General features: G+C 40.9%; 50 protein-coding genes and 1 pseudogene (1 of these 51 running past the window's edge). 31 read left to right on the forward strand and 20 right to left on the reverse strand.

Features of this window, described 5'->3' with window-relative positions; genetic code table 11:
* The 7 genes from RMY16_RS18165 to RMY16_RS18195 form a co-directional block, all read right to left on the reverse strand.
* Positions 1–301, reverse strand: a 301-nt coding sequence (locus RMY16_RS18165) for a hypothetical protein (RefSeq protein ID WP_322737581.1), incomplete at its 3' end; no start/stop codon positions are given.
* A gap of 776 nt (positions 302–1,077) precedes the next feature.
* The gene (locus tag RMY16_RS18170; protein WP_322667093.1) at positions 1,078–1,359 is read right to left on the reverse strand and encodes a hypothetical protein; all 282 of its coding nucleotides are present in this window, start codon (positions 1,357–1,359) and stop codon (positions 1,078–1,080) included.
* Complete coding sequence (locus tag RMY16_RS18175; RefSeq protein WP_292783841.1) at positions 1,352–1,585, reverse strand: hypothetical protein; 234 nt, start codon at positions 1,583–1,585, stop codon at positions 1,352–1,354. Before RMY16_RS18175 ends, RMY16_RS18170 begins: the two co-directional genes overlap by 8 nt.
* Positions 1,586–1,931: 346 nt before the next feature.
* Positions 1,932–2,699 (reverse strand): ChaB family protein, encoded by a 768-nt coding sequence (locus tag RMY16_RS18180; RefSeq protein WP_322737582.1) that lies wholly within the window; start codon positions 2,697–2,699, stop codon positions 1,932–1,934.
* Between the two features lie 435 nt (positions 2,700–3,134).
* Positions 3,135–3,674 carry a Dps family protein gene (locus RMY16_RS18185; RefSeq protein ID WP_322737583.1) on the reverse strand — a complete coding sequence of 180 codons (540 nt, stop codon included), beginning with the start codon at positions 3,672–3,674 and terminating at the stop codon, positions 3,135–3,137.
* Positions 3,675–4,045: 371 nt separating this feature from the next.
* Positions 4,046–4,402 (reverse strand): hypothetical protein, encoded by a 357-nt coding sequence (locus RMY16_RS18190; RefSeq protein WP_322737585.1) that lies wholly within the window; start codon positions 4,400–4,402, stop codon positions 4,046–4,048.
* A gap of 539 nt (positions 4,403–4,941) precedes the next feature.
* Positions 4,942–6,042, reverse strand: coding sequence for a glutamate--cysteine ligase (locus RMY16_RS18195; RefSeq protein ID WP_322737586.1), 1,101 nt, complete (start codon positions 6,040–6,042; stop codon positions 4,942–4,944).
* A 387-nt stretch (positions 6,043–6,429) separates the two neighbouring features.
* Here RMY16_RS18195 and RMY16_RS18200 point away from each other — a divergent pair, with 387 nt between their 5' ends.
* The 5 genes from RMY16_RS18200 to RMY16_RS18220 all read left to right on the forward strand — a co-directional run bounded on the left by RMY16_RS18200 (position 6,430) and on the right by RMY16_RS18220 (position 13,914).
* Complete coding sequence (locus RMY16_RS18200; protein WP_322737587.1) at positions 6,430–7,107, forward strand: Mo-dependent nitrogenase C-terminal domain-containing protein; 678 nt, start codon at positions 6,430–6,432, stop codon at positions 7,105–7,107.
* 216 nt (positions 7,108–7,323) lie between these two features.
* Positions 7,324–8,094, forward strand: a complete 771-nt coding sequence (locus RMY16_RS18205; RefSeq protein WP_322737588.1) for a DUF928 domain-containing protein — start codon at positions 7,324–7,326, stop codon at positions 8,092–8,094.
* A 97-nt stretch (positions 8,095–8,191) separates the two neighbouring features.
* Entirely contained in the window at positions 8,192–10,414 is a 2,223-nt protein-coding gene (locus tag RMY16_RS18210) for an adenylate/guanylate cyclase domain-containing protein (RefSeq protein WP_322737589.1), read from the forward strand.
* A 287-nt stretch (positions 10,415–10,701) separates the two neighbouring features.
* Positions 10,702–11,007 (forward strand): hypothetical protein, encoded by a 306-nt coding sequence (locus RMY16_RS18215; RefSeq protein ID WP_094352832.1) that lies wholly within the window; start codon positions 10,702–10,704, stop codon positions 11,005–11,007.
* A 684-nt stretch (positions 11,008–11,691) separates the two neighbouring features.
* On the forward strand, positions 11,692–13,914 hold the full coding sequence (locus RMY16_RS18220) for an FdhF/YdeP family oxidoreductase (protein WP_322737590.1): 2,223 nt from the start codon (positions 11,692–11,694) through the stop codon (positions 13,912–13,914).
* Positions 13,915–14,219: 305 nt separating this feature from the next.
* On the opposite strand, the gene RMY16_RS18225 is transcribed toward RMY16_RS18220, so the two are convergent.
* The gene (locus RMY16_RS18225; protein ID WP_322737591.1) at positions 14,220–14,669 is read right to left on the reverse strand and encodes an orange carotenoid protein N-terminal domain-containing protein; all 450 of its coding nucleotides are present in this window, start codon (positions 14,667–14,669) and stop codon (positions 14,220–14,222) included.
* A gap of 356 nt (positions 14,670–15,025) precedes the next feature.
* Here RMY16_RS18225 and fdhD point away from each other — a divergent pair, with 356 nt between their 5' ends.
* The gene (fdhD, locus tag RMY16_RS18230) at positions 15,026–15,865 is read left to right on the forward strand and encodes a formate dehydrogenase accessory sulfurtransferase FdhD (protein WP_322737592.1); all 840 of its coding nucleotides are present in this window, start codon (positions 15,026–15,028) and stop codon (positions 15,863–15,865) included.
* A gap of 520 nt (positions 15,866–16,385) precedes the next feature.
* On the opposite strand, the gene glmM is transcribed toward fdhD, so the two are convergent.
* A complete protein-coding gene (gene glmM, locus RMY16_RS18235) occupies positions 16,386–17,858 on the reverse strand; it encodes a phosphoglucosamine mutase (RefSeq protein ID WP_322737593.1) in 1,473 nt (490 codons plus the stop codon).
* 574 nt (positions 17,859–18,432) lie between these two features.
* Between glmM and RMY16_RS18240 the strand changes: the two genes are divergently transcribed.
* The 5 genes from RMY16_RS18240 to RMY16_RS18260 all read left to right on the forward strand — a co-directional run bounded on the left by RMY16_RS18240 (position 18,433) and on the right by RMY16_RS18260 (position 23,631).
* On the forward strand, positions 18,433–19,149 hold the full coding sequence (locus RMY16_RS18240; protein ID WP_322737594.1) for a heme oxygenase (biliverdin-producing): 717 nt from the start codon (positions 18,433–18,435) through the stop codon (positions 19,147–19,149).
* A 774-nt stretch (positions 19,150–19,923) separates the two neighbouring features.
* Positions 19,924–20,478, forward strand: a complete 555-nt coding sequence (locus RMY16_RS18245) for an LLM class flavin-dependent oxidoreductase (RefSeq protein ID WP_322737595.1) — start codon at positions 19,924–19,926, stop codon at positions 20,476–20,478.
* Entirely contained in the window at positions 20,475–21,329 is an 855-nt protein-coding gene (locus tag RMY16_RS18250; RefSeq protein WP_322737596.1) for an acyl-CoA dehydrogenase family protein, read from the forward strand. The genes RMY16_RS18245 and RMY16_RS18250 overlap by 4 nt, the downstream gene beginning before the upstream one ends.
* A gap of 43 nt (positions 21,330–21,372) precedes the next feature.
* Entirely contained in the window at positions 21,373–22,260 is an 888-nt protein-coding gene (locus RMY16_RS18255) for a WD40 repeat domain-containing protein (protein ID WP_322737597.1), read from the forward strand.
* 675 nt (positions 22,261–22,935) lie between these two features.
* Positions 22,936–23,631 (forward strand): DUF928 domain-containing protein, encoded by a 696-nt coding sequence (locus RMY16_RS18260; RefSeq protein ID WP_322737598.1) that lies wholly within the window; start codon positions 22,936–22,938, stop codon positions 23,629–23,631.
* Between the two features lie 78 nt (positions 23,632–23,709).
* Here the strand turns inward: RMY16_RS18260 and RMY16_RS18265 are convergent, their stop codons facing one another.
* From RMY16_RS18265 to RMY16_RS18280, 4 genes are all read right to left on the reverse strand, one after another.
* Entirely contained in the window at positions 23,710–26,427 is a 2,718-nt protein-coding gene (locus RMY16_RS18265) for a CHAT domain-containing protein (protein ID WP_322737599.1), read from the reverse strand.
* 370 nt (positions 26,428–26,797) lie between these two features.
* A complete protein-coding gene (locus RMY16_RS18270; RefSeq protein WP_322737600.1) occupies positions 26,798–28,780 on the reverse strand; it encodes a CHASE2 domain-containing protein in 1,983 nt (660 codons plus the stop codon).
* The gene (locus RMY16_RS18275; protein WP_322737601.1) at positions 28,780–29,448 is read right to left on the reverse strand and encodes a response regulator transcription factor; all 669 of its coding nucleotides are present in this window, start codon (positions 29,446–29,448) and stop codon (positions 28,780–28,782) included. The genes RMY16_RS18270 and RMY16_RS18275 overlap by 1 nt, the downstream gene beginning before the upstream one ends.
* A gap of 444 nt (positions 29,449–29,892) precedes the next feature.
* Entirely contained in the window at positions 29,893–30,048 is a 156-nt protein-coding gene (locus RMY16_RS18280) for a hypothetical protein (protein WP_322737602.1), read from the reverse strand.
* A gap of 209 nt (positions 30,049–30,257) precedes the next feature.
* Between RMY16_RS18280 and RMY16_RS18285 the strand changes: the two genes are divergently transcribed.
* The 8 genes and pseudogenes from RMY16_RS18285 (at position 30,258) to RMY16_RS18320 (ending at position 37,659) form a co-directional block, all read left to right on the forward strand.
* Positions 30,258–30,590 (forward strand): hypothetical protein, encoded by a 333-nt coding sequence (locus tag RMY16_RS18285; RefSeq protein WP_322668992.1) that lies wholly within the window; start codon positions 30,258–30,260, stop codon positions 30,588–30,590.
* A 270-nt stretch (positions 30,591–30,860) separates the two neighbouring features.
* Positions 30,861–30,944 (forward strand): annotated as a pseudogene (locus RMY16_RS33075) (cysteine peptidase family C39 domain-containing protein); the annotation flags it as partial.
* Between the two features lie 188 nt (positions 30,945–31,132).
* Positions 31,133–31,486: a hypothetical protein gene (locus RMY16_RS18295; RefSeq protein ID WP_322737603.1), complete on the forward strand. Its 354-nt coding sequence runs from the start codon at positions 31,133–31,135 to the stop codon at positions 31,484–31,486.
* A gap of 222 nt (positions 31,487–31,708) precedes the next feature.
* On the forward strand, positions 31,709–33,925 hold the full coding sequence (locus RMY16_RS18300) for a peptidase domain-containing ABC transporter (protein WP_322737604.1): 2,217 nt from the start codon (positions 31,709–31,711) through the stop codon (positions 33,923–33,925).
* 78 nt (positions 33,926–34,003) lie between these two features.
* Positions 34,004–35,386, forward strand: a complete 1,383-nt coding sequence (locus RMY16_RS18305) for an HlyD family secretion protein (RefSeq protein ID WP_322737605.1) — start codon at positions 34,004–34,006, stop codon at positions 35,384–35,386.
* A gap of 286 nt (positions 35,387–35,672) precedes the next feature.
* Positions 35,673–36,077, forward strand: a complete 405-nt coding sequence (locus RMY16_RS18310; RefSeq protein ID WP_322737606.1) for a DUF4112 domain-containing protein — start codon at positions 35,673–35,675, stop codon at positions 36,075–36,077.
* 93 nt (positions 36,078–36,170) lie between these two features.
* Positions 36,171–36,338 (forward strand): hypothetical protein, encoded by a 168-nt coding sequence (locus RMY16_RS18315; protein WP_322737607.1) that lies wholly within the window; start codon positions 36,171–36,173, stop codon positions 36,336–36,338.
* A 115-nt stretch (positions 36,339–36,453) separates the two neighbouring features.
* Positions 36,454–37,659, forward strand: a complete 1,206-nt coding sequence (locus RMY16_RS18320) for a glutathione S-transferase family protein (RefSeq protein WP_322737608.1) — start codon at positions 36,454–36,456, stop codon at positions 37,657–37,659.
* 4 nt (positions 37,660–37,663) lie between these two features.
* Here RMY16_RS18320 and mtnB read toward each other — a convergent pair whose 3' ends face one another.
* The 4 genes from mtnB to cutA all read right to left on the reverse strand — a co-directional run bounded on the left by mtnB (position 37,664) and on the right by cutA (position 40,113).
* Positions 37,664–38,299, reverse strand: a complete 636-nt coding sequence (gene mtnB, locus RMY16_RS18325) for a methylthioribulose 1-phosphate dehydratase (RefSeq protein WP_322737609.1) — start codon at positions 38,297–38,299, stop codon at positions 37,664–37,666.
* Positions 38,278–38,919, reverse strand: a complete 642-nt coding sequence (locus RMY16_RS18330) for an HAD-IB family phosphatase (protein ID WP_322737610.1) — start codon at positions 38,917–38,919, stop codon at positions 38,278–38,280. The genes mtnB and RMY16_RS18330 overlap by 22 nt, the downstream gene beginning before the upstream one ends.
* 150 nt (positions 38,920–39,069) lie before the next feature.
* The gene (locus RMY16_RS18335) at positions 39,070–39,624 is read right to left on the reverse strand and encodes a 1,2-dihydroxy-3-keto-5-methylthiopentene dioxygenase (protein ID WP_322737611.1); all 555 of its coding nucleotides are present in this window, start codon (positions 39,622–39,624) and stop codon (positions 39,070–39,072) included.
* Positions 39,625–39,798: 174 nt separating this feature from the next.
* Complete coding sequence (gene cutA, locus RMY16_RS18340) at positions 39,799–40,113, reverse strand: divalent-cation tolerance protein CutA (protein ID WP_322668982.1); 315 nt, start codon at positions 40,111–40,113, stop codon at positions 39,799–39,801.
* Positions 40,114–40,547: 434 nt separating this feature from the next.
* Here cutA and RMY16_RS18345 point away from each other — a divergent pair, with 434 nt between their 5' ends.
* Complete coding sequence (locus RMY16_RS18345) at positions 40,548–41,969, forward strand: pyridoxal-dependent decarboxylase (RefSeq protein ID WP_322737612.1); 1,422 nt, start codon at positions 40,548–40,550, stop codon at positions 41,967–41,969.
* Positions 41,970–42,095: 126 nt separating this feature from the next.
* On the opposite strand, the gene RMY16_RS18350 is transcribed toward RMY16_RS18345, so the two are convergent.
* Together RMY16_RS18350 and RMY16_RS18355 are read right to left on the reverse strand one after the other, a co-directional pair.
* A complete protein-coding gene (locus tag RMY16_RS18350) occupies positions 42,096–42,902 on the reverse strand; it encodes a hypothetical protein (protein ID WP_322737613.1) in 807 nt (268 codons plus the stop codon).
* Positions 42,903–43,066: 164 nt separating this feature from the next.
* Positions 43,067–43,732, reverse strand: a complete 666-nt coding sequence (locus tag RMY16_RS18355) for a GNAT family N-acetyltransferase (protein ID WP_322737614.1) — start codon at positions 43,730–43,732, stop codon at positions 43,067–43,069.
* Positions 43,733–43,787: 55 nt separating this feature from the next.
* Here RMY16_RS18355 and RMY16_RS18360 point away from each other — a divergent pair, with 55 nt between their 5' ends.
* The 6 genes from RMY16_RS18360 to RMY16_RS18385 all read left to right on the forward strand — a co-directional run bounded on the left by RMY16_RS18360 (position 43,788) and on the right by RMY16_RS18385 (position 47,970).
* Positions 43,788–43,919, forward strand: a complete 132-nt coding sequence (locus RMY16_RS18360; protein WP_322737615.1) for a hypothetical protein — start codon at positions 43,788–43,790, stop codon at positions 43,917–43,919.
* A gap of 38 nt (positions 43,920–43,957) precedes the next feature.
* Positions 43,958–44,245 carry a hypothetical protein gene (locus RMY16_RS18365; RefSeq protein ID WP_322737616.1) on the forward strand — a complete coding sequence of 96 codons (288 nt, stop codon included), beginning with the start codon at positions 43,958–43,960 and terminating at the stop codon, positions 44,243–44,245.
* A gap of 15 nt (positions 44,246–44,260) precedes the next feature.
* Positions 44,261–45,013 carry a glutamine synthetase family protein gene (locus RMY16_RS18370; RefSeq protein ID WP_322737636.1) on the forward strand — a complete coding sequence of 251 codons (753 nt, stop codon included), beginning with the start codon at positions 44,261–44,263 and terminating at the stop codon, positions 45,011–45,013.
* A gap of 431 nt (positions 45,014–45,444) precedes the next feature.
* Positions 45,445–45,747, forward strand: coding sequence for a microviridin/marinostatin family tricyclic proteinase inhibitor (locus tag RMY16_RS18375; RefSeq protein WP_322737617.1), 303 nt, complete (start codon positions 45,445–45,447; stop codon positions 45,745–45,747).
* A gap of 178 nt (positions 45,748–45,925) precedes the next feature.
* On the forward strand, positions 45,926–46,915 hold the full coding sequence (locus tag RMY16_RS18380) for an MvdC family ATP-grasp ribosomal peptide maturase (RefSeq protein WP_322737618.1): 990 nt from the start codon (positions 45,926–45,928) through the stop codon (positions 46,913–46,915).
* Positions 46,916–46,995: 80 nt separating this feature from the next.
* On the forward strand, positions 46,996–47,970 hold the full coding sequence (locus RMY16_RS18385) for an MvdD family ATP-grasp ribosomal peptide maturase (protein WP_322737619.1): 975 nt from the start codon (positions 46,996–46,998) through the stop codon (positions 47,968–47,970).
* Here RMY16_RS18385 and RMY16_RS18390 read toward each other — a convergent pair whose 3' ends face one another.
* The gene (locus RMY16_RS18390; protein ID WP_322737620.1) at positions 47,971–49,206 is read right to left on the reverse strand and encodes a DUF4336 domain-containing protein; all 1,236 of its coding nucleotides are present in this window, start codon (positions 49,204–49,206) and stop codon (positions 47,971–47,973) included.
* Between the two features lie 859 nt (positions 49,207–50,065).
* On the opposite strand from RMY16_RS18390, the gene RMY16_RS18395 reads away from it, so the two are divergent.
* The 5 genes from RMY16_RS18395 to RMY16_RS18415 form a co-directional block, all read left to right on the forward strand.
* Positions 50,066–50,287 (forward strand): hypothetical protein, encoded by a 222-nt coding sequence (locus RMY16_RS18395; protein WP_322737621.1) that lies wholly within the window; start codon positions 50,066–50,068, stop codon positions 50,285–50,287.
* A 575-nt stretch (positions 50,288–50,862) separates the two neighbouring features.
* Positions 50,863–53,838 (forward strand): UPF0182 family protein, encoded by a 2,976-nt coding sequence (locus RMY16_RS18400; protein ID WP_322737622.1) that lies wholly within the window; start codon positions 50,863–50,865, stop codon positions 53,836–53,838.
* A 238-nt stretch (positions 53,839–54,076) separates the two neighbouring features.
* Positions 54,077–55,240 carry a PAS domain-containing protein gene (locus tag RMY16_RS18405; protein WP_322737623.1) on the forward strand — a complete coding sequence of 388 codons (1,164 nt, stop codon included), beginning with the start codon at positions 54,077–54,079 and terminating at the stop codon, positions 55,238–55,240.
* Between the two features lie 813 nt (positions 55,241–56,053).
* On the forward strand, positions 56,054–56,878 hold the full coding sequence (locus RMY16_RS18410) for an SGNH/GDSL hydrolase family protein (RefSeq protein ID WP_322737624.1): 825 nt from the start codon (positions 56,054–56,056) through the stop codon (positions 56,876–56,878).
* A gap of 468 nt (positions 56,879–57,346) precedes the next feature.
* Positions 57,347–57,671: the start of a bifunctional metallophosphatase/5'-nucleotidase gene (locus tag RMY16_RS18415; RefSeq protein WP_322737625.1), read on the forward strand. Its footprint extends 1,739 nt past the window's final position; the window shows 325 of its 2,064 coding nt (coding positions 1–325); the start codon lies at positions 57,347–57,349; its stop codon lies beyond the right edge, outside the window.

A 57,671-nucleotide genomic window follows, 5' to 3' on the forward strand; every position in this document is an offset into this window, starting at 1 on the left:
GATACTGCTGTGTTCCGGTAGTGCCATTATTTGGATATTGCTGGGTTCCACTAGTGCCGTTATTTGTTCCACTAGTACCATTATTTGGATACTGCTGCGTTCCGGTGGTAGAATCACCTCCTGTAGATTGTCCTGCTTGAGAGTACAATCTATCACCTATAGGAGCTTGACTAGGTTCCAAATTTCTAGAGATAGATTGGGGCAGAGCGTATACTGGAAAACTTATTAAAGCACCAGTACTAGCAACTCCCACGACGCTAGCAAGCATTTTGAGCAATTTTTTAGTGTGGTTTAAGTTCATTGGTATCTCCTGAGTCTGAGTTTGAAATTAAATGGTTCTTATGCTACTAAGCAATTTGCTGAAACATAGAAAAATTTTTTCTACTTTTCAACTTCAAGTAAGGATCTAAATCAAAGTATTGAGCCGATAAGTTGTTATTTAACTAATAAATTTAGCTGAATTAATTTTGTTACCCTTCTGCCTAAAGTATGGTCTGGTGTTAATTTAATTTGTGATATTTTAGACAGTATTTGTTTAATTTATTTTTAATTAATTTACTTCTTTAGATATAGGTTTAATATATTTTTTTGTTTATCAGAAAAATAATGTTTTAAATTTTATATAGCGTTTCTTAATCTAGCGAGGCTTGATCTTATTCGCGCCAGCGTTGCGTAGAAAAGAAATTTACTTATGTTCGCACTCATATTTACTTTTCTTGATTTTTCTCCTACACCCTACACCCTGCCATAACGAGCTTTCAGCTTTTCTTAGTGCCATTCGTTTATAACCATCATCAAGTTTTACAGTTATCGAAAAAGGCAGGAGACAGAAGGAATACTGTGTTGTACCCTCTGCCTCCTGCCTTCTCCAATTAGATAACTTGAGAATCCTTTTTAGTTTTTATGAGTAAATAAAATTCGTTTGCCCTGCTACTAACTCTAGATAAATTCTTATTGTTCTTTATTGTTTTTTTGAGACAAATGTATAGAGACGTTGCAATGCAACGTCTCTACTCGGTTGTGCAAATTATCTTATCTAAATCGTATTGGTTTTTAGTTAACTGGTGAATAAGCACGTCAATTATTGTCAAATCTAGTCGAACAACCTAACACAAGTAATTTCTTCTGCTTACGCTTATTCTTATTTTTGAGAGTAATTAAATAATTATCAACGTAGCGAAAAGCAGCTGCACCGTCGTAATCAGCAATGGCTATAGCTTGTAAGAAAACCTTTGAAGGAATTTCAAACCCTAAAAACTTGTCTGTCAAGATTAATAAATCTTCATCTGTAGCAGGAAAAGTAGTTTCTTCTGTATCTTCTGAATCAGAAAATATATCATCGATTAATGCTTTATACACTTTGTACCTCCCCAAAAGCATAAGATGCAAAGCCTGTAATGAAGTTTAGCTGCTGATCGCGAGTTTGTAAGTTCACAGGGAGTTCAGTACCAGGACATCCGATTTCCCGTAAAATTTCTAAACAATAAGCACCGAGTTGAGTGTATGGAGCTTGCTCCAATTCTTGAGCTACTTCTAGAGCCATCTCCAGATTGACTTGGATAACCGTCTTTACAGGGTTGGTCATAAATCCGCCCTAATAAACTGGATGCTCTAAGTTTTGATCACAAGCACAAATAGCGTAACGGTGTTTTTGCGGAATTTATGAAGAGGGGAAATTAAAGCATCAGCGCATTTGCGGTAATCTAACCAAAGTTATGCAAACTAGGGCCAAAGTAGGTAATTTCTATCTAAGTGCGATCGCCTGCCAAAATACGTATAAATATGTACAAATATTCCAATATTACTGCCAATATACTTACTTTTCGTGGGGTAAGCCGCAAAGCCCACCCCACAATATTGGATAATTTATTTGTTATAAATCCCTGATATCTAGTCTTGCACAGCAGTCAAAACACTGCCTTCTGCCTTCTTCACGCTTTAACCTTAGCTTTAGACCAAACACCATTTTCATCTTCATCATATTGCTGGTGAATAGTCTCCCAAGCAGCTTGTTCGGCTGTGAACTCGTCACTTCTTTCATTGAGTACAGCATTATAGCGCTCAATAAATGCATTCTGAGCTTCATCAGAAAGATGAGCGCGAACTTCAGGCGACAAGTCTGCTGGACTGTTGCACTTTCCAGAACAAGAACGAGCCAGAGTTTTCTCCATCGTATTAATTTCTTCGGCACCAGCACTTTCGAGTAGCAATTGAAATTCGCCAGTGCGATCGCTCGGAACTTCTGCCATCACGAAAAATTCGCCAGCTTGTAAGCGAGTTTGGTAGATAGCCGCTTTATCTTCTGGCATTCCCAAAGTGGTTAGAACCGATACTAGACCGGCACCTGCACTACCCGCGATCGCTCCACTAGCAGCCCCCAACAACACTGCACTAATAGGCCCTGCTGACACAATTGAGCCGACAAAGGGAATAAACAATAGGCCTACACCCGTAAGCAAGCTGAGAAAGGAACCAAACAAAGAACCAAAAACTGCTCCTGTTCTCAAACCTCCCACAATCACATCTTTTTTACTAATAAAGCCAGTGATTTTAGTTTCTGACTGGAAGTTTCTGCCCATGACCGAAATATGATCTCTAGGCACGCCCCTGTCTAATAAACGTCGAATCACATCATCAATTTGCTTCTGTTCTTTGAATACAGCAGAAATGGTACGTTCTGCTTTATATACTTCTGCCACTTAAAAACTCCTTGTATTATGTTATTTTTGCAATTCAAGATGACCAATCAATTTTGGATTTTTAGATTGACTGCACCAATAAGGGGAACCACGCGCTGGACGGGTTCCCCAATATAAAGGAGCCAGCCGCATGGGCGCGTCTCTCCCCACTTGACGCCAGTCGCCTCAAGTGCAGAGACGCGCACGAACCAATTTTCAATTCCAAAATCCAAAATTGGCATCGTGAAGAGGTAGATGCAGGCAGATTAGGGACTTTAAGTTAAAAAAATATCCCGTCGTAGGGGCGCAAGGCCTTGCGCCCCTACAAATCTATAAATAATTTGGGATAACTTATTTTTTGCAAGTCCCTTAATCTTTCGCACCACTTAAAAGCAAGGTTGATTCCTGCTTTTAACTGGTTTCACAGATAGTCATTCTCAACTCAGATGTTATCAGCTATACACCTACGGGAGTCTTAGCCCCTTCTGCTGGCTGTCTACCATCTGGGCCGAGTGCTTCCCCTTCAATAAATGAACGCAGCATCCAAGCCATTTCCTCATGCTCTTCCATGAGTCCAGTCAGAAAGTCAGCAGTTCCTTGATCGTGGAACTGATCGCCAGACTGATCTACATGATCTCTTAGGTTACGAATAACCTGCTCGTGATCGTCCACGAGATTAGCTACCATCCCCGTCGCTGTGGGTACATTACCAGCATGTTCCTTGAGGGTAGCAATCTTAAGAAACCCTTCCAATGTACCAACTGGATAACCACCCAAAGCACGAATCCGCTCTGCTAATGCATCAATATTTAGGGTCAGCTTTTCGTAGTGTTCTTCCCAAAGCTGATGCAAAGAGCGGAACTGAGGACCAACGACATCCCAGTGATACTTTTTGGTTTTCACCAACAGTAGATAGGCATCTGCCAAATCTTGATTCAACAGATTAATTACACCTTGACGCTGTTCTTCGGTCAAACCAATGTTTATCGAACGCATTGTTTTCCATCCCTAAGCAAACTTATCTATTAACTTCTCAAATTTCAGACAGATTCCACATCAACCAAAGGAAACATTATGAGCTTAAATTAATTAATGAATTTATAATTATACCTATGCCTTAATAGGTAGTATTAAGCTAATAATTTTGTAATTAGCGTTTCTTGCCTTTTAAGCTAGAAACAGAAAAATATTAAATATAATAGTTAATTGAAATTATCTAAATACAGTTTCTCAGCAATTCTCAGGTGAACATATTTTTATACTTAATTAATTTAAGCTTCTGACTTAACATTACAAATTAGTAATGGGTGATTGCTTTTACGCAATCACCCATTACTACCAAAAAACTACCAAAACTATTAATTTAGTTACTTACCTGTAACTTTCTCCAACACATTCTTTATATTTTCTTCCACAGAGGTTGCACCTTGTGAATTTTCAGGACGCTTCTGCTTGTCAATATCAGCAGCTCCTTGAACCTCATTAAGTCCTTCGTTAGTTTCCTTTTGAGTCTTTCTCAATCCTAGTGGTGGTTCTTTAGCGGCTTCGTCAGTTTTGGCCTGAATGTCAAGCAGTTGTGTAGTAGCTTCGGTAGGGTCACTTTGGTAGCTATCGATCGCAAAAGCAGGAAAAGCGTTAGAGAACAATACTAGGGCACAAGTAAAACCCACAATTAGAAAACGTACCGGACGGAAAATAGATAAAACAGAAGCAATCATCTTCATTAGTAATCCTCAATAACAGCTTTAACAACGCAGAACTTTCACCCAAAGAGCCAAGCAGATACCTTATTTAGAAATTTGAACCATAATAAAAGTGGTAAGCTCCGCTTCTATCTAAAAAGTTCTTGGAAAACGAACCGGAGGAAGAAATTGTCTTTGTTCTTTGTATTTCTGCATAGAATTTAGTAAGGGATAATAAGCAAATACCACCTTAATTCTTTAGCAAAATCATTACATATTCAAATTTAAATTCTTCTTTTCAGTTTCCCTGTTTATACTTTTACTCTGAAAACGCTAACGTCTGCATCAATCTGTAGAATGAAATTTCCTCTATCTTTAGTTACAATAAAATCAGCCTCTAGGTATATCGACTTAATCTTGTTTTGGCAGATTAATAGCTCTACTATTTATGTTCAATTAGCTCGACTTTATCCAATTCCAAGGATTTTAATGAATATGCATTTTAGAGGCTATTTGTAAACTACCAAGTTATATAAATATCCTGATTACCCCTTGATTAAGGGTAAAAATAAATATTTTCTTTAAACTTGATAAGTCTGCCTTATTACCTCTTCTATTGAGCTTAGGTGATGGAACATTTGTATTAATTCATGGGATCTTGTTTTTCGCTTCGCCAGTAGCACTTTTAATGGTGTCAAATAATGAACATCGGGATCATCTCCCAAAGCAACTTCGGCTGCTTGCAAGACTTTTGTTGAATTCTCAAAAATATCTTCGTTTTCAAACGCTTCTTTTGCAGAAAGTTGGTGTAAAGCTGCATCAGGTATAGTTGCTCTACCTGGCAAGGTTTTATCTAATACCAAACCTTTCAATAATACCAGCAAAGCCGCATAGATTGAAAAATCATCACAACTATCACAAGCCTTAAATTCGATGCGTCCCACTTCCGCCGGAATGCGGGCGATTTTTGTTAAGGAAGGTATGCTATCAATTAGTTGTTCTTGTTTTTGAACAAAAACTAAGGCTGCTGGTCTTTTTCCGGTTCTGATAAAGGTTCGTACCGATAGCCCATCCCATAAACTTCCATTATAAAAAGGGGAACTATAACTAAAAGGGACAATATAGGGACTGTAATAAGTCAACTTTCTGCCAATATCAATCACACGTTCAGTAGACAAATTTGACACTGAAATATTTAAATCTGGTCCATAAGTCAGCATGGGAATATGGGCAGTTTGTTTTTCAGGGGAAGCTTGTCTTCGTTTTACTTCATAATCATTTAATGGAGGCTGAGGCTCAAAAACAGTTTTGTAAGGATTAAAACTAATTAAACTTGGTGAAAAACCAAAGGTAGCAGCCACCTTGCATAGTGAGCGAAAACTTTCTGATAATTCGCTAATAACAGCTTCAATATTAGAGTGTATGGTTGTTCTAATTTCGATGCCTTTAGGTAGACAGTCAATTGGCTTGTCAGAATCCACGAACCTTTCAAATCCCTCAATGTACCATCTCTTCTGTTTGATACCAGCGTCCCCAACCCGCAGTTGAGGATAGTCACTCTGGTATGTGGGTAGCTTTTCAATAATTTGATTGAAATCAGCAAATTTTGTGTGGGAAAAATCAGCAAACTTTCCTTCTTTGTTTAGAAAAGCGACTTCATGCTCAATGCCAAATAAAAACATTATGTATACCTTAATTTTTTAGAGCTAAATTAATTTCACTAATGCCAACCGATCGCAATCCCATAGAGAAGCAAGTAACATCAGTAAACGATTTATTTAGAGAAAAGCGTCGGTGATATTTAGCTGGCAGGTTCGCATACTTAAAAAACTCCATCACTCTGTAGCGCAAATTACAGTCTTGAACCTTATGAATATTTGAGACACTCCAATCAAATTCACTTTAAGTAGAAAATTTCTCAATAACGGTACAAATGGATTTTACCTTAAGACCGACTGTTGCGATTTAAAAACTTCTCTGATTTATTTTTCTGTGCTGCTTCCACTATCCTTATAGTCACTGGGTAGGCTAGCGTAGTAGTGACTGAGGAAAGCTTGAGACATGAGTTTATGACAAGTACCGTTCAATCCCCCTACAGCAACGAACAGATTGCCGCTTGGTTGCGTGGACTGCTTACTATTGCTTGGGCTGATGGTAATTTTGACGATCAAGAACAGGAATTAATTGCCAGCATCACTAAAAATGAATTAGCTCCTAAGATTAAATTCGACTCACTAGAGGTAATTACGCCAGAGGAATTAGCCGCAGCGTTCGGTAAAGGGACACCAGCAGCAGAAAATTTCTTAAGGACAGCGATAATGGTAGCGATCGCAGATGGTACTTATTCTCCCAGCGAAGATGAGGTTTTGCAACATTTCTGTCAAGCCTTGGAACAGCCAGATAATTTGCTGGAAGCCCTTCGCCACACTCTGGAACACCCACAGCAACTTACCCCCACTATTGCCAGCCCTGGGCTAACAAAGCGTCAAATTAATGCCCTACACCCCCTGCAAGACTGGCTCGATGGGCTAGATATCCAAGACCCAAGAGTAGCACGCTTTTTGTGTAAAATGATTCCCGCCCAGTGTCCCTTTGAACGAGATGTCATTCTATTTGGACGCAAGATTGTACATATCCCACCGATGTGTAAAATTAACCCGTTATATGAGCAACTGGTAGGTTTACGTTTCCGCGCCCTCTCCTATTTAGCAGATAAATGCGGTGAAGATGTTTCACCATATATTTGAGTAGGGAGCAGAGGAGCGGAGGAGCAGCACTTCTCTACGAGAGGCTGCGCCAACGGCTATGCTCAGTGACTGAGGATAAGTTGCAGTAAGTTTTTCCCCCCTGCCTCTTCATCAATGCCCAATAAATAGTTCTGTAGTTGAGTGGAAAATCTGACTCTGCTTTTGGGAATACTTGATTTATTCACCTGACTAATCTAGAACTCAGGCATCATCAATATGAAAGGGATTAAACCATCTCTATATTTTGTACCCTTTTCCTTACCTTTGTATTTGCTTTCTGGTTTAACAGCACAGGTACAAGCTCAGTCGTACCATGCCAATAAAACTTGGCAAATTAGTCAAACATTTAAGCCACCACAGCGGGGAAAACCTCCCGCAAGCGCTGGTGGTTCTACCCGTGGTAGCTCTTGCCTAACAGGCAAAAAACTGATCGTTCCCTTAATACCCCCAGATAAATTAGGGCTGACATTTGCTCAACATCCAACATTTTTCTGGTATATACCTCCATCTCAACTCAAAACAGCCAAGTTTCTGCTTTTGACTGAAGACCAGAACGTATTTTATGAAACCTCTTTTACACTTCCAAATAAACCGGGAATTATTAGCTTTAAACTTCCTGACAGTGCCCCTGCACTTGCTGTAGGTAAAACTTATCATTGGTATCTAACAATTGTTTGTGATACTGAAGACTCTAGTCAAAATCCGACTATAGATGGTTGGGTGGAACGCACTCAACCAGGAGCAACCTTGTCGCAGACGTTAGCAAAGGCAAATTTGTACAAGTTGCCCACTATCTATGCAGAAGCTGGGATTTGGCATGAAGCGCTGACTAGTTTAGTGCAGCTACGCCAGACTGAGCCAAATAATTTCAAGGCAAGGCTGGATTGGAGACAATTTTTCAAGTCTGTAGGTTTGAGTGCGATCGCTTCCGAACCATTGATCGATTGTTGCACATCTAGGAAAGAAGGGCACAAGGCATTGGACTGAGGGAGAATTCCCAACTCCCAACTCTTCTACAGACGCGATTAATCACGTCTCTACTCCTAACTCCTAACTCAGCACTCAGCACTCAGCACTAAATATTATGTGGGCAAAGCTGAAACCGCAAATCTGGCAATGGCGAGGTGTTTTACTTGCTGTTCCCAATATTACAGCCCTGGTGATTGCAATACGTTTGACCGGACTACTGCAATTGTTGGAATTGGCAGCACTAGATCAATTTTTTCTCCTCCGTCCAGGAGAGTTGGCTGATACCCGCATTGTCATAGTTGAGATTAATGAGGCAGATGTCCGCAAGCAGGGACAGTGGCCTATGCCTGATGGAAAACTTGCTAGTTTGTTAGAGAAAATCAAACAGCAAAAACCTAGAGCGATTGGTTTAGATATTTATCGTGATTTACCTGTAAATCCCGGTCATCAAGAATTACTTAAGGTTTTTAAGTCTACTCCTAATTTGATTGGAGTCCAAAAAGTCTCTGATACGATTGATAGTTCGGCGGTTGATTCATCTCCAGAACTAAAGAAACTTAATCAAATTGGGTCGAATGATTTACCCATAGATGGAGATGGCAAAATTCGGCGATCGTTATTGTACGTAAATTTAAATAATGACGAGATTCTGGAAAGTTTTGGGTTAAAACTGGCATTGTTGTACTTGAAACCTGAAGGTATTACTGCCAAACCATCAGAAACTAACTCTAATTATTTGCAGTTAAATCGGGGTGTTTTTCCGATTTTTGAAGCTAATGATGGAGGTTACGTCCGAGCCGATGCTGGGAGTTATCAAGTGCTGTTGAACTACCGAGGACGGATACAGCAGTTTACTAAAGTCTCTCTTACCGAAGTGCAAGAGAACCTCATCTCACGAAATTTAATGCGAGACAAGCTGGTATTAATTGGTGCTACCGCTGAGAGTTTGAAGGATCTATTCTATACGCCTTACAGCAGTAATGTATTGACTGACCCAGAACGAATGGCGGGTGTAACAATTCATGCTAATTTGGTTAGTCAAATTTTAAGTGCGGCAATAGAAGGTCGTCCGTTGATTAAGTGTTTACCTGAGCCGTTAGAATGGCTATCAATTTTGATTTGGTCAATTATTGGTGCAAGCTTGTGTTGGCTGCAACGCCACAGTAGCAACCAGAAAAACCTCATGGCTGTTAGTGTTTTGTTGGTAGGTGGCGGTTTAATTGGTGGCAGCTTTTTGGCGTTTTTGGCTGGTTGGTGGATTCCTGTTATCCCTTCAATGCTGGCTTTTGTCGGTTCTGCGATCGCACTTACTCAGTATATTGCTCAAAGCGCTACCGAGATGCGAAAAACCCTCGGTCGCTATCTAACTGATGAAATCGTCGCCAATATCCTCGAAACTCCTTCTGGGTTAAAGCTAGGAGGAGAACGGAGAAAAGTTACGGTTCTCGTGTCTGATTTAAGAGGATTCTCGGCTATTTCGGAACAATTGCCCCCGGAAGAAGTAGTAAAGATTTTGAATCTTTATTTGGGAACAATGACAGATGTAATCAACCAGTATAAAGGCACGATTAATGAGTTTATGGGTGATGGTATTTTTGTGATTTTTGGTGCGCCAATCAGTCGCAAAGATGATTCTGAACGAGCGATCGCCTGTGCTATTGCCATGCAATTGGCAATGGAGCAAGTGAATGAAAAAAATCAGCAAATGAATTTCCCAATCCTGGAAATGGGAATTGGGATTAATACAGGCGAGGCTGTAGCAGGAAATGTTGGTTCTCAAAAACGCGCTCAATATACAGTTATTGGCAGTCATGTTAATTTGGCTGCTCGAATTGAATCTTATACAGTGGGAGGACAAATTTTAATTTCCGAAAATACTTGTAAGGATGCCAATATTGACCTACAAATTGCTGGGCAGTTACAAATAGAACCCAAAGGTATAAAACACCCTGTGACAATTTGTGAAATTCGTGGCATTGGCGGTAAATATAATTTATTCTTGCCTAAACATGATGAAAAAACTATCGTTCTTACTCCAATAGTACCTGTAGAATACAGTATTTTGCAGGGAAAACATGCAGTGGGAACGGTCTTTCTGGGGGACTTTATTAGCCTCTCCGAAAAAGGAGCGCAGTTGCGATCGCCACATTCTTTAAAACTTTTGAGTAATCTCAAACTCAAGTTATTGATTGAATCAAAACTGGGTACAGAAGAAGAACATATCTATGCCAAGGTGATCCAACAGTCTCATGTTGACGAGCATCTTTTTCTGCTTCGGTTTACAGCAGTTCCCCCAAAAGCTGACGAAATTCTCAATGCACTGCGTCAGCTGGGGTGAGATTAAGGTATCAATCTTGAAATGGTAACAAAGGGAGGTGTATGTAAATAGGGTAAATCAAAAAAGTAGGTAGTTTAGCTTCTTCTAAAACAGTAACAATTGTTGCTGATACAACCAGGCGATCGCGGTAAGATTTTGGACTTAAGCCCGATCCAACTCCAATAACTCATAATTTTCAACGAATAATTAATAATTCGTAATTTCGGCTATGAAGCAACTCACTTGAGTTCTGGAGTTAAAAATATGATTTCTTCTAAAACTGAGATTCAATTACATCACAAGAACAAATGACAAACGGAAACAAATTTCAAAGATTAGTAGAACTTGCAAATGATTATGGAATTATTTGCGAACCAACACCAGAAGAATGTTTGATTGCATCCTTGCCCGGAGACGATGATTTCTTATTAGCTTTTACTTGGTCTGGTACAGTTGAGGGAGAGCCGCCAGAGCATGAATTAATCGCAATTAGTGTACAAGATATAGTCAAAGAAGTTACCGTTGCAGCTTGGCAAATTCCTTTTTATTTATTCGGAAACGTTTTAAGGCAGGCTCAAATGCTTGTCGCTGCCCACAAAGATTTTGTTAGCTAAGAGACAAGCCATAGCTAAAAACTGCTATCCCTGTCACTGCTGGCAGGGATTTTTATTTGAACTATTGCGCCCAATGTAAAAGTTGCTGGCACGGATACCAGCTTTAAAAATTAAAAAATATTTTTTGTTAAAAAAATAATAGACATAAGAGTGAAAATGACGTAATCACAATTCATGAATTGTGCCTATCAAGGATTTCGGGCAACGCATAACTAATTTCTGGAGATGTCTATTACAAACTGAGCATCATATATATAACTCGGCTCATCAGTTGTCACTATACTAAACGCTGTAAGTCAAAAAATTAAAGCTGTAGTAACTACAACTTGTTCTGTATTAACTATAAAAGAAGCTGTAGTAACTACAACTTGTTCTGTATTAACTATAGAAGAAGCTGTAGTTAGTAATGTTCATAGTTCGATAAGCTATGCTTAAACTGTTGTGACAACAGCTTAAGCTATTCTTATATTTGTTAAAGCTGTAGTTACCAATGTTCCTAGTTTGATAAGTAACGCTTAAGCTGTTGTTGCTACGGATGAAGTTTTGCTTATAAAGATTCAAGTAGTCGTTAAAAGACAAGAAACTAATTTTCTCAGTCTTTATCTCTAGATTTTTAAGCGCCTGCTACTTAAATACTACTTAAAACGCTAGCCTTAAATAATCCAGCAACTCACACACTGCATCATGTTACCTAAACCCAAAAAGCACTGGACACCTTCAAATTGGGCAAGTTGGAAGCCTTTTGGCTTTGGCGAACAGTACCCTAACAACTATTGGGAAGTATTTCGGGCAATTTGGCTGTCTCGTGACAAACTACCTTATGCGTGGAATATTCTGGATAAAGGTGTCTGCGATGGTTGCGCTCTCGGAACAACCGGGATGAAGGATTGGACTTTAGATGGTATTCATCTCTGCAATGTTCGGTTGCGGTTGTTGCAGATGAATACGATGCCAGCTTTTGACCCTGTGCTACTTGCAGATGTCTCGCAGTTGCAAAAGCACAAAAGTGCCCAATTACGGGACTTGGGAAGACTTCCGTACCCGATGATTCGTCAACGAGGGGAAAAAGGTTTTCGCCGTGTGAGTTGGGATGAAGCTTTAGGGGTAATTAGCGATCGCATCCGTTCCACTACACCAGACCGCCTCAGTTTCTATGTTACCAGTCGCGGTACTGTCAACGAAACTTATTATACCACCCAAAAAGCTGTGCGGGCAATGGGAAGCAATAATATTGATAACGCTGCCCGCATTTGCCATTCTCCCAGTACGGCGGGACTGAAAGCTGCTCTCGGTGCAGGAGCTACCACTTGTTCTTATAAAGACTGGATTGGAACTGATTTATTAGTCTTCATTGGCTCCAATGTTGCTAACAATCAGCCTGTTACCGTCAAATATCTCCATTACGCTAAAAAAGCTGGCACTAAAATTGTAGTCATTAACACTTACCGCGAACCAGGAATGGAGCGTTACTGGGTTCCCTCAATTGTAGAAAGTGCCGTTTTCGGTACAAAGTTTGCCGAAGACTTCTTCTTAATCAACATGGGCGGGGATATAGCATTTTTAAATGGCACTATTAAACATATAATTGCTAACAACTGGGTAGACCAGTCATTTATAGATTTATACACAGATGGCTTTGCTGAACTCAAAGCATCTTTAGAAAATCAATCTTGGGAGGAATTAGAGCGGCTTTCTGGAACATCCCGCGAGTCAATGTACGCCTTCGCCAAAATGGTCAAAGAAGCGAATAAAGCCGTATTTGTTTGGAGTATGGGCATTACTCAACATGAATGCGGCGAAGATAATGTGCGAAGTATCATCAACTTAGCTCTCACCAAAGGTTTTGTCGGTCGGGAAGGCTGCGGTTTAATGCCAATTCGCGGTCACTCTGGGGTGCAGGGTGGTGCAGAGATGGGATGTTACGCGACAGTATTTCCTGGTGGTAAACCTATCACCTCAGAAAATGCTGCCCAATTGAGTCAACATTGGGGCTTTGATGTGCCAGCAAGTAAAGGTTTAATTGCTCCAGAAATGATTAACGCCGCACATCAGGGGGAAATAGAAGTGTTGGTTTCTGTGGGCGGGAATTTTTTAGAAGTATTGCCAGAACCAGATTATGTGGAAGCGGCGCTGAAGAAAATACCCCTGCGGGTACATATAGATATTGTTCTCTCTAGCCAAATGTTAGTAGAACCTGCTGATACTGTGGTGCTTTTACCTGCGACAACTCGCTACGAAATACCAGGGGGAGTTACAGAAACTAATACCGAACGCCGGGTAATTTTCAGTCCAGAAATTCCGGGGCCGCGCATTGGAGAAGCGCGTCCTGAGTGGGAAGTCTTTTTAGAATTAGCAAAGCGGGTAAAACCAGATTTGGCAGATAAGCTGGCTTTTGCTGACACAGCTGCTATCCGTCAAGAAATTGCTCAAGTCGTCCCCCAATATGCAGGTATTCAACACTTACAGCAAGCTGGCGATCAGTTTCAATATGGTGGCTCACATTTGTGCTTTGGTTGGAACTTTCCTACACCCGATGGTAAAGCACACTTTGGCGTATTATTGCCACGACAAAGAGAATTACCAGAAGGCTATTTTTTATTAGCAACGCGCCGAGGCAAACAATTTAATAGTATGGTGCAAGAACGCAAGGATGCAATTACTGGGGCGATGCGCGAGGCGGTGCTAATGAATCCTACTGATGCAACAAAGTTGGGTTTAAAAGATAGCGATCGCGTCATTCTTAAGAATGATTTAGGCGAGTTGTTATGTCAAGTCTATATTGCCCCAATTCAGTCAGGAAACTTGCAAGTACATTGGCCAGAAGGGAATGTGCTATTAGATAAAAGTAAGCGATCGCTCGAAGGTGTACCTGATTATAATGCGATCGTGCGGTTGGAAAAAATCTGAATCATAATCATCCCCGCATAATTAGTTATGCTAACCACAGTCAATATACCCTACCCCCAGCCCCTCCCCGCTTGCGGGGAGGGGAGACAAAGCATAGCTTTGGCGGGGGTGGGGTTTTTCGGGTTTAATAAGTAGTCAAGCGGACTTGATATAATTTGCATCAAGACTACCGCAAAGATGAGTATCTCTGCGGTAGTTCTAAGTTAAAGACTATTCAAGTAGAGCAAAAGGAGCCAGGTCTAGCTTAATTTGCTACTTTCAGTTATCCCCAATTTTAGAAAGCTATTGAGAGTTCTTGGACTTTCCTAACCGAACGTTTCCACTACACTCAACATGAAATTAATCCGTTGCTCAAACTCCAGATTTTTGACCAATGCGACAAATTCATCCGTTTCACCAGGAAGTTGATAGTCCGAGGGCACTTGAATTATGGTTCCGTCCTCCATTCCTTGTGCCAACAGAAACCAAACGTCTAATTTGGCATTGGGACTTAGGCTATTATAAGTTTGGCTAATATCGTTAGCTGCACCATTAATGATGTCGCGTTGTGCTTGCAGTTGCTCTTCTTTAGACAAGTCCAGGAATTTGTCAAACACTGCTTTGGCAGGAGCTTCAACGCTTGGAGGAGGTGCTGGTTGTAGCTGCTCTTTAAGATCGATATAACCGAACCAAAGTAGGGCTAGCTGAGTATCTACATCAAAACGTTGAAAAGTTTCTAAAGCTGGTCTTGTTGCTTCATCAATTGTGTAAGTCATAAAAAACTCCAACTAAGTTAAAGGTATTGTGATTTCCTCAGTTACTTACTGAAGAAAATTTGCTTTCAGTACTTTATACAACTTAACGAACAAATGGAGATGGATAACCCTACTTAAGGTAGGGATAGGATCACTACATAAGACAGATATAAATAACTTAAGTTGCTAGTTACAAAAATGCCTGCTTGGATGTATATGAAAGCTAAGTAACGTCTGTGACTCTAAGCGATCGCTTGAAGGGGTTCCTGATTATAATGCAATAATACCTGGGCCAGAAGGGTCAGCAATGATTATTATTTTGTGCGGTGGTGATAAAAGTACTCAGTAAAAATTTAAATTCACCAACTATCACAAATATGAGAATGCCAACTAAAAGTAAAACAAAAGCCACTGTTTGGGTAGTGGAAAAAGGTCAAGTACGGTCTCGTTTAGACCAACTCACCACCGAAGAACCTTTAGAAATTCGCCTTGTTCCTCTCCAGAAGACGGTAGCTGTAACAATGCGGACACCAGGAGCAGATTTTGAACTAGCTGCTGGTTTCCTCTATAGTGAAGGAGTCGTTAAGAGCAGAGAAGATATTCGACGTATCAGCTACTGCGTAGATGAATTGGTGGATGGTGAACAGCGCCATAATATCGTAAATGTGGAACTGCGGGATGGATTGATTCCAAACTTACAGCCTTTGGAACGTCATTTCTACACAACTAGCGCCTGTGGGGTGTGTGGTAAAGCTAGCCTTGAGGCTTTGCGTCTGCGAGGATGTCCAGTGATTCCTTCTGGACCAACAGTAACACCTGAGATCATCTACAGCCTACCAGACAAACTCCGGGCTGCTCAAGGTATCTTCACTGCTACAGGGGGTTTACACGCTGCGGCTATCTTCGATACTCAAGGACAACTGTTAAATCTGTGGGAGGATGTTGGACGACACAATGCTTTGGATAAATTGATTGGTACAGCTTTGCTCAGTGACGAATTGCCTTTAAATAATTGTATTATTCTGGTGAGTGGACGCTCTAGTTTTGAGATTTTGCAAAAGTCTACAACTGCTGGAGTTCCTATTGTTTGTTCTGTTTCCGCTCCTAGTAGTTTAGCCGTGTCTGTCGCCAAGGAATTTGGGATTACCTTAATTGGATTCCTGCGCGGAGAACGGTTCAATATTTACACTGGTTTGCAAAGAATAAATGCTCCTTAAGAACATTTACCTAGTGGTATGGCGGGACTAAATTGTTGCAAAAAAATTTGTAGGTTGGGTTAAGGAACGAAACGCAACACTACCAATACGTTTCTGTTAAGGTTTTTTTGATTAAAACTATCAATCACAAAGACGCAATAAATCGCCGTTTCTTGCCTTTTCAATCCTGTATTTTAGCTATCTTGAGCCAAGATATTGAGCCGTTAATTGCTATACTTTTGGTAGCGAGATAATACTTTTTTAACCAGAAAAATACGTGTATTAGGGTCAACAAACTCAAAATCTTTTCCCTAAGAGTGCAAAAATATATTTTTGCAAGAGGTATAATAATCGCGATTTATTGCATCTTTAGCGATTTAGAATTTTCATCAAAAAACCTTAACCGAACCGTATTGGGTAATTCGGGTTTAATAAGCAATCAAAATGTCACAGCTTCTACAGATAACCAAGGGTGGTTAATTCGTAGAAGCTGTAATTAAACTTGACGTTTTTTGAAAGTGGAGATGAGATATTAGTTAATTTAGTCCATCAGATGCTGCTGTACTTTGGAAACTAGTTCATTTGTCCAGTAGTTGGTGAGTTCGGCATTGGCTGCTTCCACCATTACTCTAATGACTGGTTCTGTGCCAGAGGCGCGAACCAAAATTCTGCCGGAATCGCCCATTGCAGCTTCAGCAAGAGCGATCGCTTCTTGCACAGGTTGGCAATCTTGCCATCCCAAACGGCGATCGCGATCGACAACTCGCACGTTCCGCAACAATTGTGGATAGGTTTGGAAGCTTCGATCTACTAATTCACTCAAGGGAACACCCGCCTCTCTCACCAAAGATGCTATGTGTAATGCAGTTAACAAGCCATCTCCAGTGACGGCATAGTGACGGCAAAGAATATGCCCTGATTGTTCGCCACCTAGCATTCCCCCAGTGCGCTGCATTTCGGCTTGCACGTATTGGTCGCCAACTGCGGTACGAATTAAGTTACCACCAATTTGCTGCCAAGCTTTCTCAAAGCCTAAGTTGGACATGACTGTAGATACAATCAAGTTGTCTGGCAATTGTTGGTTTTGTTGTAAGTGTCGTCCCCACAGGTAGAGAATGTAATCACCGTTAACTTGCCTGCCTGTATTGTCTACTGCTAAGACGCGATCGGCATCGCCATCGAAGCCAAAGCCGATGTCGGCGTTGTGTTCTTGTACTGTTGCTGCAAGAATGTCTAGGTGCGTGGAACCGCAGTTAACATTAATGCGATCGCCATCTGCTTCGTTATGCAAGCAGATTACCTCCGCTCCCATTTGGGTAAATACTGATGGTGCTAACCCAACTGCGGCTCCCCACGCCAAGTCTAAAACAATCTTCATTCCCTGAAGATTCAAGACACCGTTTAAGGGCTTTTTCAACGCCGAGCTATAATCTTCCACTAACTCGAAACGTGAGTAATGCCGTCCGCAATTACTGACTCTAGCGATCGGTGATATCTTACCACGCAATCCCGCTTCAATTTCTGTCTGCAATATTTGCGGTAACTTCCCACCATTGGCACCAAAAACCTTAATCCCATTGTCTTCTGGAGGATTGTGGCTGGCAGAAATCATCACTCCGCCGATGGCATCACTGATACTGGTGAGATAGGCAACGCAAGGAGTGGGGCATAATCCCAAGTACCAAACCTCTAACCCCGCTGCTGTTAACCCTGCACTCAAAGCCATTGCTAACATATCGCTGGAGTTTCTAGAGTCCTGTCCGAGAATGACTGGCCCTACTTGAGTAGCATGGTTACGTAAAACGATCCCCGTCCAAAAACCAACTTGCAATGCTAAAGGCGCATTTAGTAATTCTCCGACTCGTCCGCGAATCCCATCTGTGCCAAATAAGGGATTTGCTGGTAGTGGGATTAAATTCAGTCCAAAACTGCTCTCAATCCCTTTGCCCAATCCCTCAACTTCAGAAGTAGAACCCCCAGAAATGCCCGATGTCCGAGTTATAGATGAAACCATATTTTTAAACACTCCACACAATCACACTGAAAAATAAATAGCACTTAAGACTTTATTCAGCAATTTTGACATGCTTTTTCTCTTTAGAAATTCATTCTAGATCGAGCCATCTTTACGTAATAATACTGAATTTCCTTTTCTTAGATTGTAAATCTTTGATAAAGTCAGTATTGGTTTTTACGTTATTAGTAAAGTCTCCACATCTTAGCTAATTATTCCTTTTATGCCGACAAATTTCGTTTTGATTTTTATCGTTATTAGTTCACACTTGACAATGCTGCAATCAAGTAGCTATGTAACAAATATTACTTTCATTTTTGACAAGAAATTTTTCACCCAAGCTGAGAATGAAAGCAAGATTCAGCTAATAACAACAAAAAATCAAAATACTGAAATTTCAAATTCTGTTCTCTTAGCCTTGTTGCTGTGTAAAAAACGACAGAATCATTGCAGCTTAAAAAATTTTAATATAAATTCTCATCAAATAGTTTTAAGGTAACGTTTTAATGGCTTTATTTAGCCGTTAGTGAATCAAAACTCCGGCAGTTAACTTTTTAAAGTTGAGAAATTTAGCATGAGCAGCAATTTAGCAACCAAATTACGTGTAGGCACTAAGAAAGCCCACACAATGGCAGAAAATGTAGGTTTTGTCAAGTGCTTTTTAAAAGGAGTAGTGGAAAAGAACTCTTACCGGAAACTTGTTGCTAACTTCTACTTCGTCTACTCAGCGATGGAAGAGGAAATAGAAAAGCACCGCCAGCACCCAATAGTTTCTAAAATTAACTTTCCTCAGCTAAACCGCAAGCATAGCTTAGAGCAAGACCTGAGTTATTATTTTGGCGCAAACTGGAGAGAGCAAATCAAACTATCTCCCGCAGGTGAAGCTTATGTACAACGCATCCGAGAAATATCTGCTACACAACCGGAATTGTTAATCGCCCATTCATACACTCGTTACATAGGTGACTTATCCGGGGGACAAATTCTCAAAAATATTGCTGTTACAGCGATGAATTTGTCTGATGGACAAGGAACAGCCTTTTATGAGTTTCCAGAAATTCCTGATGAGAAGGCATTCAAAACCAAATATCGGCAAACTTTGGATGAATTACCCCTTGACGAGGCGGCAACCGATCGCATCGTTGATGAAGCTAACGCCGCCTTTGGCACGAACATGAAGCTATTCCAGGAATTGGAAGGTAATTTGATCAAGTCGATCGGTGTGATGCTGTATAATAGTCTTACACGGCGTCGTACACGTGGTAGTACTGAACTCGTCACAGCTGAGTAATCGTGTTGAGATTGCGGAGTCTGCTGTGTGGAGTCATAAATTCAGATAGCCTGATGAAGGATAATTCATAGGTGTTTCTGGGGAAAGAGCGATCGACGCTCAAAATATTTAGGGGCAATAGCCTTGTGACTGCTTTTGAGATGTGAAAGTAAGCATGGGGAGATTGCCCCTCAGTTTTGATTGGATTGGGGATTGGGAAGATATAGCAAGGGACTGGGGACTGGTGACTGGGGATTGGGTGAAAAGTCTTGTTGTGTCTAAGTTTTATCATCTGTTAATGTCCTAACCACGAAGGCTTGTGCTATAAGTATCTGGATTGAAAATCCCAACCAAATTTTGAAATATTTTCTAGTTTAGTAGTTTACACTACCACATTTATCAGTATCGATGCTTTGTCGAGTTCTGACTGAATCAAGCTGATAACCAGCAAATATAAAAGAATAAAATACTCAGTAAAAGTCGGCAGTATTCCAAAATGGAATACGGAAATGGAATTTAAGTATATCGAGTCACGACATCGAAAAAATTGTCGCGATCGAGTCCGATTAATTAAAACTACGGTAATACGATAGAGTTGTGGTATATTACCACCATCAGAAAATTGTCTACTTGTAAACTCCAAATAGTTTCCAGCCGCTCTCAAGCTTTCGATTTTGACTAAAATTTTGCCCGATCGAGTTTTAGCTGATTTGTTAGCGATGACAAATTAGGCTTTGTTACATCACTTGCAAAGTGAGAAAAATAACCAAGCAGTTTCAATACAAACGCACAATTATGGTAGATATTAAGTTCGCATACTGGATTCCCAACGTTAGCGGGGGGTTAGTTGTGAGTAAAATTCCCCAACGCACAGATTGGACTTATGAATACAATGCTCGACTAGCTCAGACGGCTGAAGAAGTTGGATTTGAATATGCTCTAGCACAAGCCAGATTTATCGCTAGCTATGGCGCTGAGTACCAATTAGAGGCATTAACAACTGTGTCGGCTCTAGCTCCTGTCACCAAGAAATTGAAATTGATTGCAGCAGTTCACCCTGGATTGTGGCATCCGGGAGTAGTTGCCAAAATGGGTGCAAGTATTGATTTTCTCTCTAACGGCCGATTTGCTTTGAATGTAGTTAGTGGTTGGTTCAAAGATGAATTCACTATATATGGTGAACATTGGTTAGACCATGACGAACGCTATCGTCGTTCAGAAGAATTTATCCGCGTTCTCAAGGGTTTGTGGACTGAGGATGAGTTTCACTTTAAAGGCGAAATCCAAAGGCTGTCTCATAGTAGTGGCGATTATGAGTCACTCAATCACAATCAAGGAGTTTTACTATGACATCAGTAATTGATGCTGACCAGAAGGCGCATATTATTCAAGATGACAAAGAAGCGATCGCGATCGCTCACGAATTAGCAGCTGAGTTTGCCAAGGGAGACTCAGAACGCGGTCAAAATCGGCGTTTACCTGCTGAGGAAGTAGAAAAGTTCTCCCAGAGCGGATTGTGGGGAATTACAGTCCCGAAAGAGTATGGTGGTGCTTTTGTATCGAATGCCACCCTCGCAGAAGTAGTTAAAATCATCTCCGAAGCTGATTCTAGCCTCGGTCAAATTCCCCAAAACCACCTCTACATGGTGGAAGCAGTCCGGTTAGATGGTACAGATGAGCAGAAGAAGTTCTTTTTTGATTTGGTTCTCCAAGGTAAACGCTTTGGTAACGCCTTCTCGGAAATTGGTACTAAGTCTGTGACTGATGTCCAAACAAAATTAACACCAGATAACTCTGACTTCGTACTCAACGGACGTAAATATTACTCTGCTGGGGCACTATTGGCACATTGGGTTCCTGTAATTGCCAGTAATCCAGATGGTAAGACAGTGGTGGCATTTGTCGAAAGAGATGCCGAAGGATTAACCCTACTCGATGATTGGACAAGCTTCGGACAGCGTACCACTGCTAGCGGCACTACCATTATTGAAAATGTGAAAGTTAAGGCAGAACACGTGATTCCGCACTACTTGGCTTTTGAAAGGGCAACACCAATGGGTGCGATCGCCCAAATCATCCAAGCCGCCATAGACGTGGGAATTGCTAAAGCCGCAGTCCGTGACACCATCTACTTTGTCCGCAACCATACTCGTCCTTGGGTTGACAGCAATTTAGAAAAAGGCTGTCGCTATCAGCAGTGATGGGCAAACAATTGTCAGTGGCGGTAATGACGGCACAGTGAGGTTGTGGAACCGCCAGGGTCTTTTCTTGGCTGAACAGTTGTCTGGTGATGAGCATTATGTCAGGTCTGTCGCCATCAGCGGCAATGGGCAGACGATTGTCAGTGGCGGTAATGACGGCACAGTGCGGTTGTGGAATCGCCAAGGTCTTCCCTTAGCCAAACCATTAAGTGGTGATGAGCATTATGTCAGGTCTATCGCCATCAGCAGCGATGGGCAGACGATTGTCAGTGGCAGTAATGACGGCACAGTGAGGTTGTGGAACAACCAAGGTCTTCCCTTAGCTGAACCATTGCGTGGTCATAAAGGTGATGTCTGGTCTGTTGCCATCAGCGCCGATGGACAGACGATTATTAGTGGCGGTAATGACCGCACAGTTAGGTTGTGGAATCTCCAAGGTCAGCTCTTGGCTGAACCCTTCGGTGGTCATCAGCGTGAGGTCAATTCTGTCGCCATCAGCGCGGATAGGCAGACGATTGTCAGTGGAGGTGGTGACGGCACAGTGCGGTTGTGGAATTTCCAAGGTCAGCCCTTGGCTGAACCCTTCGGTGGTCATCAGGGTGGGGCCTGGTCTGTCGCCATTAGCTCGGATGGGCAGACGATTGTCAGTGGAGGTGGTGACGGCACAGTGCGGTTATGGAATTTCCAAGGTTTGCCCTTGGCTGAACCCTTCGGTGGTGATCAAAGTGGGGTCGGGTCTATCGCCATTAGCCCGGATGGACAAACGATTGTCAGTGGGGGTGAAGACGGCACAGTGCGGTTGTGGAATTTCCAAGGTCAGCCCTTGGCTGAACCTTTCGGTGGTCATCAGGGTTGGGTCAATTCTGTCGCCATTAGCCCGGATGGGCAGACGATTGTTAGTGGCGGTGCTGACGGCACAGTACGCTTGTAGCGGGGTGGTTGGCGTGCATGGTTGCAAGTCTGCTGTGACAGGTTACGTTACCATCCCATCTTCACCAATCCGCAAACAGAGGAAGCAAAAGCCGCCTGTGAAGTATGCCGTAAATATGTTTGGAGTAAAGTAAGCGGGTAAAAACACGGCATTGCCGTGCCTCTAAGAAGGTCTGTACTCGATTCAATTGCAAACGGCTATCAAAGCAGTAAGTGTCGGTTTGCGCTGGCAGGAACTTGCTGCTTACCTGCAACCACAAATACACGAACACGCGATCGCCTGCCTGGATTTGTAATATATCTATGCAACAGAAGGGATTGTAGAGGAGAAGAGGTAGTGGAAAATCCCATACAAATACACGCTATTGAATAAATAGAAAAAGCGCTAGAAGAGATTCGGATAGAAGTTTTGAATTTTCTATAGTTTCTCAAATCTAAAGAATACAAAGATGATATTACTTTAATTCTTAATAGTGAATTTACTATCCTTAAATAATATAATACTTCACAAGCAACCTGCATCAATCTGCGTAATTTAGGTTAAATGATATGTAGTACTAACATATGTGTACTAAAAGCTTTGCAGAGTAAGAATATGGCTCAAATACTATGCCTTTTACACAAAAGTTTGAGGAATACCCTTATCAGTTGCATGACCTTGAGCTTACTGTTATTGATGTCTACAGCAGTCTTAGCTGACAAGAAAAACAATAATTCTGACGACCCTCCACCGCAGACTAGAGGAACTTCAGGCGGTTCCAGGGGATGCGAGACTCAAACAGAAGCATCATTAAATAGTATTCCAGATATTATCTTACTTGCGCCTAATCAAAGTTATGGTCAAAGTTTGGTCAATAATCCTACATTCGCTTGGTATGTGAAAGATACTAGTTCTTTGCAAATGGAGTTCCGCCTTTATGAGTATGACAAAACTAACAAACAATCTAGGCTGGTAAAAGAGATTAAAGATGAAACTTTTAAAAGTTCTCCAGGAATTATGGTTTTATCTATAGCTAGTTTAGAATTGTCAGTTGGTGGGAGATACCTTTGGCAAGTCGAATTGGTCTGCGATGCTAATCGTCCTTCAGGTAATCCATTTGCGATCGCGGCGATGAAAGTAGTTTCAACTCCACCAGATTTGCAAAAGCAACTATCCCAAAGCAATGATGTTTTAACCAAAGCAAATCTGTATAACCAAGCTGATTTGTGGTACGATACCTTAAAAATTGCTTTAATTCCAAAGGATGAGCCGACTATTAGAGAATTAAAAAAGTCTCTTCTCGAACAGGTAGCAACTGGAACAAAACCAGAATTAAGAGAACCAACTAAACTAGCACTGATAAATAGTAAAATACATCAATTGCAACGCTAAGATAAATTAGTAGTTATAAAAGTCTTGCTGATATCAATTTGATGTGATGATGGACTTAAGTTTTCTTAAATTTAGAGATCAAAGCCAGTTACCAATGAGAATGAATGGTGCCCAATATCCAGGGTGACTTTCAAGTTGCTGCTGATGCGTTTGCAACCAAGATATTTGAGCCGCCTGTAAGGCTTTGGCTTTACTCATTCCGCTATGCCAGTTTTGATAAAATTTTGCTATCAATTGTGCTGTTGCTGCATCATCAACTTTCCAAAGAGTTGCTATAGCGCTTTTAGATCCAGCTTGTATTGCAATACCGGCTAGTCCTAAAGTTTGGCGATCGCTACCTACTGCTGTTTCACAGGCTGTCAAAGTTAATAACTCAATCGGTTGATTTTGAGTGCGAGTATTGTTAATCAGTTCATAAAGGTCATTTAATGTCAGTTTTTCATTGTAAGTTTCAGTTGTAAGTGATTTTTTAGTATTTGCTGCAACTTTTTTTCCAGTTACTAAAAACGTTTCTTTATCATCAATACCAAACTTGCCATGAGTTGCCAAATGAATTATTGGATAAGTATTTTCTTTTAACTCTTTTTGCAAGCGCTCAAGTGTAAAGTCTTGATCTAGTAGTCCCTTGCTTTTTGGTAAACTCGTTGTAATCGTTTTCAGTTCAGATTCTACTTGTGTAAGCGGCTCAAAAAATTTGTAACCTGCATCTGTTTCGACAGTAGCTGGTTGTGTCAAGCCAAAAGCTAATACCTTTAATTTTTTTAGGTTCGATTCTTGAGGATTTGTCAGAGTCAATGCTGGAGCAAAGGCGATCGCATACTTTTCAATCAAGAATTGTTTACCATCAAACAGTGCAGCTATCGGGATACTCCGAAGAATTCCGTCTTGAATAAACACTAAAGTTTCAATTTTATTTTTTTCTAAATCGCTAATAAAAGGACGAATAAACCAGTCATATACTTGTTGCGCTCTGGCTTGATAAGTGTTTTCCAAGTCCGAGCGTTTTTCTAATTTGATGCGTAGGTCATTGATAATATCTCTAACGTCTTGACTTTTAACAGGTATCCAAGAAACTTTTGACTTAATTTTTTGTTCAACATCGGCTAAGGTGAGAATGATTGCAAGGCGTTCTTTTAAAAGAATCGAACTCAAGACGGCAGTGTTTTTCCCCACGAGTGCTACTGGTTTCTCAATCAGTCCTAAATCACAATTATTTCCTAAATAGTTTTGTAGTTCTGCTAACCTCAACTCATCTACTATTAGAAGTACCGACTCCAAATTCTGTTGAATATCTGATGCTTGGACAAGATGATTGGTTTGCTCTAGACGTAACTCTAGCAAGTCGCGGTAAACTAGTTCAACGTTATCTCGAAAGTCAAACTGTAAATCTCGCTGTTGCAGTATTAAATCACTATGGATACTTTTGAGGCTGTCAATAGATTTTTCATAAAAATTAATTGCTTCTTTGACTCGACCTGTGGCTCTAGATAAGCGTCCTAGTTGCCATGTCCACAAGTAAAGGTTCTCATCAGCGACAGTACCAATCAGTGCTTGTTGAGTTAAATTTATAGCTTGTTGATAGTCCTGGTGACATTCGTAAGTGTGTCCTAATCGGCCTTTGGCAAAGGATTCTCCTTCCCGATCCTGAATTTTTTGAGTGATTGCCACAGCTTTGTTGAGTAGTTCAATAGACTTAGGCAACGATTCTGACTTCAAGCATTGATTTGCTAGGTCAGTACTGACTGACTCGCTGTTTTGGTTAACGAGTAGTAAAAGATTAGCAAGTTGAATCGCCGTGTATGCTTTATCGCGGGAGTCGGGTAATTGTTCCAATATGACCAGTGCTTGCTGTAGTGTATTGTTAACTATGGCTTTATCCTGACGATGTTGGCGGTGATAAAGTCTAACTAGACCTAGTAGCGATCGCAGTTCATTCACTTTGTCGTTCTGGCTACGAGCTAAATTCAGGCTTTGTTCAAAATACTGTACAGCTTGTCGATCGTGACCAATAGTGTCTTGCTGGAACTTTTGGGCAGCTTCCTTATCGGCTACCTCACGGGCAAATTCGGCACGACGCTGATTGCCCTTAGCCAAATTAGCGTAGGTATTTGCTAAACCATTTAAGGTAAACGCTACATAAATTTGATTATTTATGCGCTTGGCGATTTCATTACTACGTTCAAAATGTTGAATAGCTTGCTCGTACTCGCCTTGGAGACGATGAGCATTTCCTAAACTACCCCAAGCAGCTACTTCGCCTAGTTCATCTGAGTGGTTGCGGGCAATTTCTACTGCACTATCTTGACTACAAGCTGGATTGCTTTGCTTTTGACCGCATAAAATGGTAGCTGCACGCCGATGCTGTCCCAAGCTACTGTAGAGTTGAGCCTGTTCTGTCAGCATCCGTCCTACCTTGATCGGCTCCTTTGTCTGACGATAGTAGTCAATAACTTGGTTTAATTGAGCGATCGCTTCAGATATTTGACCTACTTGTTGATATGCTCTAGCAAGGTATGTTCTAATACTTGTTTTCTCAGCAGAATTACTGTTTTCCTCTTGATTAGAGGAGAGAGCTTTTTGCCAAGACTGGATCGCTCCTTGAATATCGCCAGCTTGATATAGCTTAAGTCCTTGCTGTACTGTTTGCTTTAAAGCCGATGATTTAACTGTTGCTATCTCTGCGATTCCCTTATTCCCAATTGTTAGAGAAGGATGCGCCAACCACAAACATAAGGTTAGCGTTGTCAGAAAGAGAACTGCCCAAACGCGACGAATACGGTATGGCAAGCATTGCATGATGTCACAAAGGAGTACTTTAACAAGTGAATTTTGTTAGTTAATCAGCGATCGCTCTAAGCAATGCACAGCCTTGATGTTGCGATCTCGCAAAGCATAGCGCCCCAATTGGCGATCGCATAACTAAGTCTAGTATTTCATAAATCCGTTAGAAGTTATGCACTGTACAAATAGATAGTAGTATGGATTGTCGCTGCTTATAGAGTTAAGAAGTTTTCCCTCGCTCCAATTTCTCCAGTTGAAAGCGTAGTTTCCAAAGTTGGAAATGCAGTTCTCGCTACAGGTTGCAAACCCAATAACAGTTTTTTCCCAATAGTATTTCAATCTCTAGTGGAAGACGATGTTTTTAATACTTATTAAATTGATACTTTTAATACTTTTTTAATAAAACTTTCCAATTATCTAAATTTAAAAGTTTTTGCCACCTACTACTTGCTATCGGCCAAGTCAACTCGCAAACAGTGCCTTGTGGAGAGTGAGGAAATCGTCGAAACTTCCCTCTCAATTGCCGCGCTAAATCTTGAGCTTGGCCTGTTCCTTGCCCGCTATGTTGATAGTTTTTAGATATATTTACAAATCCATTATCAATTATTTGCAGACAATACTCTTTCGACGATCGGGTACAAACAACATCAAGACAAGTAGCTCCTTGGGAATGTTTACCAACATTACATAAAGCTTCTTGCAAAAAAAGGTATAAGCCTCGCTTTTGATTTGCATTTAAGTTGCATTCTTCTAATGGTTCAAAATTAGGAGGGATAAAACTTTGGATTGTTATAAATCCTTGAAAGTTTCTTCTTAAGGTAACATCGTAGACATAATAAAGCATCTCAGAAATTGGGGTTTGCAAATCGAGTACTTCATTTCCCTCTAAATAAACACTATCACTGCGAGTAAGCATTTCTTGACTGAGATATTCAGGAATAGTCCGTAACTCTCGATTTAGTTGTTCAAGTTGCGATCGCAATTTCTCAGGCTCTATCTCTTCATCACCAAGACTTCTCAATATCACAGCCAGGGATTGCAGAGGCCCATTATGAATTGCTTCAAAAGAGCGCTTAAGAGTTAAACTGCGCTGTTCGAGTAGCGCTCTTAAATCTCGGTCAAAAAAAAATGTCGTCAGTCCGGCACTGGTAAAAGCTAACAAGGTTGGTACTAAAGGAATCCACCAACCCAGAATCAGTCCAACATAACAAATTCCGATGATTTCGATACTACCTATACCAAGGCTCAACAATGTTTTTGCGGGAGATTGCAGGATTAAACCAAGAATTATGCCGATTAAACCCCAAGTTAAAATCCATAAATACTCCCAAATTTCTGACCGTACTTTTAACAATGGTCGTCTGTCTAAAACATGACTAATGATTTCACTCGTAGCATGAGCATGAACTTCTACACCATAAATCCATTGGTATTGATCGGAAGACTCGTCAACTCCTAAACCCGTGGTATAGAGTGTATTTTTAACTGCCGAGATGGTAAATCTATCTTTAACACTAGCAGCAGTCATGCCAATAATCACGATGCGATCGCGAATCCAATTAGGATCAATTTTATTATTAAGGACATCTCTTAGAGATATAGTGCGAAAAGGTTGGGGATGAGAGCGAAAGTTTAATAGCACTTGAAACCCATTGGCATCAGTTCCCACATATCCGCCAGAATTGGGGAGAAAGCGGACTAGCTGACTTGAACCGAACTTGATGGGATCGTAAGAGCGACTGCCATGAGTAAACTTTATTCCTAGTTCATCCAAATATAATTGTGCTAAACGTAGAGGTAGGGAGTATTTCAGTTCTCCAGCATAAGTTTTACTTGCCATTAAGCTACGTCGCAGCTTTCCATCCGGGTCTACTATTGTATCTGCAAAGCCGACTCGTTCGGGAGGTAACTCCGGCGGTGGTTTAACATTAAAAGATTGCTTCCGATTTAACGCTACTTCAACTCCGATGAGATTTGGATTCTCTTTCCAAGCAGGTGTAAGCTCTGCGTCAGCCAAACTACTTTTATCTCTAAAAAGGTCAAGACCGATGACTCTGGGTTTATAGGTATGTAAAATTCTCAACATTTGGGCGATTTCCTTATCTGGTATGGGAAACCTACCAACATAATTGATGTCATCTTCATCAATACCTACAATTACCACTCGTGAATCAACGGCTTCATTAGGCCGTAGGCGCAGCAATTGATCAAAAGCCAGCCACTCTTGCGATTGCAACAATCCTGTTAAACGAATAAGGATAATTAATCCTATTACCGAGAATCCTGGTAGCACTACTTCTCGCCAGGGTTTCAGTTGGTTGTGAACTTTTTTCCATAAATTGCTTTTAGTTATAAATGCCAATTTCATCAGTTGATCAATCCGATTTTTCTAGCTGCGATTTCAATTTGAATTCTTAATTCTTTACCAGGTTCATCATAGACACTCAAAGTATCTTGCAGTCTAATCCAGTAGTTTCGGACAGTGCGATCGCTCAACTTCATTTTTTGAGCGATCGCTTTATCTGTTAACCCTTCTTGATATTTAAGCGTTAGTACCTCGATCCATTTTCGATCAAATTCTGGACGCGATCGCAATTCTGAAGATAAATAAATAGAGCCGCGCAATGCCAAGTCAACGAACTTTAACATTTCGCGAATTGGCAAAGACTTATCCATAGCCGCAAAGCCTCCTTCATAGGTATTAATCATCGGTTTGAGACGCACCAACGGTTTAATATTGGTACTCAGCACCACTAAATTAGGGGCGAAAGGGCTTGACATTAAAGTTTTGATCAGTTGCATACCAACCTCGACCTGAGCTGGAGCTTGAGGCTTTTCTGGCAGACATAAATCAACAATTAGTAAGTCTGGGTGGTGATGTTCAAATTGCTGATAGGCAGTCTGGGCATCCTGAATTGCAAAGATTTCTGCTTCTGGGTATTTTTCTTTAAGTGCTGGGATTGTACCTTGAAGAATAGCTTCATGGTCATCAACGACTAAAAATTTCTGCAAAGCTTGCTTTGGCTCTCGGTTCATAACTGGTTTACTTTTTAATATATTTATTTAAGCTACAAAAACTATAGGAGTACCTAAGTTTTTGTAACTATAAATTAATCTGGCATCCCAGTAAAAGTAACTCTTCAAGACTAGGATACAAACAGTAAAGTGCTTATGGGTTGCAATTTGAGGAATTTGGTTTTCCAATATAGGAAAATCGCTACTTTATTGAATAAGTATAACAATTTGTTAATTTTTTAATGAAGTAATATACATCTTTTTTCCCTTTGAAGAAATAAAAATACTTATCTATTCTGAATCTCAGACATAATCATAGATTGTGCCCTTGTATTCCTATTTTGTGATTTAAATATTTTATTGTTCAACCACGTAAGAATAACGGTTCCAGATTATTTCCTGTTGAAAGGAACAAAAAATGTACTATTACTAATGGTTGCCAGAAGTTGAGAAGTCTTGTGAGAGCTAAATCAGGATGCTATCAAAGCTGGGAGTCGCTGCTTTTGGGTTCTGTGAGGATAAGCGTGTACCGTTTCCTTTGATGGGACGACTAGCTCCGATAGACCCAGTGAGCCATCCAGCGCTGTACGACCAATGTCCCTGCTCATAGTTTTTGGTCACAATTCTCTACCTGTTCGGATTTTTAAGAAGTTTTAGTTATCTTCAGAAATTGACTTTCCAAAATTGGAAAATCAATTTCCTAAGTTGACGATGTGCGTCTAATCAAATTTACCTATTGTAAAAAAGTGCAGCGAAGGCTAACACCCAAAACGCCAGCGCCACACAGACTCAACTTACTAACTTACCTTAATTAACTAAGGAGAAAGATAATGTCTAACATCAACAACCAAACCCAAGACCTTTACAGCATCGAATTGGTGCAAGACGTTGACCACGAAGCCGCTGCTACTGTTAGCGGTGGTGCTTTAATCCTTTCGAGCTTATTTAATGGTCGAGGAACGAAGAGAACTTATACCGGCAGAAACAGCAGTTTAGGCCGCTTAAACAATATAGCATCTTGGTTCGAGGTAACGGGTAGCAGAGATTGGTTTGCCTGGACTGGTAGGAATTTCACAGGTACAAGATACCGTCTAAGAGCAGGTAGAGCAGGTGACTTAAGCGGTCGGGCTAACAACAACTTCGAGTCTGCCAGACCTGCATAATCATCTCGGTTCTATTTCATACCGCAGACTAGAACCTTGAAAAACCTAAAACAGAAAAGAATGCCCTCACCTTGCCTTTTAGTTGAGTAACATCCTTTTCTCGCAGTTTGTAGGGGCGAGGTCGTTTTCGCTCCTACTTTTTCATTTGAATAAAGATAACACAAATAACGTAAATGGTAATACCCATATCTTGATTGAGCGTAGGAATACGCGAATTACATGACAATAATCAAGTTGCACACGGGCTAAACAAGTAATTGCCGAATTTTTATGAAGTATCGGGTTATTCTCCAACACAGTGAAGAAGATTGCGGTGCTGCAAGTCTAGCAACTGTTGTCAAACATTACGGACGCACTAAGAAGTGTCAGTTATCTGCGAAAATTGACTTTCCAATTTTGGAAAGTCAATTTCCTAACTTGACGATGTGCGTCTAATCAAATTTACCTATTGTAAAAGAGTGCAGTGAAGGCGAACACCCAAAACGCTAGTGCTGCATACACTCAACTTACTAACCTCCCTTAATTAACTAAGGAGAAAAATAATGTCTAACATCAACAAGCAAAGTCAAGACCTTTATAGCATCGAATTAGTGCAAGACCTTGACCATGAAGCTGCTGCTACTGTTACTGGTGGTGCTTTATTCCTTTCCAACTACCCTACGAATACAGGAGAGAAGCTAACCGTCAAAGGCAAATCTTCCAGTTTCGGCAAGTATAACAATAAAGCATCTTGGTACGAGGTAAAGGGTGACAAAGATTGGTATGCCTACAGTGATAAGAATTTCAAAGGGAAACGATACCTTCTCAAAGCAGGCACAAAAGCCAACCTTAAAAACGATGCTAACAACAACTGGGAGTCTGCACAACCCGTACCTCAAGAATACTCCTACTACTAAAATCCTGAAAAACCTAAAACATAAAAGAATGCTCTCATCTTCCCTTTTAGCTGAGTAACATCCTTTTCTCACAGTTTGTAGGGGCGAGGTCGTTTTCGCTCCTACTTTTTAATTTAAATGAACATAGCAAAAATAAACTAGCAAGATTTGAGCGTAGAAGTACGCAAACAGCATGAAAATCATAATTGCACACGGTGTAACCAAGTAATCCCCGGATTTTTTATGAAATATCAGGTTGTTCTCCAAAACAGTGAAGAAGATTGCGGTGCTGCCTGCCTTGCAACTATTGCCAAACATTACGGACGCACTTTAACTCTCAGTCGAGTACGAGAAGCAGTAGGCACGGGGTCACAAGGTACTACCCTGCTTGGTTTGAATCGGGGTGCAGAAGCTTTGGGATTCAATGTTCGCCAAGTCAAAGCTTCTGCTCAACTGATCGACAGTTTAGATAAAGCTCCAATGCCCGCAATTATACATTGGAAAGGCTACCACTGGGTAGTTTTATACGGACAGAAGGGGAAAAAATATGTAATTTCCGATCCAGGATTTGGTATCCGTTACCTCAGCCGTAAGGAATTAGCCGAGGGTTGGAGTAATGGGATTATGCTGCTGTTGGTGCCAGACGACAGCCGTTTCTTTGAGCAACCAGATGACAAAATGACTGGCTTTGGACGCTATCTGGTGCGTGTTTGGCCCTATCGCTTCCTTTTGAGTCAGGCGATCGCCATCAATATTGTAATTGGACTTTTGTCTCTTGCCTATCCCTTGATGATGCAACTCCTCACCGATGATGTGCTAGTGCGGGGAGATACTCAACTATTAACTACCGTGGCAATTGGAGTAATTGCCATAAACTTGTTTAAAAGTGCAATTGGTTTGGTACAGTCTCACCTCATTGGTCACTTCGGGCAGCGCTTACAATTAGGACTGCTGCTGGACTATGGTCGAAAACTTTTACACTTGCCCTTATCTTACTTTGAAGGACATCGGAGTGGGGAAGTCGTCAGCCGAATTGCCGATATTGATGCGATCAATGAGTTAGTTTCGCAGATTGTCCTTGGTTTACCTAGCGAATTTTTTATTGCTATAGTTTCGTTGGGCTTTATGCTCTTTTTGAGTTGGCAACTGACTCTGGCTTCAGTATTGGCATTTGTCATTGTCACCTTAGTTAACCTACTTTTCCTACCCGCCTTACGCCAGAAAACCCGTAAGGTTATTGTTTTAGGCACTGAAAACCAAGGCTTTTTAGTGGAAACCTTTCGCGGCGTTCAAGTACTCAAAACAACACAAGCAACTCCGCAAGCTTGGCAAGAGTATCAAACCAACTATGGTCGCCTTGCTAACTTGGGCTGGAGTACGATGAAACTGGAACTCTACAGCAGTACATTCACTAATGTTCTTTCAACTATAACTAATATAGGTTTACTCTGGTTAGGCAGCTATTTAGTAATAAATCAAACATTATCCATTGGTCAACTGCTAGCTTTTAATGGCATGAGTGGCAACTTTCTCGGTTTCCTCAGTTCAGTAATCGGGTTAGCTGATGAGTTTATTACTGCTCAAATTGTCATCCAACGGATGGCAGAAGTGATTGACGCTACCCCAGAAGACTCGAATGAAGAGAAAAGGCCTTGGGCAGAAATATCCACTGATGCAAATATTATCTGCACTAAAGTTAACTTTCACCATGCTGGTAGAGTTGATTTATTGCAAGATTTTTCGTTGACTATCCCTGGTGGTAAAGTTATTGCTTTAATTGGTAAATCTGGTTGTGGTAAAAGTACCCTAGCCAAACTGATGGCTGGTTTATATTCGCTCCAGTCAGGCAATATCCGTTATGGTCTTTATAACAGACAAGACTTATCTTTAGAATGTCTGCGACAGCAGGTAGTCTTAGTACCACAAGACCCACACTTTTGGAGTCGCTCAATCTTTGATAACTTCCACTTCAGTTATCCTGAAGTGACTTTTGAACAAATTGTCACAGCTTGCCAAATAGCAGGAGCTGATGAATTTATTAGCGAATTACCTGACAAATATCATACCGTTTTAGGAGAATTTGGAGCTAATCTTTCTGGTGGACAACGGCAGAGATTAGCGATCGCTAGAGCGATAATTACTAACCCACCTATACTGATTTTGGATGAATCCACCGGCGCTCTCGATCCGGTGAGTGAAGCTGAAGTACTAGATCAACTGCTTACCTATCGCCAAGGAAAAACCACAATTTTAATTAGTCACCGTCCCAGAGTCATTGAGCGAGCCGATTGGATTGTATTACTAGAAAAAGGACGTTTGCAAATTCAAGGTTCTCCAGAAGAATTGCGCCAAATTGCTGGCGAACACTTGGGTTTCCTAGACGATGTTCGGTCATCAACTCCGAGTTTACTGGTGAAATCTTCCAGCCATGCTAATGGCAAATACGCTGCCATTAGTTAATCCCATCTTCTTTCTTTGAGAATTTGGATTACTCCTCAATCATCCCCTCAAAAATCATCTCTTACTCAATTTATTATTATGGTTAGTCAATCTAATCCTGTCTTCGTTCCTGAAGCTGAAGAAAACGATTTTCTTCCACCACTTGGTAATTGGATTACTGTTGGCGGTATAGTTGCATTGGTTACTGTAACAATAGCAATTGCCGTTGCCTCTGTAACTAAATACAAAGTCACCGTTCAAGCACAGGCAAATTTGCGTCCGGCTGGTGAATTGCGGCTGGTTCAGGCTGCCACGGAAGGCCCAGTTGTGCGGATTTTTGTGAAAGAGAATCAGGTAGTTAAAACAGGAGATGCGATCGCTACTATTGACGACTCCCGCCTACAAACCAAAAAGAGCCAACTAGAAAGTAGCATTGGGCAAATAAAATTACAACTGGTTCAAATTAATGCTCAGATTGATGCTCTGAATAACCAAATTGTAGCCCAAACTGACAGCAGTAAGCGTGCAGTTGCAGCAGCTGAAGCTGAATTGAGCAGTCGCAAGCGGGATTATCAAGACAAACAAATTACCACTGTTAGTGATGTTCAAGAAGCCTCTGCAAACGTCAAAGCAGCAACTGCTTCTTTAGGAGCAGCTGAGTCCAAACGAAACCGATATGAGAATGTAGCCAAAGTTGGGGCTTTGTCACAAGACCAATTTGAGGAAGCACAATTAGCTGTTCGCCAGCAAGAACAAGCACTCTCTGCTGCTAAAGCCAAGTTGCAAAGCTTACAAGCTGCCCTCAATCCCACTCAAGCACAAATTGCGATCGCTTCTCAACGCATTGCTCAAGAAAAAGCTACGGGGCAAGCTAACATTGCCACATTAAACAAAGAACGCAACGCCCTGATTCAACAACGAATTGAAATGCAGACAAAGTTCGAGCATGATGGCCGCGAACTTAAACAAGTAAATATTGAACTTAAGGAGACGATTATTTCTGCCACAGCAGACGGTGTGATTTCCAAGCTAAACCTACGTAACCCTGGCCAAACATTGCGCCCTGGAGAAGAAATCGCCCAAATTGTTCCTACTTCTGCCCCCTTGGTAATTAAAGCAGTGGTAGGAACTGAAGATAAAAACAAGCTCAAACCAGGACAAAACGTACAAATGCGAGTTTCGGCTTGTCCTTATCCAGATTACGGTACTCTCAAAGGCAAAGTTAAATCAATTTCTCCAGATGCATTTTTCCCTCCAGCGAATAATGGTGCTGCTACAGGCGCTCCTACAATCGCAACTGCTCCCAAAGGTACTGCTGCTTTCTATGAGGTAACAATTGAACCTGAAGGTCTGTCTTTAGGTCGAAAAACCAGACAATGTTCCATTCAAATGGGAATGGAAGGCAGAGCCGATATTATTTCTAAAGAAGAGACTGTACTACAATTCTTTTTGAGAAAAGCAAGGCTAATTGTAGATGTTTGACACGAACTGCGATCGCAAATTGACCATAAGAAATAATAGAGCGTAGTTTACCGCACTTCTCTACGAGACGCTCCGCGTAGCTTGCTTCCACGTTCGCGTAGCGTGCCGTAGGCAAGTGGTACGACAAGCTCAGTGACCACCGCAGGCATAGCAACAAACTATATCATCCATCTATCTGCTTTTTGAGGCAGTATTCAGGATTTTTATGCATACTTGTTATTTCTAACGGTACAAGACAAAAAACTAAAAATGGTGCAATTTAAAAGTAGTGTAAATATGGTCAATTATGGACGCTGCTAAACGCCTTGCTACTCTAAATCGCATCCGCAAACTCAGCCGTCTGATGGATACATCAATACGTATCCCTTTGACAGGTTTTCGCATTGGAATAGACCCAATCATTGGTCTAGTTCCAGGTGCTGGTGATTTAATCAGTACAGCGTTTTCAGCTTACATTATATTTTTAGCTACTCGGTTTGGCATCCCGCGTCAAGACTTAGCCAAAATGATTTTTAATGTAGGTTTGGAAACAGTCGTTGGTACTGTGCCTTTAGTGGGTGATTTGTTTGATGCTTTCTATAAGTCCAACATTCGGAATTTGGCAATTTTGGAGCAACATTTGACAGTAGTTGAACCAGAACTAAAAAAAGTGTCTGATGAAGTTTACTCTCAAAAATTCAGCCAAATTTAAGCAGGAAAAGAGCGTAGTTTACGGTCGTAGGCATTGCCATTGCACATTTACTATGTATTTTCTAGTACATTACTAGCCAGTTGTAGTGAAGCGATGACCGAGCGCTGTGGGGGGCTGCTGAGTTCTTCTACAGCGTTGGGTCAACAACTGGCGATTTGCGTCTGTTCTGTTGATATCTCATTTAAACGGCAATTCAGTAATAAGTTATGCCAAATTGCCAGAACCTTTGAGCGTGGTATCGTCACTTCAACTTTTTCTTAAAAGAGAAGTGGAAAGAATTGATGGGCGAACCTATCGGTTAAATTCAGCCTTGGTGTAATTGAAAATATTGTAGAGTATAGAATTGTCCTAAGTATTGCCCTACGCAACTCCCCCTATGACTACCGCACCCTTAAGCTGGGAAGAACTAGAAACCCTCACGGACTATCAAATAGATACCGTTAATGGTCTCACCAATGCTAGAGCCAGGTTGCGCTTGTTTGGTCAGCCGGAATCTAATGTACGGGTAACGCTGTACCGCGATAACCATGCTTGGTGTCCTTACTGTCAAAAAGTTTGGTTATGGCTAGAGGAAAAACAGATCCCCTACCGCATCGAAAAAGTGACAATGTTCTGCTACGGGGAGAAAGAAAGTTGGTACAAACGTAAGGTACCATCAGGAATGCTCCCCGCGATCGAGCTAGATGGACAGATCATTAAGGAAAGCGATGACATTTTGATCGCTTTGGAAAAGGTTTTTGCTCCATTGAACCAAGGGATGGAAGACCATAGGGTGCTTCCTCTACGTCAATTAGAACGACTTTTATTTAGAGCCTGGTGCGTTTGGCTATGCTCTAGAGCAGGTTCGTCTCAACAAGAACAACGCAACCGAGAACAATTTATCGGAGTGGTGGCTAGGGTAGAGTCGGCTCTGGGTAGCACTCCAAGCCCTTACTTTCTAGATAGCTTCGGCATCGTTGATGTCATTTTTACGCCATATCTCGAACGGATGAATGCGAGCCTTTACTACTACAAAGGCTACTCACTGCGGGAGGAAAACCCTCGTTTGAGCGCATGGTTTGCGGCAATGGAAAGCCGACCGACCTACTGCGGTACCCAGAGCGACTTTCACACCCACGCACATGATTTACCGCCCCAGATGGGGGGCTGTTGGGAAAACGGCGAAACCCAGATGCTTCTCAATAAAGCGCGGGTGGATAACGGCCCCTGGTTTGGGCTACCAGATGTTACTTATCCAGAGCCGGAAAACTCCCGTATGGAAGCTCTTAAACGAACAATCGACCACCGGATCAATATTATCCGAGTCAACCCTTTGGATGATAAATTGTTCGATTTAGCGCTACGTTGTGCTTTAACACACATGATGACAGGGGAAGACTGCGTACCTCCATCGGGATCTGATGTTGCTCTGCGATATTTGCGCGATCGCATTAATGTACCACGAGATATGTCTATCTACGCAGCCAAGCGATTGAGGGAATCTCTGGAGAAAACCGCAGCCCTTGCAGGTGATGGGCAGCCAGCCCCCATTCCCACTAAGCATCGACGAGATCAAGACCCGTCTAACTTTGCCATCAAGTAGGATTTCAGATATTTATGCCTAACCGAACGGCAGCAACCATGTAGCGAAAGATGTAGTCTAATAACTCAATATAATTACGAGCAGCTTCAAGAGAACAAGCCCAAACTGTCAAACCATGATCCCGAATTAGTAATGCGGATATTTGCGGTGGAGTGACGGCAAAGCGTTGTTCAATATCACCAGCAATCTGGGCAACTTGGAGATGATTAGCAAAAATTGGCATTACACAACAGGGATTTTCTTGCCAAACTTCCAAACCTTTGAGCATTTCTAGCGGTGGTAAAGGTAAACTATCATCTTCAACCAAACGAGAAACTAAATTGCTCTCAATAGAATGTATATGATAACAAGCAAGTGATTCTGGAAACAGGCGGTAAATTAGTTGATGAATAGCTGTTTCAGCTGAAGGTATCACCTGGGTTGCTGATGCTTCTATTTTGCCATCTGGAGCAATGAGAACAAAATCGTTGAGTAATAACTCACCCTTAGATTTACCGCTAGCTGTAATCCAAAAACTACCATCAGCTAATCGAGCCGAGAGGTTGCCAGCAGTTCCTAGCATCCAACCTTTTTGGTAAAAATACCGAGCAGTGGCAATTAGTTGCAAACGAGGATCTGCTATCGTTGGGTTGAACTCCATGATTTTGCTAAATAATCGCGGATTTGAAAAAAATCATTCCAAGGAATATAGGGTTTTTGGTGTTCATCTAAATATTGTGCTAAGGGAGAGCGTGCAAAGACAACAGAAGCTTGCAATCCCATATTTAAGTCGGTGATGGAGTCACCAATAGCGATCTTTTCATCGGCTGGGTACTGATCCATAACTTGCACCTTAGCAATCAGTTCTGTATCTCCTTCGTATTCAGAATTTACTTTTAAATAAGCACTGCTAATATCGATATCTACAGCATAAATTCTCTCTATTCTATGCAATATTCCATCCAAAACCACCTCTACCATTCCCCGTAATCCCCCAGAAATTACTATTAACGAAACTCCCTGAAACTCTAGAAAATCCAACAATTCTAGAAAACCAGGACGGATCAATTGAGGTTTAGTAAATTCCAGTATTTCTGGATAACTTGCAGATGGAATTGATTGCAGAATTTCCTTGACTCCCTCTCGCAGTGTCAGCCTTTTTGCATACATTTCAGGCAGTAGTTTTGCAGAAAGTACTGGTGCAAACTTTTTCAGAACCGCGACAAAAGTTTCATCAACTGTAATAGTGCCATCAAAGTCACAAAAAACAATCCGCTTCATACTAATTTGTAATTCGTAATTCGTAATTCGTAATGTTTAATATATTTAGAATTGAGCGAGGAAAGACAGAAGGCAGAAAATATATTTTTGCCCTCTGCAAAGCGGGTTTAAAGCCCCTAAATTTATTTATGGGGATTACTTTCTGCCTTCTCAACTCACTAGGGGTTGGCGGGTGCGAATTTCTCTGCCTGTATATTGGGGTATCCAACCTTCTGTAGTGATGAAATAGCGTACTGCTTTCACCCGCTTTGCTGAGGTGAGATAAAACCAATGTTCGGTTCCGGCTGGAATGTTGATATATTCTTCTGGTTGTACTGTCAGTTCTACTTGACTACCATCAGAACGTACAAAGCCAAAAATCGCTTCTCCATCAATGATGTAGCGGACTTCATCATCTGCATGGGTATGAATTTGGTCAAACTTTGCCATTGACTCATCAAGGTTAGGAATCCCTGGATGAAGGACAACCAAATCACGAGATTTATAGCCGGCTGTCTGTTGTAGTTGCTCAAAGTAACTATCTATTGCTTTGAGTACTTGTTCTTTTTCATCTTCGTTGAGACTATCCTGTGCCAACAAATGTTGGAGTTTGGGGTTATCTCCTACAGTCTGACGATTAATTTGAATATTCAGGGGAGCTAATTCCTGAGCAATGTAAATTAAATCGGTGTGGAGAGTTCCATTTTCTAGTTTGAGAACTGCCATTTTTGACCTCCAGTAAAATAGTTAAAATAAGGCTTTTGAGGCATAAGGGACTTCCAACTGAAAAAATATCCTATCGCTGTGTAAGCAGAGGAGCAGGCTTGCCGTGAGCGACTTATGGCGAGTGAAGCCGAGGTAAGCTGAACGGGAGCAGGGGGAAATGATATTAGATAATTTCTATTGTGAGCGCGGTGAAACTTCTGCATTCAACCAATTGACAAAACCCTGATTAACTGCTGTCGGAGAAATTTCGGCGATAAAATTAGTATAAGTAATATGCTCTTGAATAAGTTTTTCGATTTCTAAAGCATAACCATCTTGAGTTTTGATAATTAAAACAACTTCTGGTTCTTCAGTAATTTCTCCTTGCCAACTATAAGCACAAGTAATCGGAAACCAATTGACACAAACTGCTAACTTACATTCTAGTAATGCCCGACCAATTTGACGCGCTTCATCTGGATTATTTAAAGTTACATAGTAGATTTTCATAAAAGTTTCCGACTTACAATTAGAGTGAGAAAACACGCCCTAATCCCTCTTGATGGGCTACTGTTGCTTGCAAATGAGGTAAATGAGTATCTAGAACTTCCACAGATGCCCACTTCTGTACAAAAGTAAACTTATTTTATCTCGTTATGCCAGTATATTAACTCTATTGTATCGATTGAGGCAGCAGTCGTGACTATTGCTTTGAAGTTTTGGGCTTATTTACTAACAAGATCAGTAGGGCTGGATGCCATTGAGTCGTGTGTGAATCTTTTGGCAAGGTGAGTCTAGAGAAAATTTGATAAGAAGAATTCAGAACTCAGGAGTCAGAATGAGCGTATGACGTGAAGACGATTAGCTTTGGTACATAATTAAAGCTTCAAATTAAGATATAAAATATGTTGTGTCAAATAAGAAGTTTTAAACGGTAGAACAATATGGAAAATAATAAAGAATACCATATGTCCTCAAATGAATTTCGTGATTGGGGATATCAAACTATTGATTGGATAGCTAATTATCTAGAAACAGTAGAGCAACTGCCTGTTTTATCTCAAGTAGAACCTGGAGACATTAGAGCAAAACTACCAGAAACAGCCCCGATCAAAGGAGAGTGTTTTGCAGATATTTTACAAGATTTAGATGAAATCATCGTACCAGGATTGACTAATTGGCAGTCTCCAAACTTTTTTGCTTTCTTTCCTACAGGTATTTCTGCACCTTCAATTTTAGGAGAATTAGTCAGTGCAGGACTTGGAGTTCAAGGAATGTTATGGGCAACTTCTCCAGCTTGTACTGAGTTAGAAACTCATGTTCTAGACTGGTTAATAGATATGTTGAAACTTCCCTCGCAGTTTAAATCTTCGACTACAGGAGGAGGAGTAATTCAAGACTCAGCCAGTAGTGCTTCTTTAGTCGCTTTGATAGCAGCTAGAGAACAGTTAAAAGCAGATATTAATCAACTGGTTGTCTATACTTCTACCCAAGCACACTCGTCAATTGAGAAAGCTGCTATTGTAGCGGGAATTAAGCGAGAAAATTTACATTTAATTGAGGTTGATGCTAATTATAGAATGTGTCCAGAATTACTACAACAGCAAATTGTTACAGATATTAAATCTGGGTTAATCCCTTTTTATATTGCTGCTACTGTGGGGACAACCTCATCTCATGCCATAGATCCATTAACAGAAATAGGGGCGATCGCTCAATTACATCATATTTGGCTTCATGTTGATGGCGCAATGAGCGGTACAGCAGCTATATGTCCTGAATATCAGTGGATTCATCAAGGATTAGAACTAGCAGACAGCTATTGTTTTAATCCCCATAAATGGATGCTAACTAATTTTGATTGTACGTGTTTTTATGTGAAAGATCGAGCGAAACTAATTCATGCACTATCTATCATGCCTGAATTTCTCAAAAATCAAGCTAGCACCTCTGGTAAAGTTATTGACTATCGAGACTGGCAAATTTCTTTAGGACGTAGATTTAGAAGTCTCAAACTGTGGTTTGTAATTCGACACTATGGTATAGAAGGATTACAGTATTACATTCGTAAGCATATTAATTTAGCACAAGAATTTGCTGAATGTGTAAAATTTCATCCTCGTTTTGAGTTAGTTGTGAATCCCCCGTTGAATTTGGTATGTTTTCGCCATAAATTGGGTGATGCAATTAACGAGAAAATCATTAGCAATATCAACTCTTCAGGTAAAATCTATCTCACTTCTACCAAACTGGAGCAAAAATTAACTTTAAGAATGTCAATTGGACAAGCAACCACAGATAAAATACACGTACAGCAGGCTTGGCAATTAATTTGTCAAACTGCTGAGGACATAGAAAATAACTAACTCACTTTTGGGGACACTATTTTAGAAATAGCAATTGGTGCTGGTGAACATACAACCTTTTTTATCTAAGTTAAGTCCTCGCTTGTAGCTACCAAAAACTATGATTTGATAGCCAGAAAATGTTCATCAGCTAATATTTAAAAATGCTACACTGCTTGACCAATTAATGGTTTGGTTCAGTAAGTAACGAATAAACAACTTTTTAATAGTCTGTATTTCCTCAGTAGTCAAATTTGCAGCCAGACGATCTGCATAACTTGGTCGATTAAGATTAGCAGTAAATAAACGCTTGATAAAATTGTCAGAGATGTGCATTGGTGTCAAATACTGTTCAAGAACCACTTGTACATAGTCTCCATTTGAAGCAAAAGCCTGACGCAAATCGTCAGCATCCCAGTTAAGCATGGGGTCAGAGGTATCTGTATAAATAGCTTCTTCCGCTAAAACTAATCGTTCATACAATTGGGCATCGAGATTTTGGCTGGGCAGTAAGCGGTAAAACCTTTGGGTATGCCGAGGTACTGTCTCAGCTAAAATAAGCTTGACTGAGTGCGGCAGCAATTGACCTAAAATTTGAGCAGCAAGTCCCTTATCCGCTTGAGAGGCTAATACATTACGCCCGATAATAGAGTCAAACTGTACATTTGGTGCAACAGACGCCAGCATAGCAGGTATCTGTGCAACAGATGCAGTAAAAACTATTGGTCGCATTGTTTCAGGAAGTGCCGCAGCTTGTTCAATTAAAGCATTGGCATCAGAGCTATTGCGGACACAAGCATAAACCCCACCTTCAGGAACTTGCCGGATTGCTTCCCAAGTAAGTAAACCAGTGGCGGCATTTAAATCCAATACTAAGTGATGACGTTGTAATTGAGCGAAAGTGAAAATGCGATCGCGCACAGATGCTAATGTCTTTTCTGAGAAATTCCTCATCGTAATGTCGCATACTCTATTGGCTGTCTCTTCTATCTACTGGGGTGTTATTCTTCAGGTTGTTGAGTATCCACTCTATGCATATCTGAGAGTTGCAAGGATTTTTCATCTAAAATCCCAAATTGGTATGATTTATTTTTCGCGTATTTAGCAGGAGATGCCGTTTATTTATAAATCCTGTATTCAACCTCATCCAGAAGATCGCCACTCTTGTTAATCTGTTGAAACTCCCGAAATACTTTACCCCCAAGACTTTCCGCAATTTTCCTGCTGGGGATATTTCTTTTATCAACAGGGTAGGAAAGATAATTGTATTCCAAATTTTTATCCACCCAGTCTTTTAGTGCATCAATTGCCTCTCTACCAAAACCATGACCATGAGCGGATTTTTTGAGCCAAATTCCTAACTCCGGTGTCTGAGTATCAATAGCACCAACCTCGCAAATTCCTAAAAACTCTAAACCATCCTTCTTGAGAATTACCAACACTAGGTCAGTGTGATTTTCTCGTTGTAGAATCATCTCTCTAATTATCTTTTCGGTTTCCCTGAGACTCTGGGCTGGTTTCGGATACATAAAGATGGTAATTTCGCTTGTAAATTCTCGAAATACATCTTCTGTATGTTCCAACGAAATCGTTTGCAAAATCAGTCTTTTAGACTCTAAACTTACTTTTTCTAAATTCTCCATAAAACTGGCGCTGGCAACTACACAATCACTAGTATAGAAACCAACCAAAGATACAACCCCGTTGGTATCTACAATCAGAGCAGGGACATAATCGATACGGGCACTGACGATGATGCAATCTCTGGTGTCAACAACGTACACACTGAAATGAATTCATATAATAAAGAAAATCCCAAAAGTTCACGAGATTACTATTATGTGCGGGTTTGGCATTAGCGATCGCCATCATGTAGATGAAAATGGTGCGATCGCCGGGCCTGTGACAGATCGCCAAGAATGGAAGCGCCTGATGAAAGCTAATTTCAAACTAACCGCACTCTTCAGTTGAACATGATTAGGCAATCCAAATGAAAAGACCTGGATTTATTGAGCGTCATCTTACATCAAAGAGGATTGGAGCATATTGTCGGCTTAGAAGTTGAGTGGTATCTGGCAAAGTTAGAAGATCCGATGTTAGCGATCGCTAATGTTGGTACTTCTGGAAAACCTGGTGAACCTGCCAAAGTTAGCGCCGTAGAGCATAGTTTCCAATACCTTTTAGAATCCCACAATCCAGAGATTCACGACTTGCTGCGTGTTCTGGCAGAAAACTTAGTTGAAATGGGATTGCCTTTAAGGAGTGTAGAAAACGAAGGAGGTGTCGGTCAATTTTAATTTACCTTTGACCCGATTCCGGCGTTGCAAGCTGCGGATACAATGATGATATTCCGAATGGCGACCAAGCAAATCTGCCGTCAACAAGGTTACATCGCATCATTTATGTGTCGTCCAGGATTGCAAGGTTCTTCTTCCAATGGCTGGCATTTGCACCAATCCCTTGTAGACCGAAGCACAGGCGAGAACGCTTTCATGTCTGCAAACTCCAAAGCCCTAATGTCAGATTTAGGTCAACATTTCGTTGGTGGTCTTCTTAAACACGCCAATGCCGCTTCTGTGTTCACAACCCCGACAATTAACGGCTACAAAAGATTTAGGCCTTATTCCCTAGCTCCCGATCGCGCCGGATGGGGATTGGAAAACCGAGGGGCAATGATTAGATTACAAGGCGGTTATGATGACCCCACCACCCACATTGAAAACCGAGTTGGAGAACCAGCAGCCAATCCTTATCTGTATATGGCATCGCAATTGATTTCTGGGTTAGATGGTGTAGCTCGTAAACTTGACCCTGGCTCTCCAAGAGAGTCACCTTACGCTACAGAAAGTCCGACCTTACCCAAAAGTTTGCCAGAGGCGATTTCGTATTTGAGCCAAAGCGAACTTTTTTCTCAAAAAATGGGGCAGCAGTTCATCAACTTCATCATAAAGATGAAACAGAATGAAATCAATCGCTTTTTGCAATCCGTCGGCGATCGCCCACCAGAAGACTATTTAAAACAGGTTACTAACTGGGAGCAAAGAGAATATTTTGAATTATTTTGAAGTGAATAATTATTGGAAATGTTGCGCTTTTAAAGATGATTATTAAGATATTTAAGTGAATAGACCTGCCTTGAAAATAAGGCAGGAGGCAGGAGGCAGGAGGCAGAAAAAGAATTGTTATCTTTACTTCTCTAGTTGTGTACCTCATTTAGTTGCAAACTGCTGTAGATGCAGCTAGTACTGTTTCACAATTGCGCCCCGTCTATACTTGCTTAAGAAAAATTATTATATTTTTAACTTTATACAAGCATGATTACACAAAAGTAAATATTTATTAAAGGATAAATTAATACTTATTTTGGTAAGTCAAACTTCGCCAATTTCCGAGGTTGAGTTGATGTATAAACTCTTAATTTTGGCAAAGGTATTAGTATGTATTATGTCATATAATACAGGAGATATTTAAGTTCAGTTGTTATAGGAGAAAGATTGTGTCTGAAAACAAACCAGAAAAGTTGAATTCACAAGCAGTACCATTCTTCGCTCGATTCTTGGAAGGGCAAAGCCTTGAAGACCTTTCTGATGAAGACTCAAAAGCGATTATCGGTGGTAAATGTAATAATGCCACAAACAAGAATAAGGATGAACTTGTAACAACTCTGAAGTTTCCATCCGATGAAGAAGATGTCACTTCAGTAACCAAGAAGTACCCTTCTGATAGTGATGAGTTCGCTGTTACTCAGAAGTTTCCTTCAGATGGCGATGATGACAGTTCGCCGTCTAAACCTGTATAGCTGCATACTTTTGATTACACCAGAGATGCGGTTTTAAAACTATTGTCAGTATAAAAATACAGTTAGTGCCAACTTCATCTAGGGGTTGGCTTTCCATTAAAATTAAGTTCACTTTTTAAAATTTTGCTTTCTCAAGAGTTAACAATAGTGAAAATGCAAAATCTAATAAAAATATTTTATGCACCTTGATCGTGATGTAGTTTTATTAATCACCCATAGTGGTGATTACTTTACAATAGATAGAGTTGCAGAAGCAGTATCAAAACTAGGCGCACAGCCATTTCGTCTTGATACTGATAAGTTTCCGATCGCACTCCAACTCCAAGCTAATTTAAGTAACTCTGGTAGCAATCATTCACTGATATATAACGATCGCTTCCTCAACACCGAGCAAGTGCAAGCAGTATGGATGCGGCGTATTTGGCAACCCGATCTCGGTCAAGAATTGGCTCCACAATTTCAAGCAGCCTGTTCTAGTGAATCACTCGCAGTCTTAGATGGCTTTTGGGACAGCCTCAGAGATGCTAAGTGGGTGGATGATTTACGCCGGATAAGTGCAGCTGAAAACAAGTTACGCCAACTGCGGATTGCATCGGAAGTAGGTCTTGTTATACCTCGGACTCTCGTCACCAACAATCCTCAAGAAGCACGAGAATTTTTCCACCAAGTTAAGGGAAAAATGATTGTCAAGTTGCTCAGACCTCTTTCTTCTGGGATGCAAGCCTCTTCTTTTTTCATGTATACCAGCGCCGTTAAAGAAGAAGACTTACTTGATGCTGAAACACTGCGCTATTGTCCAGTTATGTTTCAAGAACAAATTCCTAAACAGCAAGAACTACGAGCAGTGTATGTGAATGGCAATCTCTTTGTCGGGGCGCTAGATGCGTCTGAGTATGCAGAATCTACCCAAGATTGGCGACGTGAGACCAAAAAGATTCTTACCTGGCAACCAGAACAATTACCTGATAAACTAATCCGTTGTTTAGATGCCTTTATGGCTAGGTTGGGACTGATTTTTGGAGCATTTGATTTGATTAAAACCCCATCAGGAGAATATGTTTTTTTAGAAATTAATCCTACAGGAGAGTGGGGGATGCTAGAGAGAGATTTGGACTATCCAATTGCTCTAGCTATTGCATCTGCACTACTTTCAACAAGCCCGAAATAAAATGCTCTTACTTAAAAATTCCCAACCAACTGATAACCCCTATATTTATCTGTAGCGTACTTCATTCTCCATATTTGTAAATGACTGTTTTAATCATTACTCACAGCCAAGATAACGAAAGTATTCCTCTAGTTATTCAGGCAATTGAAGCCCAAGGAAAGAAAGCATTTCGTTTTGACACAGACCGGTTTCCCACAGAAATGCAGTTAGATATCTACTATGGTAGTACTAAGCGAGTGATTCTGAGTGTCGATGACCAGACATTAGATTTAAATGAAGTGTCAGCAGTTTGGTATCGGCGCATTGCAATTGGGTCAAAAATTCCCAACTTGATGGATAGGCAACTTAGAGAAGCCTCACTCAAAGAATCTCGCGTCAGCATTGATGGAATGATTGCTAGTATCAGGGGGTTTCATCTTGACCCCCTGCCAAATATTCGCCGAGCCGAAAATAAACAACTGCAATTACAAATAGCAAGAGATATCGGTCTAGATACGCCTCGCACTCTGACTACAAATAATCCAATAGCAGTAAAGCAATTTGCCCAAGAGTGTCAGCAGGGAATGATTACCAAAATGCTCTCTTCCTTCGCTATTTATGATGAACGAGGGCGAGAAAAAGTTGTGTTTACAAATCCAATTTCATCAGAGGATCTAGACAACCTTGATGGCTTACGTTTCTGCCCAATGACATTTCAGGAGAAGATTCCCAAGGCGTTGGAATTGCGGACAATAATTGTAGGTAAGCGTGTGCTAACAGCTGCGGTTGATTCTCAAGCTTTGGATAAGGCACGTTACGACTGGCGCAAACAGGGAATTGCCTTACTCGACGCTTGGGAATCATACACTTTGCCCGAAGATGTCGAAGAGAAATTGCTCAAACTCATGGCAGAATTTGGTTTAAACTATGGGGCGCTTGATATTATTTTGACTCCTGATGGTCGTCATGTATTCCTTGAAGTTAACCCAGTTGGCGAGTTCTTCTGGCTGGAACGCTGTCCTGGCTTACCGATTTCCCAGGCGATCGCTGAGGTTTTAAATAATTCAACTAGTTGATTACAATTTCTCTTTAGCTGGCGTTGCGATACCGCGTTTAACTAGACCCGCTTCCATTTCCTTAATGAATTTTAAGTCTTCCTCCAATAGAAGCTGGCTTTGGCTAGAAGAAAGATTTTTTTCCAGAAAAGCAAATGCTTGCCGAAATTGACGCGGATTTGCTTTAATTAGCGATTCAAAGTGACAGGGAATAATCTGCTGAAAATCCCAACTTGCAACTGTATCAGCCCAGTTGAGGACTTGTCTTGGTGCTTGAGGAAGAATGAGGATTTGCAAAATCGGTGCGACAAATGGTCGTCCCTGACCTCGTAGAGCGTCGAATGCCTGCTTCCAGTTTTCTTGCCAGCGAAAAGGAAATAAACCAAAGTACGTTTTTAGCGATCGCTGTGGTGCTTTGAGAGCATCACGAAACATCTCTCCGATTGAAGCAACTTCTAAGGCACTTGGACGGAAGTAAAGCGCAAACAGGGAAATACGTTGCCATCCCTTGCGACGGTTGTTTTCATTGTCCTCGATCGTCTCCAAGGCATTGTCCCTGGCATGAAACAGTAAGGGATAAGGATCTAATTGGAGGATTTCTGGTGGGTCAACTGGAACAGAAAGTATAGAATCAGTTACAAGCAGAGTGCGCGATCGCTTGTGAAACAATGCAACTTCTACAAAAGATCCTCGTCCCAAGTCGATGTCCAATATTGCATAGTCAAACTCCAGAGCAAAGGGAGCAAGGTTTGAGTCCTCTGGGAGTTCTTGAGTTCGTTTTTGGGGAAAACCTAGCCAACTAAGCGGCAGATTGAACGGGAAACTCCACTGGTGCGGGGCAACAAACACTTGTGCTTGAGGAAAGCGACGAGCAAAGGGGCCAACGAAGACTTTATGCTCTAGACCAGAACTGGTTGGCAGTAAGATATACTTAACTTCACCGTGCTTTGCTACCAACTCATTAACCAAGCGGACACACTCAGTTGTGGGAGCAACGGGTGCATAGACCAGAAGTCCTCCGGCAAAGAGCTTGACGATAGTCATGCGAATCGGCACGATGGTGTAGAGAATGCCGTGAAGCTGATCGAATGTCCAGATAGTGTCCTGAACTATTTCCTGACGAAGTGTCCGCCGCCTGCCGTAGGGGTAGAGTGGGACAGCAGCCCAGAATGGCCATGACCAATCCTTGGGGTTGTTCAAAGGAGACATCCCTCGATCTTGTAGTTCAACCCTCGACTGAGATCCTTGTGAGTTCATCGTCGTTCCATTGTCCTGGCGTGGGCCAGTTATGAGAGTGTTGTAGTGGCTACAAGATTGGTATAGCACGCTTGTCAGGCGAGGGCAACTGGCTAAAATCCCTACACAACACAACACTTGTCGGTAATTGAATCTTTTTACCGAAAGTCTACCAGCAAGAGGGGGCCTAGTTTTGGGCTGTAAGAATTTTTATATCAGAAAATCATTTGATATAAGAAACTGCAAAAACAGTATTATTTGCTGAAATTGCAAAAACAGTATTATTTGCTGAAATTGCAAAAACAGTATTATTTGCTGAAATTGCAAAAACGGTATTAGTTGTTCAAAGTTTGATAAAAAACTGGCTTTTTTTAATCATAGTTATTAGTTCAGTGCGTTCGTTTGAACGTCGCTTGAACGTCGCTTGAATGTCGCTTGAACATCGCTTGGACATCGCTTGGACATCGTGAGGACATCGCGAGGACATTGCTAGGACATCGTGAGGACATCGCGAGGACATTGCTAGAACATCGCTAGGTTGCTGCATAATTTACTCAAAATTTACTTTCAATTGAGTCACGATTGTTTCACGATTGTTTCACGATTGTTTCACGATTTACTTGGCGTGATTTGGAGTGTATCTTGTACACTCCTTGACTAACAAACAGTCAAATAATTAATTAAAATGTTGGGTAAAATTTCTCAATTTTGTGTAGTATAGAATAGATAGAAAAATATTCCACAACAAAACAAGCGCGAAGTACTTAAGTCCTCGCGCTGTTATCAAAATATGCGATGTACCAGTTCCAGCTGGTGCATACAGTATTTTGTGAATGTTTTTCCTGCAAAAACCTTACCTTCTGTCAAAGGAAGACATTACATGGAAAATAAAATTAATCTACAACCCTATTCTAGCTTATTAAAACCAAAAAATAAGCTGCCACAACCTAACTATAAAGCGCAACTGATTGCGATCAGCTTGCTGCTGAACTGTTGGGGAAGCCTGAATATTGAAGTCACAACCCCAGTGTTTCAGTTCAAGTCGAAGCCAGCATCAACTTCAGTGATCGAAATGGTGAAGAAGCTGATAGATCATCAATAACTGCTTGATGCTAGGTCGCTTTAAAGAGTGACTTTTTAACTTATCGGTGGTTGTCGGTCGATGTTTAACTAAAATTTCTGAACATCCAGAAATTTGTGAGCATGACCGAACAACCAGGCTTAACAGGACTAGTAAGCTGCAATCCAGCAAATAAAAAAAACTGGCGCTCCTGGGCGATTTTGTACGCAATCGTTGACGGCTGGTGACAGCGCCCCCGATTGCGGTAACTTCCGACTTCAACTTACAACAACACGGCGCTAGTTAGTGGAAGTTGGAAGTTAGGAGTTGGAAGTTGCGATCGCGCTTTGGCTGCATCAGAATTTGCATTGATGACCGTTGCAGTTTTCGTTGCACCTAAACAGCGATCGCCAATGAGCCGACAGTGAGTAACTTGTTAAGATGATGTTGACTCAAAATCAGTCAAAGCAAACCATCACTGACCACCACTTAGAAGCATGAAGCATCTGTCAGACTAGTTTCATTCCCCAAAGAGCTTTAAAAATCAGTGTTCTAGAATTTTAAAGAGTAAACGGTTTGCAAATAAAGAATTGGCGTTCTTCTTAAATTACATATCAATGTATTGGAAATGGGGCTTTAGGCTATTAAGCGGATTTTTGGGGCTGTGGCTACTGTTGGATCTGGGTTGCCGTTTGGGAGCAGAGATTTTTTGGTTTCGGGAAGTCGGCTATCTTCAAGTATTTTTGTTGAGGCTGCTGACTCGTGGTATTTTGTGGGTAGTTGTGGCTGGAATAACTGCTGCCTATCTACTGCTAAACTTGGCTTTAGCACAACGACTAAAATATCCCCAGTCTGTAAAGATTGAGTCAGCAGAACTCAACAGTGAATTAACAAATTTTCTCAGTCCTAATTATCCAAGACGCAACGAAACCCGGATACTTGCGCCGCAACGCTTTCAAACATTAAAATTGCGCTGGTTATTACCCTTAACTCTAATACTGAGCTTGTTGATTGGGTTAATGCTGGCTCACTATGGTCAAATTGCTCTTTTCTATTGGCATTCTCCAGTTAATCAGGCTATTCTACCCGTTCCCGCTCTATTTCGACCGGAGACAATCTGGCAACTTTTGAGGCAGATTATCTCTCAAGTCTGGTATCTCGGTTTAATTGCGGGAGTAGCGATCGCCATTTTAATCTATCCCCAATTTTTACTCACTGCGATCGCAATTCTCTCCAGTCCCATTTTTGCCTTCATCATCTTCCGACACTGGCCAAAGGTGCTGGAATATTTGCACCCCACCCTTTTCAACAGCACTGAGCCTTTATTTGGTCGAGATATCAGCTTTTACGTATTTTCTTTACCTTTTTGGGAACTGCTAGAACTCTGGCTGATGGGTTTATGTTTGTATGGCTTCCTCGCCGTTACTCTCACTTATCTCTTGTCGGCTGACAGTTTGAGTCAGGGGATTTTTCCTGGTTTTTCACCCCAGCAGCAGCGTCATTTATTCGGTATGGGTGGCTTGTTGATGCTGGTAGTGGCTTTGAGTTATGGGCTGAGTCGCTATGAATTGGTGTATTCTAGCCGTGGAGTGAGTTATGGTGCTAGCTATACAGATGTGACAGTCCAGTTGCCAGCTTACACGGTCTTGTGCATTGTGGCAGTAGCGATCGCCTTTTACTTACTTGGGCAAACGTTTTTCTGGAAACCGAAATCTCAGTATCGTCGCTTTGTATTTTACGGGTTAGGGGTTTATTTAGTATTAGTTGTAGCTGCTGATGTTGTTTTACCTACTGTGGTGCAATATTTAATTGTCCAACCTAATGAGTTGCAAAGAGAGCAAACCTACATTCAGCGGACTATTGCCTTGACTCGCCAAGCATTTGATTTAGAGGCGATTGATTCTAGAAGCTTCAACCCTCAAGGAACACTGACTGAAGCTGATATTCAAAAGAATGCCTTGACAATTCGGAATATTCGCCTGTGGGATGAGCGACCACTCTTAGAAACTAACCGTCAACTGCAACAAATTCGCCCGTATTATCAGTTCCCCGATGCCGATATTGATCGGTATACTCTGAAAACAGATGAACCTTCACCTCAGCCGCCAGTAACGCAGCAGGAAGCAGTTGAATCAACAGAACGGCGGCAGGTACTGATTGCCGCACGAGAATTAGATTATGGTGCCGTACCGCAGGAAGCTCAAACATGGGTTAATCGCCATTTAATTTATACCCACGGTTTCGGGTTTACTGTTAGTCCAGTTAATACAGTTGGGCCGGGTGGGCTACCAGAATATTTTGTTAAAGATATTAGCGGTAATAGTAGCGCTCTCACAACTTCTAATGAAGCCGTTCGTCAAAGTATTCCGATTGGACAACCGCGGATTTATTACGGTGAGATTACTAATACTTATGTAATGACTGGCACAAGAGTTAGAGAGCTAGACTATCCTAGCGGTAGTGACAATGTTTACAACTCTTACGAGGGTCTAGGTGGTGTCGAAATCGGTTCAGCATGGCGACGGTGGCTATTTGCGATGTATTTGAAAGATTGGCAGATGGTGCTGACGCGGGACTTTTTGCCAGATACAAAAGTGCTACTGCGGCGAAATGTTAAGCAAAGAATTCAAGCGATCGCACCTTTCCTGAAATATGACAGCGATCCCTATTTAGTGGCTGCTGCTGCTAATCAAGATTTTCCAAGTAATCCCAGTTATCTTTATTGGATTGTTGATGCTTACACAACGAGCGATCGCTATCCCTACTCAGATACTGGTAGCGATGGTATCAATTACATTCGCAATTCTATCAAGGTAGTGATTGATGCCTATCACGGTACTGTAAAGTTTTACATTGCCGATCGCAGCGACCCGATTATTGCCACTTGGTCAGCAATATTTCCTGAAATGTTCAAACCGCTCAGTACAATGCCAGTCAATCTCCGCAGTCATACCCGATATCCGGTGGACTTTTTCAAAATTCAATCTGAGCGGTTAATGACCTACCACATGACCGACCCCCAAGTATTTTACAATCGGGAAGACCAGTGGCAGATTCCTAATGAAATCTATGGCAGTGAACCCCGTCCGGTAGAGCCGTATTATTTGATTACTAGTTTACCCACCGTAGACTTTGAAGAATTTCTTCTGTTTTTACCCTATACTCCCAGACAGCGGACTAATTTAATCGCTTGGTTAGCGGCGCGATCGGATGGCAAAAACTACGGTAAGCTGGTGCTGTATGTCTTTCCTAAAGAACGCCTGATTTACGGAACAGAACAAATCGAGGCGCGGATTAACCAAGATCCAGTAATTTCTCAGCAAATTTCCTTATGGAATCGCCAGGGTTCGAGAGCTATTCAAGGCAATCTACTAGTAATTCCCATTCAGCAATCGCTGCTGTATGTCGAGCCAATCTATCTAGAAGCCACACAGAATAGTCTGCCAACCTTGGTACGGGTAGTGGTGGCTTACGAAAACCGGATTGTCATGGCGCAAACCTTAGAACAAGCATTGCAGGGAATCTTTAAACCAGAAGTTACACCAGCCCCAGCGATTATCCGTCCCTTTGAAGAAGCAGCCCCACCAGGTTAAGCGATTTTCAAACTGCACAATAACCTACTAGCTACCTCGACCTGCAATTATAAAAGGCACAAAAGTAGCTTAATGTACGAAACCGAACCGACTTCCAAGGTTGAGTATGCGTAAATAAAGTTAAATCATTATGCACTTTAACGCCATTGCTAGCCAAGGAAAGAAAATTACAGCAAGCGATGATTAATGCATTGTCAATCCATCTGCGTTGATGATCTACGCTGTTCGGAGAACTAAAGTGAACATAGAATTATTGACCAAACGCACAGAAGCATTGCACAAAGATTTAGCTTCTTTATATCAGACTGCTAATGTTTTGGGTTGGATTAGCCCAGAGTTACAGCCGCAAGCTTTTCAGGAACTCCTTAGCTCTGCAAAGATGGCGCACTTAGCAATGGAAGAACTGCGTCAGCAAAATGAGGAACTAATACAAACACAAAATTTGTTACAAGCAGAACGCGAACACTACCAAGATTTATTCGAGTTGGCACCAGATGGTTATTTAGTAACTAATGCAGAAGGCGTAATCCAAAAAGCAAACGCGGCGGCTGTTACATTACTCAATGTTTCAAAACAATTTCTGGTGGGTAAAGCCATGATTAACTTTATCTCACCAGAAGATCATCAGCACTTTTGCAGCGAACTTAACCAACTATCGCAATCAGACACAGCCAACGAATTAGTAATACGTTTGCAGCAACGTTATGGCGAGTTCTTGAATGCAGCTTTGAGAGTCACAGTTGTGCGCGATCGGCAGGGTAAAATAAAACATCTATACTGGCTGCTGCGTAACGTCACTGAGCAACAGCGAACCGAATCAATAAGCATTCAAAATGAGAGTGACATCATCCAAAACCGCCAATTGTATCAATATTCTAAAGGAGAAAATATTTGTCTCAGACCAAGAATGATTTGGTATGTTCATCAGGGAGTAGTCAAACTCAGTACTTTTTGTGAAACGGGCGAAGAAATTTTGATAGGTTTAGCCAAAGTAGGGATGGTTTTTGGCTCTAGTATGACTGGTTTAAACATTTACCAAGCAACAGCCCTGTGTGATGTTGAGTTGGTATCATTTGATGAAGCAGAAATAGCAGCCTCGCCAACGCTAAACCATAACCTGTTACTAAAAATTAATCGCAGGTTACAGCAAACAGAATGTTTATTATTCAATAGTGTAAGGCTCCATGTACAAGAGCGCTTGCACCATTTATTGCAACTTTTGAAACAGGAAATCGGTGAAACTGTATCGCAGGGAACTCGCCTAAGTGTTCGTTTTACACATGAAGATATCGCTAGTGCCTGCTGTACTACCAGAGTCACAATTACAAGATGTATGGGCATACTAGAACAACATGGTCTAATCAGTTTTGATTCCCAAAATCACATTATTTTGAAAGATTGATGTGATTTTTGTAGACAAAGTTAGCCGTAATTAATAATCCAGTATTCTTCTAGATAAGACAAGTGTCAAAATTGTGGATTTGGCTAAATGACTTAATAGGAAATCTTGAAAAAATGTGTTTATCTCTAAATAAAGTAGTGTAACCACCCGGAAGAAAGTACGGTTGACCTCATCTCTAAGAGATAGCTGCCAGATTATATTAAAGAAGTGTCAAGCAAAGCTAATTTGATGTAATGCGCTGACAGCCAACCGAAAAATAAATGGCTTTTACCTCAGATAAAAAGTAGTGTAACTACCCGAAAAAAGTACGGTTGACTCCATCTCTAAGAGATAGCTGCCAGATTATATTAAAGAAGTGTCAAGCAAAGCTAATTTGATGTAATGCGCTGACAGCCAACCGAAAAATAAATGGGTTTTACCTGAGATCCAAAGTAGTGTAACCACCCAGAATAAAGGCTAAGGCCCCCAAATTGTCACAAAGTGATAGCGGTAGGTGTAAGTGCAGTAATGTATGCAGCCGAGCCGTGCTAACAGACCAAGCGCTTGACCTCATTAATTATTGGTATTAGACAAGTAGACAAGTTGCTATGTAATCAAGAGGGTTTCTGAGTTTTAGATATTAAATTTGGTTATAAATTTCAAATTCAATATCTAAAACAAAGCCTAGATAGCTTTCTCCAATTAACAACTTGATTTTTAGATAAAAGCTCTCTTGCTCTGATGAGGAGGAGAGCTTTGCCATCCTGGTAAGGAGAAAATTTCCGAGTGAAAAAAAGGATTTTTGCAGTAGTATTAGCTCTTTTAACTTTTATTATGATTACATTTGCAGCTTCTACACAGAGTTCTCAAGATGTTCATAACGAGCAAATTAACGAACTCTATGTTTTTGGGGATAGTCTTTCAGATACAGGCAATATATTCAAGGCTACAAATGGACTTTACCCTCCTAGTCCTCCTTACTTTCAAGGACGTTATTCTAATGGTCCAATATGGGTAGAACATCTTAGCACTAAACTAGGATTGAATAATACCAAAATTATTAATTTTGCCTATGGTGGTTCGACTACTATCAGTGGTAATTTTAACGGCATTCCTGGGGCATTAGCGCAAGTTTATAGTTATACAAAATCGCAGCAAAAGTTAAACCCAAATGCGCTTTATATCGTTTGGGCTGGAGCCAATGATTATCTTTCTGGGGCTACTAATACTACTTCTGCGATCGCCAATTTATCTAATGCAGTTCAATCGTTGTTAACAGCCGGAGCTAAAACAGTTTTGGTAGCTAATTTACCTGATTTAGGTAAGATTCCAGCTACCTATAGTACTTTCTCTTCCAGTAACCTGAGTGCTATGACAAATCTGCATAATTTGGAATTGACTAAATCTATTAATTCACTTCAAAAAAAATTTGGTTTTGGCAATAAAATCATTCAACTTGATGTTAAGTCTCTATATCAAGAAGCAATTGCTAACCCAGCAAAATTTGATTTCACAAATGTGACTAGTTCTTGTCTATCTAATGTTACTACCTGTAGCAATCCAGACAAGTTTTTATTTTGGGACGGCATTCATCCAACAACGGCTGCTCATCGCATTTTAGCAGACGCAGCACTAAAAGCAATTTCAATATCGCGATAAATCCCAAAATAAAAAATCATGCAAAACTCAAAATCCTTTCCCTTTAACCTTTTTCCTAAGAGTGCAAAAATATATTTTTGCAAGAGGTCTATTAATTAAATATCAATATAAAAGGAGTTAAAAAACTGCGCTTTTTTTAACTCTCTATTCCCTATTTTCTTTCAGTTTTTCATCTGAAAACTTTCCTTTAAAAATTTCAGTGGCTTTTTTTACATCCCCCAAACTCCTTTTCAAAAGCTGTACATAACATATTAAATTACTGTGTAATAACCTGATAATCAAGGGGGAATAAAAAACATCCTACTTTTCCTACTTTTCCTACTTTTTATCTATAATATTTTCCTCTACATGGGCATTTTCCAATCAGATATGAAGATCAATATTAAAATTAAACTTATGAAATATTGCTTGTGTGATATTTATAATACACTAAAAAATATTCACCAATGATGAGCTAGAAAATTTATTATGTCTTTTTTATCTCAGAAAAATCAATTTTTAAATAAGTTTAATAGCCGAGATTTAAATGCTAGCCAGTTAAGTTGGCTAATTATATCTAGCATCTTTTTATTTTTAGGAACTACTGGTGGTGTCGTGCAAGTTAAAAAAACAGCACAGAAGTCAGGTTTCACGCTACAACTTTTACATACTTCCGACCAAGAAGCGGGTGTCCCAGCGCTGAAGGATGCACCGAACTTTTCGGCGGTGTTGAATGCACTCAAAAATCAGGATGCTAACGGTGATGGCAAACCTGATTATCCTAATACCTTAATCCTTTCATCTGGAGATGCTT

This window comes from Nostoc sp. DedQUE12b (genome assembly GCF_034530835.1).
Taxonomy (GTDB): domain Bacteria; phylum Cyanobacteriota; class Cyanobacteriia; order Cyanobacteriales; family Nostocaceae; genus Nostoc.

Bases quoted from the DNA above. Each gene is read 5' to 3' on its own strand.
- RMY16_RS18175 (WP_292783841.1), bottom strand. From the start codon at position 1,585: ATGACCAACCCTGTAAAGACGGTTATCCAAGTCAATCTGGAGATGGCT.
- RMY16_RS18185 (WP_322737583.1), bottom strand. From the start codon at position 3,674: ATGCGTTCGATAAACATTGGTTTGACCGAAGAACAGCGTCAAGGTGTA.
- RMY16_RS18190 (WP_322737585.1), bottom strand. From the start codon at position 4,402: ATGAAGATGATTGCTTCTGTTTTATCTATTTTCCGTCCGGTACGTTTT.
- RMY16_RS18195 (WP_322737586.1), bottom strand. From the start codon at position 6,042: ATGTTTTTATTTGGCATTGAGCATGAAGTCGCTTTTCTAAACAAAGAA.
- RMY16_RS18200 (WP_322737587.1), top strand. From the start codon at position 6,430: ATGACAAGTACCGTTCAATCCCCCTACAGCAACGAACAGATTGCCGCT.
- RMY16_RS18205 (WP_322737588.1), top strand. From the start codon at position 7,324: ATGAAAGGGATTAAACCATCTCTATATTTTGTACCCTTTTCCTTACCT.
- RMY16_RS18210 (WP_322737589.1), top strand. From the start codon at position 8,192: ATGTGGGCAAAGCTGAAACCGCAAATCTGGCAATGGCGAGGTGTTTTA.
- RMY16_RS18215 (WP_094352832.1), top strand. From the start codon at position 10,702: ATGACAAACGGAAACAAATTTCAAAGATTAGTAGAACTTGCAAATGAT.
- RMY16_RS18220 (WP_322737590.1), top strand. From the start codon at position 11,692: ATGTTACCTAAACCCAAAAAGCACTGGACACCTTCAAATTGGGCAAGT.
- RMY16_RS18225 (WP_322737591.1), bottom strand. From the start codon at position 14,669: ATGACTTACACAATTGATGAAGCAACAAGACCAGCTTTAGAAACTTTT.
- fdhD (WP_322737592.1), top strand. From the start codon at position 15,026: ATGAGAATGCCAACTAAAAGTAAAACAAAAGCCACTGTTTGGGTAGTG.
- glmM (WP_322737593.1), bottom strand. From the start codon at position 17,858: ATGGTTTCATCTATAACTCGGACATCGGGCATTTCTGGGGGTTCTACT.
- RMY16_RS18240 (WP_322737594.1), top strand. From the start codon at position 18,433: ATGAGCAGCAATTTAGCAACCAAATTACGTGTAGGCACTAAGAAAGCC.
- RMY16_RS18245 (WP_322737595.1), top strand. From the start codon at position 19,924: ATGGTAGATATTAAGTTCGCATACTGGATTCCCAACGTTAGCGGGGGG.
- RMY16_RS18250 (WP_322737596.1), top strand. From the start codon at position 20,475: ATGACATCAGTAATTGATGCTGACCAGAAGGCGCATATTATTCAAGAT.
- RMY16_RS18260 (WP_322737598.1), top strand. From the start codon at position 22,936: ATGTCTACAGCAGTCTTAGCTGACAAGAAAAACAATAATTCTGACGAC.
- RMY16_RS18265 (WP_322737599.1), bottom strand. From the start codon at position 26,427: ATGCAATGCTTGCCATACCGTATTCGTCGCGTTTGGGCAGTTCTCTTT.
- RMY16_RS18270 (WP_322737600.1), bottom strand. From the start codon at position 28,780: ATGAAATTGGCATTTATAACTAAAAGCAATTTATGGAAAAAAGTTCAC.
- RMY16_RS18275 (WP_322737601.1), bottom strand. From the start codon at position 29,448: ATGAACCGAGAGCCAAAGCAAGCTTTGCAGAAATTTTTAGTCGTTGAT.
- RMY16_RS18285 (WP_322668992.1), top strand. From the start codon at position 30,258: ATGTCTAACATCAACAACCAAACCCAAGACCTTTACAGCATCGAATTG.
- RMY16_RS18295 (WP_322737603.1), top strand. From the start codon at position 31,133: ATGTCTAACATCAACAAGCAAAGTCAAGACCTTTATAGCATCGAATTA.
- RMY16_RS18300 (WP_322737604.1), top strand. From the start codon at position 31,709: ATGAAATATCAGGTTGTTCTCCAAAACAGTGAAGAAGATTGCGGTGCT.
- RMY16_RS18305 (WP_322737605.1), top strand. From the start codon at position 34,004: ATGGTTAGTCAATCTAATCCTGTCTTCGTTCCTGAAGCTGAAGAAAAC.
- RMY16_RS18310 (WP_322737606.1), top strand. From the start codon at position 35,673: ATGGACGCTGCTAAACGCCTTGCTACTCTAAATCGCATCCGCAAACTC.
- RMY16_RS18315 (WP_322737607.1), top strand. From the start codon at position 36,171: ATGACCGAGCGCTGTGGGGGGCTGCTGAGTTCTTCTACAGCGTTGGGT.
- RMY16_RS18320 (WP_322737608.1), top strand. From the start codon at position 36,454: ATGACTACCGCACCCTTAAGCTGGGAAGAACTAGAAACCCTCACGGAC.
- mtnB (WP_322737609.1), bottom strand. From the start codon at position 38,299: ATGGAGTTCAACCCAACGATAGCAGATCCTCGTTTGCAACTAATTGCC.
- RMY16_RS18330 (WP_322737610.1), bottom strand. From the start codon at position 38,919: ATGAAGCGGATTGTTTTTTGTGACTTTGATGGCACTATTACAGTTGAT.
- RMY16_RS18335 (WP_322737611.1), bottom strand. From the start codon at position 39,624: ATGGCAGTTCTCAAACTAGAAAATGGAACTCTCCACACCGATTTAATT.
- cutA (WP_322668982.1), bottom strand. From the start codon at position 40,113: ATGAAAATCTACTATGTAACTTTAAATAATCCAGATGAAGCGCGTCAA.
- RMY16_RS18345 (WP_322737612.1), top strand. From the start codon at position 40,548: ATGGAAAATAATAAAGAATACCATATGTCCTCAAATGAATTTCGTGAT.
- RMY16_RS18350 (WP_322737613.1), bottom strand. From the start codon at position 42,902: ATGAGGAATTTCTCAGAAAAGACATTAGCATCTGTGCGCGATCGCATT.
- RMY16_RS18360 (WP_322737615.1), top strand. From the start codon at position 43,788: ATGTGCGGGTTTGGCATTAGCGATCGCCATCATGTAGATGAAAATGGT.
- RMY16_RS18380 (WP_322737618.1), top strand. From the start codon at position 45,926: ATGCACCTTGATCGTGATGTAGTTTTATTAATCACCCATAGTGGTGAT.
- RMY16_RS18385 (WP_322737619.1), top strand. From the start codon at position 46,996: ATGACTGTTTTAATCATTACTCACAGCCAAGATAACGAAAGTATTCCT.
- RMY16_RS18390 (WP_322737620.1), bottom strand. From the start codon at position 49,206: ATGAACTCACAAGGATCTCAGTCGAGGGTTGAACTACAAGATCGAGGG.
- RMY16_RS18395 (WP_322737621.1), top strand. From the start codon at position 50,066: ATGGAAAATAAAATTAATCTACAACCCTATTCTAGCTTATTAAAACCA.
- RMY16_RS18400 (WP_322737622.1), top strand. From the start codon at position 50,863: ATGTATTGGAAATGGGGCTTTAGGCTATTAAGCGGATTTTTGGGGCTG.
- RMY16_RS18410 (WP_322737624.1), top strand. From the start codon at position 56,054: ATGATTACATTTGCAGCTTCTACACAGAGTTCTCAAGATGTTCATAAC.